The sequence below is a fragment of the Actinomycetospora sp. genome (assembly GCF_036497585.1).
Lineage (GTDB): Bacteria > Actinomycetota > Actinomycetes > Mycobacteriales > Pseudonocardiaceae > Actinomycetospora.
This window is the reverse complement of the sequence record NZ_DASXJD010000037.1, coordinates 1-55923: the sequence shown is the minus strand read 5'-3', so window position 1 is coordinate 55923 and position 55923 is coordinate 1. Positions and strand designations below refer to the sequence as shown.

Genomic DNA, 55923 nt, shown 5'->3' with positions numbered 1-55923 from the left:
CTCCGGAGCGACCCCGACCACGACCGCGCCGGTCACGATGCCCGCTCCGCCGTCGTGGCCGGGCGCGAGCCCAGCCGGTCGGCGACGGCCTGCGCCACCGCCTGCGTGCCGACCATCGACTCGACCACCACGAGCTCCCCGGACACCGGCCTCACCTCCTCGGAGGGTTCCGAGCCTCGGCCGTCGCCGCCCGGGCCGGCAGAGCCGGAGGGCCCGCCGTCGTGGCCCGAACGGTCGACGGTGACGAGCGCAGGACGAGGACGAGGAGCACCGGGACGACCTGCCGCGGGAGGACCAACGGCCCTCGTCCGGAGGCGGGCCACCGGACGACCGTGGAGGCCGCCAGAAACGCGCGTGCGAGGAGGAGCGACCCGATGGACGGTGGGGACATCGACGGGGGGACGCGAGCCGATCGCCCGGTGGTCGTCGGCCTCGACGGCTCGGTGGGCTCCCGGGAGGCGGCCCTGTTCGCCGCGCGGTCCGCGCGACGCCGGGGGACGCGGCTGGAGGCGGTCGTCGCGGTGGAGCCGCCCCGGCCCGAAGGTCGGGCTGTCGCGGCCGCGGCCGGCTTCCCGCTCGCGCCCCTCTCCGCGACGGCCGACCGGACCCGGCGGATGGCGCGGGGGATGCTCGACGACGTCGTCCACCAGGTGCGCCGCGAGGACGGCGAGGCGCCCCGGGCCGACGTCGTCACCGTGATCGGGGGGCCGGCCGAGGTGGTCGTCGACGCCGCGAAGGATGCCGTGGAGCTCGTCCTGGGCCACCGGGGGCTGGGGACGGTCTCGAGCGTGCTGCTCGGCTCGGTCGGGATGGCGAGCGTGCTGCACGCGAGCTGTCCGGTGACGGTCGTGCCGGTGAGCGTGCCCGGCGGCGCCGGCGTCGTCGTCGGGGTCGACGGCCGTGGGGACTCGCGGGCCGCGCTGGTCCACGCCGTGCGGGAGGCGGCCCGACGGGGGACGTCGGTGACGGCGGTGGTGGCCTACCCGGCCGAGGACGCCACCTGGCCCGCCGGGGGCGACCTCCCGCCGTGGCCCCAGGACCTCTGCCGGATCGAGGTGGACCGGGCACGCGGCTTCGTCGACGAGACGCTGGCGGCGCTGCGGCCGGACACCGCCGCGCTGCCTCCGGTCGAGGTGGTCGGCGCGCTCGGCTCTCCCACCGCCGCGCTCACCGAGGCCGCCCGCGACGCCGCCCTGCTCGTCGTCGGGCACCGGGAGCGCGGGGTCCTGCGCAGCACCCTGCTCGGCTCGATCGGCCTCGGGTGCGTCCTGCACGCGGTCTGCCCGGTCACGGTGGTGCCGGTGGCGACGTCGGCCCGAGAGCCGGAGTCCGCTACCCGTCCGCCGGCGGCCGCGACCCGCTGAGCCCCGACCCGCTGGGCCCCGACCCGCTGAGCCCCGTCCCGCTGAGCAGGGCGGCCCGCTCCCGGAAGACCCGCCAGCGTCGCTCGTTGTCGTGCACGAGGCGCGAGGACTCGCAACAGAGGTCGGCGGCCCGGTCGATCACCTCCGCCGCGGCCCGCAGGCGACCGGGACTGACCCGGGCGGCCGCGAGGTCGGCCCGCAGCGCCGTCGGGGTGAGGTCGACGCGGTCGAGCATGTCGGCGGCGCGCTCGAGCATCCGGGCGACGAGGGACTGCTCGTGCGCGGCGAGCCAGTCGTTGGTGATGATGCGCTGCCGCTCGCCCATGACGTCGGCGAGCGCGTCGACCTCGAGCAGGGCGGCGGCTACTCCCCAGCTGCTCGCCATCGCGTGCGCGAGCCACTCGCCGCCGGTGGCGAAGCCCTCGGCGTCGGTGCGCAGCTCGGCGATCATCGCCGAGAGCTCGACCGGGCGGCCCTCGCCCTCCATGAACAGTGCCCCGTCGAGGGCGATGGCCGCTTCGCTGTTGAGGTCCTCGGCGCCCTGGTAGGGGTTGCCGCCGCGGGCGGGGGCGGGCGTGGTCGTCTGCCACCGGTCGGCGAGGGCGTGCAGCGTGCGGGCGTGGCGCTGCAGCCGCACCGCGGTCTCCAACGGTGCGGTGGCGTAGAAGCGCTCGTGCTCGCGATGGAAGTGCGCGAGGTTGAGGACCGCGTCGAGCGGCGGTCGGGGATCGGCCATGGGGCCAGGCTGTGGGTGCCGGGGCCGGCGCCCGCAGAGCCGTTGGGGCCGTCGTGCCCGGGCCGGGCGGCCCGCGGTCACACCACCCCGACGCGGTCGAGCCACGCGCGCAGGGTCGCATGGGCGGCGTCGTCGCCGCGGCCGCGGTAGCCGACGTAGCCGTCGGGACGCACGGCGAGGACGGCGGTCCCGGGCCGGTCCTCGAGCACGTGCACGGTGAGCGCGCGCCGGGTCACGTCCCGGGGCGGGGGAGGCGTGTCGCGCCCGAGCAGGAGGTGCACGCCGGGGGTGGCGACCAGGTCGTGGACCCGCACCCGGCGGCCGTCGACCACGGCGTCCCGGTCCGGCAGTCGGTCGCCCGCCCGGGGACCGGCACCGCGTGGTCCCTCGTCGAGGGACAGCGGGCCGCCGCGGTGGCGCACCGTCAGGCCGGAGAGCAGCCGCATCGCGGGAGCGACCAGCGTGCGCCGTCGCAGCACGACCGGCAGGAGCGGGGCCGCGAGGGGCGCGCCCACCCCGCGCAGGAGGGCGGCGGGCAGGGCGGGTGAGGACTCGCCGCGGAAGACCTGGTCGGTGAGGGCGGTCGAGATCCTCGCGATCGGGCGCCGCTCGGTGACGTAGGAGTCGAGCAGCCGGTCCGGCTCGCTGCTGGTGGGCGCGAGGGCGAGCTTCCACCCCAGGTTCAGGGCGTCCTGCAGGCCGAGGTTCATGCCCTGGGCGGCGGCGGGGGAGTGGGTGTGGGCCGCGTCGCCGGCGAGGAACACCGGACCGGACCGGTAGCTCGTCGCGAGGCGGCGGGCGAGCCGCAGGCGCGTGTGCCAGGCCACCTCGGTGACGCACCCCGCGAGGCCGCCGGCGTCGAGGAGGCCCTGCAGGGCGCCGCGCGCGGCGAGGTCGGCACCCTCGCCCGGCCGGCAGGTCCCCAGGACCCGCCAGCTCGCCTGCTCCCCGAGGGCGAACACGAAGACGACCCCGCGCCGTCCGGCCGCCACGTGCGCCACCCCGGGGGCGAGGTCGGTGTCGAGCTCGACGTCGGCGAGCACGATCTCCTGCCGGTACCGCGTCTCCGAGGTGCCCACCCCCGCCAGGACGCGGACCCGCCCCTCCGACCCGTCGCACCCGACGACGTGGGTGGCGGTGGTGGTCCGCCGCCCGCGGGGGCCGGCCAGCTCCGCGGTCGCGCGGTCGGCGCCGAGCGCCAGACCGACGAGCTCGGTGCCGTGCGCGACGGGGATCCCGCGGGCGGCGACGCCGTCCGCGAGCACCTCCTCGACGTCGCGCTGGCGCAGGAGCTAGGGGTGACCGAACGCGGTGCCGGGCACGGCGAGGTCCGCGATCCGGACCGCGACCTCTCGGGCGCCGAGGTGGAGCCGGGCCTCGGGGTCCCGGTCGGCGCGGGCCGCGAGGGCGGGGACCACGCCGAGCGGGCGCAGCTGCTCGAGGGTGCGCGGGTGCACGACGAGCGCGCGGGAGGGGCGCCGACCGGTCCGGCGCTCGACGACGCGGACCCGGGCGCCGTGGTCGTGGGCCTGCAGCGCCAGCGCCAGGCCCGTCGGTCCGGCCCCGACCACGAGGAGATCGGCCGGCACCTCAGCCGACCGCGACCGGGTGCCACCACTCGTCGCGCACCAGGGAGGGCGTCGACGGCGAGGTGGCGGGCAGCAGCTCGTCGCGGTGCCGGCCGGGGAGCACGGTGTAGCCGATCGAGCCGCGCACGCTGACCAGCGCGAGGATCCACCACAGGCACCGCGCGTAGCGCTCCGCCCGCTCCGGGCCGTCCCATTCGTACAGGCCGCGGTACACGCCCCGCTCGTCGGCGGCCAGCCACCACTTCGCCACGAAGCCGGGGAAGCCGGCGAACAGCGGGGTGTTGAGCAGGCTCTCGGCCCGGAACAGGCTGTGCCCGATTCCGCGGACGCCGCGGAGCCGGAAGCGGACGACGAGCGCGCACGGCTCCCGGGCCGCGCGGCCCTCGACGACCGTCTCGCGGTAGATCCGGGCGGAGGTGCCGTCGGCGAACCACAGGACAGTGCCCACCCGGCGTCGGGGCAGGCGCAGGCGGTGGCCGGCCAGGAGCCGGAGCACCTCGATCGCACAGCGCAGCACGGCCGGCACCGCGACGCGGACCGGCAGTGGTGTCTGGGTGTCCACCTCGTCGCCTCCCCGACCGCGCGTCATCCGTCCACGATGCCCGTCGCGCGGCCGGGGCGGCACCGGTCCCGGGGCCTGCGCGGGCAGGTAGGGCGACCTCCGTCTCCGGGTCGTTCGTGTCTTGCCCCCGACCGCCGCCTGCGGAGGTGCCGGCGACGTGACCATCGGCCGCGCCATCAGGTCCGTCCGACCCCTGGGGACGGCAGCGGGGCCGTGGCTTCCTCGACGTCGTCGAACCGCGTGTCCGAGGAGGCCGTCGCCATGGGGAACCCCGTCATCCACTTCGAGATCGGCGGCAGCGACGCCGCCCGGTCCCGCGACTTCTACACCGAGCTGTTCGGGTGGACCGCCGAGCTCGGCGCCGACGGCTACGCCCTGGTCGACACCGGCAGCGGAGCCGGCATCGGGGGCGGGATCGTGCAGGCGCCCCTGGGGGTCCCGTCCTGGGTGACCTTCTACGTCGGCGTCGAGGATCTCGACGAGACCCTGGCCCGCGCGGAGAAGCTCGGCGCTCGCCGCATCATGGAACCCACCCCGATCGGCGAGGCGGGGATGTGCGCGATGCTCGCCGACCTCGACGGCAACATGGTCGGCCTCTTCGAGCAGCAGCCCGCCCCCGCGCGGGGCTGACGCCGGGTGGTGCGCCGCCGCCCCGAGCGGGTAGAAACGCCGATCGTGCCTTCGGAGCGTGAGTGGGCGGCGGCCCGGCGACGATTCGTCGACCACGACGCGCACGCCGGCCGGCCCGGTCCGCCCAGCGGCGGGGGAGGCCGGGGCGGCGAGCCCGACCTCGGGCCGCTGGCCGCCGAGTTCGTGGCCCTGAGCCACGAGCTGTTCACCGTGCCCGCGGAGACCGGCGTGGTCGGGGTGCTCGAGCGCGTGGTGCACCGGGCGCAGTCCCTGGTCCCCGCCGCCGACATGATCTCGGTGACCCTGCGGGAGACCGACGGCCGGTTCCACACCCCGGTCGAGACCGACCCGTTGGCCACGCGCGCTGACCACATCCAGTACGAGACCGGCGAGGGCCCGTGCGTGGAGGCCACCGCGCTCTCGGGCTCAGGCTTCAGCATCTGCGAGGACCTGGCGAACGACGCCCGCTACCCTCGCTTCGGACCCCGCGTCGTCGAGCTCGGCATGGTCGCCGTGTGCTCGACGGGTATGTTCCCCGGCGGTGAGCCACCACGCCTCGGAGCCCTCAACTTCTACTTCCGGGGCCCGGGTGTCACGGAGGTCGACCGCGACGCCATGCTGCTCCTGGCCGCGCACGCCGCGGTCGCGCTGCACTGGGCGCGCAACCTGGAGGCCGAGCAGCTCCGCACCACCCAGCTGCGCGAGGCCCTGCAGTCGCGGGACGTGATCGGCCAGGCCAAGGGCATGCTGATGCAGCGCCGCCACACCAGCGCGGACGAGGCCTTCGACATCATGCGTCGTGCCTCCCAGGACCTGAACGTCAAGCTGCGGGACATCGCGACGGCCATCGCGACGCGACGCGCCGAGCTCTGAGCATCACTCCGGGGGCTCGACCGGGTCGAGCACGAGGCGTCGCCCGGTGATCCGGTCGGCGCTGACGCGGATGACGTGTCCGCCTCGCCCCGTGACCCAGGGCCGACGTCGGACGTCGAGGACGGCGAGCAGCTCCTCCACGTCGTCGACCACGGCGGCACGGCCGATGACGAGCACGCTCCACCCGGTGTGCGAGGCGGGATCGATGTGATCGGCCTCGAAGGCGACCACGTCACCGCGCACCGCGGCCTCCAGCTTCGGCCCGGGTCCGGTGCGGATGACGATCGAATCCTCGTGCCGCACGAAGTTCACCGGGTGCACGGCCGGGAGCGCGTGCTCGGTGAACACCAGTCGGCCGATCGGGGCGGTCTCGAGCAACTGGAGGCACTGGGCCGCGGGCAGCGCCTCGACCTCGCGGGTCCCGATCATGCGTGTGCCCCGTCCCTGACGCGTGAGCTCCCGACCGGTCGGCCGTCCGGTCACGCTGGGCCCGGGTGACCCACGGCGTCAGTGCCGTGTCGACCGGAAGTCCCGGACGTTGGTCCCGGTCCTCACCGACCAAGGACCGGTGTGACGGCGCCCGACGTCACCGCGGGACGTCGAACATGGTGTCGCGGATCGTGCGGGTGAGGGTCTCGAAGACGTCGATCTGGTCGAGGAGCATGTCCCGGAAGCGCTTCTCGACCTGGCCGGCGACGTTGGCCAGGGTCAGGCTGCTGCGCTGGAGCTGGGAGAACACCGTCTGCTGCAGCCCTTCCAGGGCTCGTTCGCGATCCTCGAGACGGTGGACGCGCTCCCGGTCGTGGCGTGCTCGCGCCAGGGCCAGGGTGGTGGCGGCCTGGGTCGCGAACCCGTGCACCATCTCGGTCTCGAGCTCGCGGAAGGAGGGCTGGTCGGCGGTGCGGGTCAGGCTCAGTACCGTTGGCAGGGCCGCTTCGTTGTCGTGGATCGGCGGCAACGGCGCGGCGAGCACCGCGACGACGCCGGGGGCGTGCTCGGCGAGCGTCGCCGTGCGGGGGTCGGAGGCCGCGTCCCGGACGATCACCGGTTGGCCGGTGTCGAGCACGGCCCGGGTGACCGACTTGCCGTCGGGGATCCGCTGGCCGCGCAGCGGCTCGAGCGCTCCCGCGGCGCCCATCACGTCGACGCGGTCCGGCTCGTCGGCGTCGATGGCGGTCAGGGTGGCCGAGTCGGCGCCGGCGACGTCGACGGCCACCTCCAGCAGCGCCTGCCACGCCTCGCCGAGTTCCACGTCGTCGCGGAGCAAGCGTCGGGCCAGGTCGGTGCCGGCCTGGTTCCAGCGTTGCTGGCGCTGGGCCCGCTCGAGCAGCACGGCGTTCTGCACGGCGACGGCTGCGGCGGCCGCGAGGGCCACGACGAGCTGTTCGTCGTCCTCGCCGAACGCGCTGGTCCGCTCGTCGGCGAGGTAGAGGTTGCCGTAGGTGACGGTGCCCGCGCGCACCGGTGCCCGGAGGAACGAGCGGATCGGGGGCTCGTGGGATCGGACCTGCTCGAGCGCGTCGGGGTGGGAGGCGAGGTCGTCGATCCGGGCGCTGCGGGGGTCGTCCACGCGCCACCCCAGCACCCCGGTGTCGGCCGGCAGCCGGCGCAGCATCTCCACCAGGGGCAGGTCGCCGTCGCGGTGCACCACCTGCGTCATCAGGCCGTCGTGGAGCAACCCCAACGCCGCCCAGCGGGAGCCGAGGAGCTCGCGGGCGGCGTCCACGAGCCGCGTGAGCACCTCGTCGAGGTCGAGGTCGGCCGCGACGTACTGGGTGGCCTTCAACAGGCCGCGCAGCCGCCCCTGGGTCGACCGGACCTCCTCGGCACGGGTGATGACCTGGTCGAGCAGCTCGTCGAGCTCGAGACGGGCCAGGGCCGGGAAGTGCAGGGTTGTCGTCGGGTCGCCCTCGTCGCCGGGCCCGGCCGCGCCGTCGGAGGAGACCGGCCCCGCCTCGTCGTCACGGTCCTGAGCCATCGCGACCCTCCCTCACCTACCCCTTCTCCACCGTGCACCGGCCGCCGTTCGCGCGACAGATGACGGTGTCCACCGGCGAAGAGAATTCACCGGGAAGGGCGGTGCGACCTCAGCAGAATCGGGCGTCGGTGACGGAGAAGTCGAAGAAGGCGCCCTGCGGCCACCGTTCGGTGTCGACGTCCCAGCCGATCAGCCCGGACGCGGGGAGGAGGACGTCGCCCCACCGGCGGTACGCGGTGATGTGCCCGCCGAAGCGGTGCCGGGCCCAGGTCCCGGTGCCGTCCGGGTCTCCCCAGCGGTCGAGGACCAGGGACGTGACCTGCCCGAGGCGGTCGATCCGGTAGGTCACCGACTGCGGGAGGCCGTCGAGGTCGTAGTGGTACGTGGCGGTGTCCGGGCCCTCCGAGGTCCCCACAAAGCCTCCGCGGCGGCGCGACCCGCCGCGGAGCGCGAGACGTCCGCGCCCTCGTCCCGCGCGACGGGGACGCAGCCCGTCGAGATCCTGCTCGCCGAATCCCCCGGCCGGGGAGCCTCGAGCAGCCGGGTCTCGACGGGGTGGCCGAGACCTGACCCCTCGGGCCTCGCCGACCTCAGGGACGCTTGACGACGGTGAGGAGCACGACGCTGTCCTCCAGGGCCTCGAGGGCGTGGGGTATCGCCGGGATGATGAGCAGGTCACCGGAGCGGCCGTCCCAGGTGTCGTCGCCGGCGGTGAGTCGGACGCGGCCGGACCGCACCTGCAGGGTGGCCTCCCCGGGGCTGTCGTGCTCGGCCATCACGGCGCCCCGGGTGATCGCCATCAGGGTCTGGCGGAGCAGGTGCTCGTGTCCGCCGAACACGGTGCGTGCCGCACGCCCGCTGCTCGACGCCACGGCACGCTCGAGCTGTTCCCGGGCGAGGGCGTCCAACGAGAGCTTCTGCACCGTCCTCACATCCCCGCCGCGCCGTCGCCGCGCTCGGCCGCGCGGGCGGCGACGTCGGCGGCGACCATCTCCACCGCCTCGGACCACGAGACGCGCACGTGGCCGCCCTTGCCGCGCGCCCGCTGGTAGGCGCGGCGCCACTCCGGGTCGCCCACCACGTCGGCCCAAGCCAGCACCGGGTCACCCAGGTCGCGGTAGAAGACGTCGCCGTCGCGGCCCCCGCGCAGGTGCTCCGTGCGGAGGTCCGGAGAGACCTCCCGGCGGGTGAAGAACCGTCCGGCCTTGACCAGCAGGTCGGCCACCGGGCCGTCGGTCGCCCCGCCTGCGCCGGGGGACGCGAGCAGATCAGTCACGGCGGAACTCCTCTCTCGGGCCCGGCGGCGCCGGGCGCTGCGGCTCCGCAGCACGCCAGACAACGTTTCCAGCGGATGACCACGCCGAGTAGCGGCCGCTGGTCCCGAGATCCGGGCCATCCGACCCGATCCGGACGAGCGTCAGGAGCGGCCGGGCCCCGGGTCCGTTCGGACGCGCTCGAGCACGAGCGAGGCGAATGCGACGGCGGCCTCGCCGGAGACGGTGGTGGCGGCCGCGGCGCTCGCTGTTCCCGCCCGCGTCCTCGGCGACGATCGCGGCGCCGGGTGACGAGCAGCCCGCGCGACGACCAGGTCCCAGCGGGGACCTGGTCGTGCAGGCGTCGGAGTTCATCGGCACCACGCCGCAGGGCGACGACGGGGTCCATCGCCACCGGCGGGTCGTGGTCACCCGTCGCGACCGGTCGTGCCCTCACGTGAGCGCGACGACGGCGAGGACGGCCAGGGCGCCGATCTTGACCACCTCGAGGCCGACGTAGACGAAGTGGGCGTGCGAGCGCGGGCCGTCGGTCTCGCCCGCCAGCACCCGGTCCGAGCGACGGGTGAGGAAGGGGCGGACGGCGACGAGCTGGGCGGCGAGCGCCGCGACCGCCACGGCGCCGGCCACCACCAGCGCGAGCGGGTGGGCGTCGAGCACGGCGGCCGGGACGACCACCGCGGCGAGGACGACCTCGATCCGGTTCAGCGCCGCGAACACGCGGCGACCGATCCCGAGACCGATCGCCAGCGTCACCCCCGGCGCCCGGAACCTCAGCGGGGCCTCCACGAAGGAGATCGCGGCGACCATGCCGAACCACACGGACGCCACGGCCCCCACGAGGACGTTCACGGAACCTCGCCTCCTGCCGGGGCGGCGGGGCGGTGGCGCACCGACGTGGCCGTCAGGGCGGCGGCGGTCGCGGCCGTCGCGGCCAGCAGCAGGAAGCCGACGAAGCAGCTGCCGGTCAGCCCGTACACCGAGCCCATCACCAGGGGCGGGAAGAACCCGCCGAGCCCGCCGGCCGCCCCGACGACGCCGGTGACCGTCCGGATGCGGTCGGCCGGCACCAGGCGTGCCACGAGCGCGACGACCGCCCCGGTGCCGAGCCCGATGCCGAGGAACGCCGTCGTCGCGACCGGGACCAGGGTGAGCTGCAGCGCCGCGAGCACGGCCAGGACCGTAGCGGCGGCGTAGGACGCGAGCAGCACCCTGACGGGGTCGAGCCTGTCGGAGAGACAGCCGCCCACCGGCCGGTCGGCCCGGTCCGCGGGGCTCAAGCCGACCGTGGAGGAGGCCGCGATAGCGGTGCCGCCCATGCCGGCGCCGAACACGCCCAGGCCCAGAACGTCACCGCGAACCCCATCAGGTCACGACGACCGGGTGACCGGGTCCCCGCCCGCCGAAGGAGGCGAGCAGGCGGTCGGCGTCGGCGCTCACGTCCCGGACGCAGGTACATCCGGGGGATGTGCGTCCCGGTGCCAGGCGATGAGGAACTGGAGGGCGAGCTGGTTGACCGCGTAGTCGTGCTCGGCCTTGACCCGGTCCCGCTCGGCCTGGCGATTCTGCGACAGCAGGATCAGCGGCGCGGCGTAGGCGGCCTGGGTCGAGAACAGCAGGTTGAGCAGGATGAACGGGTACGGGTCCCAGGCCCGCAGGATCCCGACGACGTTCGCGGCGATCCAGATCACCGATGGCCGCCGACTGCGCCAGGATGAACGTCCACGAGCCGAAGCGCGCCGTCACGCGGTCGGCCACCCGCTCGCCCATCGTGGCCCCGCCGTGGCGGACCCGGTTGGCGGAGTGGCGGTCGGCGGGGGGCGCGACGGGCCCCGGGGGCGGCCCGGCGTCGGGGGCCACGGGTGCGGGGCGCACCTCCGTCACGGTCGTCCTCCCGGTCCGTCGTGTGCGATCAGTCCGGGCTCTCCGGGAGACCGGTCGACGAGGTGCGCGCCCGGCTCCGCCCGGTGCTCGCGGACGTGACGTTGCCGGCGCACCGCTGGGAGCTGGTGGCCGAGGCGGACCGCTGGGGCGTCGACCGACGCACCCGGTTCCTCCTGTTGGCGGTCCCGGGCCGCATCTACCGCGGTCTCGGGGACCTGGCGGCCGAGATCGTGAGGCCCCGGGCGCATCGTTGATCGTCCCCGCCCTCCCGTCGTGGTGGTGCAGGACACGTGGTGCTTCGTGGCGAGACGTCCGGATGGGGACCTTCGGCGGTGGGCGACGGGCCGTGGCGGGTCTGGCGGCAGGGTCCGCCCGGGACGTTGATGGCGGCAGCCCGAGCGGGCGGTCCGACACGGTCGGGCCGGCTCCGGGTCCCGACGGACGACGACCACACCGAGGTGACCATGACCATCACGGCCTCCAGCAGCGCGCCCAGCGGCTGGACCCGCGACGCGGACGGGCTGCTGCGCATCGAGCGCGCCACGATCTGGCGGGACGAGCTCGTCGAGCTCGTGGTGCTCGCCGAGCACGGGGACGACGCGGCCGGCCGCCGGCTCGCGGACTGGCTCGCGGCCGACACCACGGTGCAGGCGGTGTTCACGGCGATCGCCCGCGACGTGACGGCCGTCCGGGCGGTCCTCGAGACCGACCCGCCGGCGCCCGGGGCCCGCCGGCCCGGCTGAGCGCGGGGCGGGGACCGACCGTGTCGGCCGATCCGCAGGAGGACCGGGAGCACGACACCGCGGATCGCGAGGGTGTGCACCGACTCGCCGCGGCGACCGTCGCCGAGCTCCTCGCCTGGCGCGACCTCGGGGTGCGCGACGAGGTGCTCCTCGCGCTCCTGGACCACGCCGAACCGCTCGCGGACCGGACCAGGCTCGCCGCTCTCACGCGGCAGGAGTACCGGACGCACGGGTACGCCGTCGTCGCGCTGCTGCTGACCCAGGGCGACCGCAGCGCCGGGGATCTCGCGACCGAGCTGATCGAGCTGCTCGAGGGGTGACCCCCTGTCTGCGACGACGTGGGTGCCGGGTCAGGCGGGCTGGCGGGCGAGGTCCCGCAGCTGGTCGAGGAGGGCGTCCTGCTCCGGCGTCGTGGGACGACCTGCCGCCGCGCTGATGCCGCCCTTGTCCCGGTTCATCAGCAGCGGGATGTCGGGCTCGCCGTCCTCGCTCACCCGGGCCATCGACCAGCGTCCGAACACACCCGACGATCGGCCGGATGATCGACCCCGGAGGGCCCTGGCGTGGCGGCGTCGGGTCAGCTCGGGAGGACGAACGAGTAGCCGTGGGCGCGCAGCCAGGGGATGAGCTGCGTGACCGCCTGCACGGTCTGGTCCCGCGGGCCGCCGCCGTCGTGGAAGAGGATGACCGCGCCGGGGCGCACCTGCGCCTCGACGATGCGGACGATGGCCTCGGTGCCGGGGCGGCTCCAGTCGCGCGGGTCGACCGTCCAGCCGAGGGGCTGCATGCCGTCCCGGGCGGACATCCGGACGAGGCTCGGGGTCCAGTTCCCGTCGGGCGCCCGGAAGTAGTCGACGTCGGCCTTCCCGGCGGCGGCGAGGGACCTTGCCGGGCGCCCCGGTAGTGGCGAGCACGACCGGGGTCGGGCGCGGGGGGGGGCCGGTGTCGACGAGGACGACGCCCCGGCGCGCGCCGCGGGCGCTACCGCGGCGCTGCTCAGGGCAAGCGTCGCGAGGACCGCGACGATGACGGCGATCACTCCGCGTCGAGTCCCACCTGCCCCATCCGCCACAAGCGTCACACCATAGGGGCGTCGGGCCCCCCGACCGGTCCGCGGCGCCGGAGGTCGACTCCCGACGGCGGATGAGCAGACCGACGTGGAACCGGGGCCCCGGACGGGCAGCCCCCACCCGAGCCATCCGATCGGCGAGGGAGCCGCACCATGTCCGACCGCCACGTGAAGCCCACCGACGAGGGCTGGGCCGTCACGGCCCCCGACGACGACCAGGTCACCGCCCGCACCGCCACGGAGGTCGAGGCGGTCGAGCGCGCCGTCAACATCGTCGCCGACCAGGGCGGCGGCCAGGTGGTGGTGCACGGCAGCGAGGGGGAGGTCGTCGAGACCCACCAGGTCGACGCCGGCACCACCGAGATCAGCCGCACCGCCGCCGAGATCGCGGAGAACGCCGGGGTCGAGGGCGCCGTGGAGGCCGTGGAGGCCGCGGTCGGCGACGCGGAGGAGGGCGTCGCCGACGCCGCCTCCGTCGTCGCCGCCGAGCAGACCGGCCACACCCCCGAGGCTGTGCACGCGGTCGGTGGTACCGAGACGCAGGCCACCTCGGACACCGGCTCGGGGACCGGCGGGACGGGCGACGACGCCCAGGAGCTCGCCGACACGACCCGCGCCGCGGCGCAGGAGGTGGCGGCGACCGCCGGGACCGCGGCGTCCGAGACCGCCGAGGCGGCCGAGGAGGTCGCCGAGGAGGCGTCGACCGCCGGGAAGAAGGTCCGCGGCCACACCCGCGGCGCGGCGAAGCGCGCCGCCGCCACCGCCGGGGTCGGCGCGTCCCGCGTCGGCGACCAGGTCGAGGCCGCACGCCGCGGGGATACGAGCGTCGGGGCCGCGGCGGAGGACGCCGTCGAGACCGCGCGGACCACCGGCCGTCGGGTGGCCGACGAGGCCGGGAGCACCGCGCGCGAGGTCGCGGGCGAGACCCGCGCCGCCGGTCGCCGGGCTGCCGCCCGGGCAGAGGCCACCGCGCGCGAGGTGGGCGAGGACGTGGTGGCGGGGGCCGACCGCGTCGCCGGGCGTGGCGCGGAGATCGGCGAGCAGGCCGAGGACACCGCGGACCAGGTCGGCCGGCAGATCCACGAGTACACCGAGGCGGTGGCCGCGCCGCTGGACCAGCTCGCCCGGACGCTGAACCCGGTCCGGATCGGGGGCCGCGTCGTCGGCGTCCTCGTCGCCGGTGGCCTGCACCTGTTTGGGGTCGGCGCGGCCCGCGGCACCGCCGCCGCGCAGCAGCGCGCCCACCGCGTCGCCGGCCGCTGAGAGGGGTCCGGGGCCGGCGATCGGCCCTGCTCAGCCGGCGGCGGTGGCCGCCGGCTGACGGGCCAGGGTGAGGACCTCGGGGCCGTGCTCGGTGATGGCCACGGTGTGCTCGATGTGGGCGGCACGGGTGCCGTCTGCGGTGCGCAGGGTCCAGCCGTCGGGGTCCTCGTCGTAGGCGTCGGTGCCGCCGGCGATGAGCATGGGCTCGAGGGCGAGGACCAGCCCGGGCCGGAGCCGGAGCCCGCGGCCGGGTCGGCCCTCGTTGGGGACGTGGGGTGCCTCGTGCATCTCGCGGCCGATGCCGTGGCCGCCGTGGCCCTCCATGAGTCCGTAGCCGGCGTCGCGGGAGACCCGGCCGATGGCGTGGGCGACGTCGCCGAGCTTGGCGCCGGGCTGCGCGGCGGCGATGCCGGCGTCGAGGGCGGCCCGGGTGGTGGCGATCAGGGCCTCGTCGCGGCGGGCGACCTCGGGGTCGGGGTGCTGCCCGACGACGAACGAGATGGCGGCGTCGCCGCTCCAGCCCCGGAACCGGGCGCCGCAGTCGACGGAGACGAGGTCCCCGTCGGCGAGGACGTCGCGGCCGGGGATCCCGTGCACGACGGCGTCGTTGACGCTGATGCAGGTGACCCCGGGGTACGGCGAGGGTGCGGTGCTCGGCCGGTAGCCCAGGAACAGCGGCTCCGCGCCGGCCTCGGCGATGACCTCGGCGGCGACGCGGTCGAGCTCGTCGAGCGACTTCCCGACGGCCGCCGCGTCCCGGACGGCGCCCAGTGCGGCGGCGGTGATCCGGCCGGCCTCGCGCATCAGCTCGATCTCGGCGGGGGTCTTGAGTTCGATCATCACCGCGGCACTCCCCGGGTCGGGATAACTTTCCCGGTATTAGTATCACGCCCATGGTGCGAGTGCCGCTGACCCCGCAGGAGCGCGACCGGGGCCGTCGCCTCGGGGAGGTGCTGCGCGAGGCGCGCGGCTCCCGGTCGATGACCGCGGTGGCGGCGGCGGTCGGCATGCCGGTCGAGACCCTGCGCAAGATCGAGTCCGGACGGGTGCCGACGCCGGCGTTCTTCACGGTGGCGGCCCTGGCGGGTGAGCTGGACCTGCCGCTGGACGTCCTGGTCGAGGCCTGCGGACCACCGGCCGAGATCGACGCACCCCGGACGGCGTGAGGGCTCGTAGGCTGCTCGAGGTGTCGGCGGACGGTGAGCGTGGCGGGGTTCGTGCGTCGAACCGCGAGCGCGAACTGGTGGTGCAGCGGCTGGCGCGCGCCTTCGCGCACGGGCGCCTCACTCCCGCCGAGTACGACGAGCGGGTCGCCGCCGCCTACGCCTGCACCGACCGTGACGAGCTGGCGAGGCTCACGGACGATCTCCCGGGTCGGCTGTGGTGATCGCCGGCGGCACGTCGGGGAGCGGCTCGGCCCCGGCGTGATCGACGGGTGCGGGCTCGTCGGGCTCCGGTGACGAGGCGGCCCGGTCGCCGGACATGTGCTCGAAGAACCGCAGCAGCTCGACGGGGAACGGCATGACCAGGGTGCTGTTCTTCTCGGCCGCGACGTCGGTGACGGTCTGGAGCAGCCGGAGCTGGAGCGCCCCGGGGGTGCCGCTCATGGTGCCCGCCGCCTCGGAGAGCTTGCTCGAGGCCTGCAGCTCGCCATCGGCGGCGATCACCCGCGCCCGCCGGTCCCGCTCCGCCTCGGCCTGCCGGGACATCGAGCGCCGCATGCTCTCGGGCAGGGAGATGTCCTTGATCTCGACGCGCTCGACGGTGATGCCCCAGTCCTCGGTCGGCGCGTCGATGACGTCCCGCAGCTCGTCGTTGATGCGGGCGCGATCGGACAGCAGCGTGTCCAGGTCGGCGCGGCCGATCACCGACCGCAGCGAGGTCTGCGCGACCTGGGACGTGGCATGCACGTAGTTCTCGACGTTGATCACCGCGCGGACCGGGTCGTCGACGCGGAAGTAGACCACGGCGTCGACGCCGATCGTCACGTTGTCGCGGGTGATCGTCCCCTGGGAGGGGACGTCGAGCACGATCGTCTGGATCGAGACCTTCCGCATGCGGTCGGCCACCGGGATCATCACCCGCAGCCCGGGCTGCCGGACCTCGGACAGCAGCCGCCCGAACCGCAGGACGATGCCCCGCTCGTACTGCTGCACCAGCCGGAGGGACGAGGACGCCAGGATCGCCGCCAGCACGACCACGACGACGATCACGATCAGGGCTACTTCCATGGCACGGCTCCTCCTCCTGGCAGGGAGCTCCTCACGGGCCCCTGCTCGTCACCCCATCCTGCTCCTCGACGGGGTCGTCGCGCCGCGCCTCGGCGCGTGCCCCCGGGTACTCCGGAACCCGTGACCCGTCCTCACGCCGGCCTCCTCGCCCGCGCCCTCGGCCCGGTGCTGCACCGCACGGTCCGTGACGGCGCCGCCCACGAGGCCGGCGTGCTGCCCCAGGCGCTGTGCCGGGAGGTCCTCGACGAGCTCGCCGCCGAGACCTTCGTCGGTCTCTCACCGGTCGAGGGCCGGTACGGGGTGCGCCAGGAGGGCGAGCACCGGGTGTTCGCGGGCGGGGACATCCGTACGCACCGGGGGGTGCACGCCCTGGTCGACGCCGTCGTCGCGGGCGTGCGGGCGCACGCCGACGAGATCGAGGGTCTCGACGCCTGGTGCCCCGACGAGGTCGCGGTGCAGCGCTACGAACCCGGCAGCGCGGGCATCTCGACCCACCGCGACGGTCGTCGCCACCGCCACCTCGTCGCGATCCTGACCCTCGAGGGCTCGGCCCTGCTGCGGCAGTGCTCCGACCGGGAGGGCACCACGCTCCGGGCCTGGGAGGCCGACGCCGGGAGCCTCGTCCTGCTGCGCGGCCCCGGCCTGGCCGGGACCGACGACGAGCGACCCCTGCACGCGGTCGACGGCCCGCGGGAGCACCGCCGGACCTCGTTCACCCTGCGGGCGACGTAGGCGAGCGGGAGTCCCGGCCCTCGTCGTCGTCGTCCGGCGCGGCGAGGGCCAGGGCGAGCAGGAGACGGTCGCGCGCGTCGGTGAGGCGCCGGCCGGTGAGGGACTCGAGGCGGCTCAGGCGGTACATCACGGTGTTGCGGTGGCAGTAGAGGACGCCGGCCGCGCGCGACGGCGAGCCGTCGGCGTCGAGCACCGCGCGCACCGTGGCGAGCAGCGTCGCGCGCTCGGGTGCGGGCAGGTCGAGCAGGCCGCCCAGGGCGGCGCGGCACAGCCGCGGCACGAGGTCCGGCGCCTCGGCGAGGAGGGCCTCGGGGAGGCGGTCGTCCAGGGCGGCCGAACCACCGGCCCCGGCCGGCAGGGTGCGGGCCGCCAGTCGTGCCCACCGGTGCGCGACGTGGAGCCGGGCCAGCCCGCGCACGGGCGGCGAGACCCCCACCGGCACCGAGGCCCGCTTCCCGAGCGCGGCGACCACGGCCGGGACGGCCGCAGCCGCGTCCTCGGGTGGGACGACGACGCCGACCACCTCGGCGGAGCGCACGTGCCAGAGCGACGGGGCGATCCCGGCAAGCGCCTCGGCGGGGGAGGGGAGCGGGTCGTCCACGGCCTCCCCGGTGGTGGCGACGACGCAGAGGAGCTCGGGGTCCTCAGGCAGGTCGAGCAGGCGGGCGGCGTCGCGGGCCACGGCGGGTTCGTGGCCGCCGCCGGCGAGCAGCGCCTCGAGCACCGCCCAGCGCCGGCCGAGCTCGAGCCCCTGCAGCCGGGCCTCCTCGCGGCGGTAGGCGTCGACGAGGCGGTCGGAGCTGGCGTCGAGGATCCGCCAGACGTCGTCGGCGGCGACGAGCAGCGCCGCGTCGTGCATCCCGCCGAAGCGACTGCGCGAGACCTCGCGCATCCGCTCCCACACCAGCCGTCCGCACTGCCGGTAGGCCCGCAGCACGACCTCGAGCGGCACTCCCTGCCGGGCCCGCCGCCGACCGGTGTCGACGGTGACGGCGGCGGCGTCGGCGTCGGGAGGGAGGTCGCCGGCCAGCTGGGTGAGCAACCGGTCCAGGCTCGCCCGGCAGGTCGCCCGCAGGTCGTCGGCCACGGGCACGCCGAGCACCTCGTAGACGTCCTCGCGTTCGAGGATCCGCGCCGTCAGCCGGTCGGCGAGCTCGTCGACCTCCTCGCGCAGCGCGCGGCACAGCACCGTCAGCGTGTCCCCGGCGGGGCCGAACGAGCCGGCGGGGACGGTCGGCACGGCCACCACGGCAGCATGCCGTGCCACCCGCTGTGCGGTCCACGTCACATGTTGTGCTCGCCGCCCATACCGCCCGCCGCGTCGTGCGGTCAGGCTGGGCGGGTCTCGAGAACCGGCTCGTCGGGTCCCGCAGGTGCCGCGGGAGGAAGGAACCGGACATGGCGACGACGGCGGCGGGGACCGGACCGGCGGCGGACGACCGGCGGGAGGTGCGCCGGACCTCCCTGGTGAGCCTGCTGGGCTCGACGATCGAGTGGTACGACTTCTTCATCTACGGGACCGCCGCCGCGCTGGTCCTCAACACCGCGTTCTTCCCGAACGCCGACCCGTTCCTCGGGACGCTGGCGGCCTTCAGCTCGTTCGCGGTCGGGTTCATCGCCCGACCGATCGGCGGCATCATCTGGGGCCACTTCGGCGACCGGATCGGGCGCAAGAAGGCGCTCGTGTCCGCGCTGTTCCTCATGGGGGCGTCGACGACGCTGGTCGGCCTGCTGCCCGGCTACGCGACGATCGGGGTCGCCGCCCCGGTGCTGCTGTTCGCGCTGCGCGTCCTGCAGGGCATCGCCGTCGGGGGGCAGTGGGGCGGCGCGGTCCTCATCGCCACCGAGTACGCCCCGCGGCACCGCAAGGGCTACTACGGCAGCTTTCCGCAGCTCGGCGTCCCCATCGCGGTGATCCTCTCGAACGGGCTCTTCCTCGCCCTCGAGGCGGGGCTCGGGCAGGAGGCGTTCCTGGCCTGGGGGTGGCGTGTCCCGTTCCTGCTCTCGGTCCTGCTGATCGGTGTCGCCCTGTACGCCCAGCTGCGCCTCGAGGACACCCCGGTCTTCAAGCAGGTCGCGGCGCAGGCCGGCGCGCAGCGGCGCTCCCCGGTCCTGGAGGTGCTGCGCTCGCACCCGAAGCAGGTGCTGCTGGCCGCCGGCTCGTTCATCGCGGTCAACGGCGGCTTCTACCTCTTCGTCGTTTACGCGCTCTCCTACGGCACGAAGACGCTCCACCTGTCCGAGACGACGATGCTCATCGGCATCCTCGGGTCCAGCGCGGTCAACCTCGCGCTCATCCCGCTCTTCGCCCTGCTCTCGGACCGGATCGGCCGCCGCCCGGTCTACCTCGCCGGCGCGATCGGCACCGTCGTCGCCGCCTTCCCGGTGTTCTGGTTGATCGACACGCGCTCGACGTTCCTGATCTTCCTCGGGCTCCTGATCGGCGGGATCGCCAACTCCGCGATGTACGGCCCGCAGGCAGCGCTGTTCGCCGAGCTCTTCAGTGCCGAGGTCCGCTACTCGGGGGCGTCGCTGGGCTACCAGATCGGCGCGGTGCTCGGCGGCGGGCTGGCCCCGCTGATCGCGGCCTCGCTCTACCAGGCCACCGGGACCTCGGCGTCGACGTCGCTCTACCTGCTGGTCATGGGTGTGATCACGGCGGTCTGCGCGTGGTTGCTCCACGAGACCCACCGGCCCGAGGACCGTGTCGCGGCCGTACCGGACCGTGGATCGGAAGCGGCCGACTCCGCCCGCTGACCGAGGCGGGGGCCGGTCGAACCCGTGGCGACGAATCGGTTGGTCCGATTCGGCGAGGCCGGACAAGGCCCCGCGAGCGACGAGGGGGCGGCGTCTTCCTCATGACCGGCTCTACGACGGGAAGACGCACCACCTGCACGGGTCGCCGGCGTTCTGGTCGAGCCCCGACCACGGTCCCCTGCTCTTCTGCTGGGGGGAGAACGAGTGCCTGCGGGCCTGGTCGATCGACCGGGACGGCACGACGACCTTCCTGGCCAAGAGCGCCGAGATCGCGTCCGCGGGGATGGGGGGCCGAGGCGGCATGCCCGGGGGCTTCCTCGCCGTCAGCTGTGACGCGGACGCACCGGGAACCGGGATCGTCTGGGCGACCGCTACGGGTCCTGGTCACGACGTACGAGGGTCGGGTCGACGTGTACGGGCTGGCCGAGCCGTCGCCGCGCCCGGTCCCAACGTCCGAGCGCACGGTGGAGGATGACGACGGCGGGCCTCGGGAACTGTCGGGAATGTCGCACCACACCCACCGTCGTACGCACCGGTAGTGCCGTAACGTGTGACCCGGTGATTACCGATGAGTATTTCCGGTACAGACACCGCCGTTCGGCGCAGCCGGGTCGACGCTTCTCCCTGTTACCGCAGTTCCTGTGATCGCCGGTAGCACACAACCGGTTCGCGGCGGGAATGGGCGGAGTCGCGCATTCTCGGACCATGAGAGCGGCACAGCGGTACGACGACGTCGTGATCACCGGGCTGGCGCACGTCGACGCGCCGCACGTGGTCACCTCGACCGAGCTCGAGGACCGCCTCGGCGACACGCTGAGACGGCTCCGCATCACTCCCGGCCTGCTCGAGAAGCTGTCCGGCATCGCCGAGCGACGGGTGTGGGACGAGGGCACGATGCCCAGCGAGGTCGCCGCGCGGGCCGGGGAGAAGGCCCTGGCGGACAGCGGCGTGGCCCGGGCCGACATCGGTGCGCTGATCAACACGTCGGTGAGCCGGGACCACCTGGAACCGTCGACGGCGAGCATCGTCCACGGCCGCATGGAACTGTCGCCGGAGGCCGTCAACTTCGATCTGGGCAATGCGTGTCTCGGATTCCTCAACGGGATGAACCTCGTGTCGACGATGATCTCGGCGGGCGAGATCGACCACGGTCTCGTCGTGGCCGGCGAGACGAGCCGTTTCGCGATGGAATCGACGATCGCGCGGTTGTCGTCGCCCGGGGCGACCCGTGCGATGTTCCACGAGCAGTTCGCCACCCTCACCGTCGGATCGGGCGCGGTGGCGATGGTGCTCTCCCGCGCCGACGGTCCCGGCAGGCACCGCTACCTGGGCGGCCTCGGCCGGGCCAGCACGATCGGGAACTCGCAGCTCTGCGTCGGGCAGGCCGACGAGATGCGCACCGACAGCTCGGGCCTGCTGAGCGCGGGCATGGAGCTCGCCGGGCGCGCCTGGAAGGACGCCGTCGCGGCGTTCGACTGGGACACCGACAGCTACGACGTCTACTGCCTGCACCAGGTCAGCAAGGTGCACACCCGCGCGGTGTCCGACCAGCTCGGGCTCGACCGCGACCGGTTCCCCTCGCAGTTCCCGCGCTTCGGCAACACCGGCCCGGCCGGGGTCCCGACCGTGCTCTCCAAGGCGGTCGAGGACGGCACCGTCGTCGACGGGTCGCGAGTGATGCTCATGGGCGTGGGCAGCGGGATCAACGCCGCCGCGGCGGAGGTGCTCTGGTGACCGTCACGACGGAGGCCCTGCCCGGCTTCCCCTTCGCGTCGAAGCGCGTCGAGATCGGCGGCCACACCATGGCCTACATAGACGAGCGGCCCGAGGGAGTGAGCGCAGCACCGCCGGTGCTCCACGTGCACGGCAACCCGACCTGGTCGTTCTACTGGCGCTCCCTGCTCGCGACGCTGCCCGGCGACGGGCTCCGCACGATCGCGCCGGACCACATCGGGATGGGCCGCTCGGACAAGCCCGCCCTCGCCGACTACCCGCACACCCTCGCCCGCCGCGTCGCCGACCTGACGGCGTTCGTCGACGCCCTGGACCTCGACCAGCCGCTCTCGCTGGTGGTGCACGACTGGGGCGGGCCCATCGGGCTGTCCTGGGCGGTGGAGCACCTCGAGCGGGTCGACAAGGTCGTCGTCCTCAACACCGGCGCGTTCCCGCTGCCGGCGGACAAGCGCATCCCGTGGTCGCTGCAGGCCGCGCGGCTCCCCGTCGTCGGGGACGTCGCGGTCCGCCGCTTCAACGCCTTCTCCCTCGGCGCGCTGTCCATGGGCACCGGCCGGCTCTGGCTCGACGCCGAAGCCCGCCGCGGCCTGCTCGCGCCGTACGACAGCCCCGCCCACCGCGTCGCGGTCCACGCCTTCGTCCAGGACATCCCCACCGGCCCCGCCGACCCGGCGCACCCGGTGCTCACCCGGCTGGCCGAGCGGCTCCCGCTGCTCGACGAGCACCCGGTCCAGATCCACTGGGGGATGAAGGACCCGGTGTTCGACGCCGGGATCCTCGACCACCTCGTCGGGTACCTTCCCGGTGCCGAGGTGAACCGCTACCCCGACGCGGGGCACTACGTGCTCGAGGACGCCGCGGACCGGATCGTGCCGCGGGTCCGGACGTTCCTGGGCAGCCCCTCGTGAGCGCCGCGGGCCCGACGACGAGCACGACCCTCGACGGCATGCTCGCCGAGCACGCCGTGGCGCGGCCCGACGACCCCGCGCTCGTGCTGCCCGCCCCGTTCGGCCGCACGCGGATCGTCACCTTCGGACGGCTGCAGGCCCGGGTGGCGGACGCCGCGTCCGGGCTGCTCGCCGCCGGGGTCGGCCCCGGTACCCGCACCGCGCTGCTCGTGCCGCCCACCGCGGACTTCTTCGTGCTCGCCTACGCGCTGCTGCGGGTGCGGGCCACCCCCGTCGTCGTCGACCCGGGGATCGGGCTCGACCGCGTCCGGTCCTGTCTCGGCGAGGCCGCGCCCGAGGCGTTCGTCGGGGTCGCGAAGGCCCACCTCGCCCGCCGGGTGCTGCGCTGGTGCCCCGGCGCGCGGATCGCCGTCACCGCCGGCCCGGTGCCGGTGCCCGGCACCCGCTCCCTGCGTGCCCTCGAGCGTGAGGGGGCCCGACGGGGGCCGAGCGCGCCGCTCCCGCGGCCCGACGGCGTGCCCGCCGCGATCCTGTTCACCAGCGGCAGCACCGGCCCGCCCAAGGGGGTCGAGCACCACGAGGACGGCCTGCTCGCCCAGGCCGGGCTCGTCCGCGACCTCTACGGCCTCGGGCCCGGCGAGGTCAGCCTGGCCACGTTCCCGCCGTTCGCGCTGTTCGGTCCTGCGCTCGGGATGACCACGGTGGTGCCGCGGATGGACCCGACCCGACCGGCGAAGGTGGTGCCCTCGCGGATCGTGTCCGCCGCCAACCGCACCGGCGCGACGGTCATGTTCGGCTCCCCGGCGCTGCTCGACCGCCTCGGCCGCGGCGCGCCCGCCGGCACCCGGATGCCCTCGCTGCGCCAGGTCGTCTCCGCCGGCGCCCCGGTGCCACGGGACACCCAGCGGCGGGTGCTCGCGCTGCTCGGGCCCGGCGCGCAGGTCCACACCCCCTACGGCGCCACCGAGGCCCTGCCGGTCGCGACCATCGGCAGCGACGAGCTGCTCGGGCTCCCCGACGACGGCATCTGCGTCGGGCGCCCCGTCCCCGGCGTCGACGTCGCGCTGATGCGCGTGACCGACGGGCCGGTCGCCGCCCTGACCCCCGACCGGCACGTCGCGCCCGGCGAGGTCGGCGAGGTGGTCGTGCGCGGCCGCGTCGTGAGCCCCGCCTACGCCGAGCGCCCCGACGCGACGGCGGCCGCGAAGCTGAGCTGGGACGGCGAGCTCGCCCACCGCACCGGCGACCTCGCCAGCGCCGACGACGACGGCCGGCTCTGGTACGCCGGGCGCGTCGCCCACGTCGTCCACACCGCCGCCGGGCCGCTGCACAGCGTCCCCTGCGAGGAGGTGCTCAACCACCACCCGGCGGTCCGGCGCACCGCCCTCGTCGGCGTCGGGCCGGAGACCGACCGCACCCCCGTCGTCGTCGTCGAGATGCTCACCCCGGCGCGGCTGACCGACGCCGTCGCCGCGGCGCTGCGCGCCCGCGCCGCCGCCGACCCGCGCACCCGGACGATCACCACATTCCTCGAGCACCCCGGCCTGCCGGTCGACCCGCGGCACAACTCGAAGATCGACCGGGAGGCGCTGGGGGAGTGGGCCGCCCGCGAGCTGGGGGTGCCGGCGTGAGGGCGCTGGTCACCGGCGGCGGCGGGTTCCTCGGCGGCGCGGTGGTCGACGGGCTGCTCGCACGCGGCGACGACGTCGTGAGCCTCGCCCGCGGCGACTACCCGGCGCTGCGCCGGCGCGGGGTCGCGACGGTCCGCGGGGACCTCGCCGACCCGGCCTCGGCCCGCGCCGCGGTCGACGGCGTCGACGTCGTCCTCCACGTGGCCGCGAAGGCCGGCATCGCCGGGAGCGCCGCGGCGTTCCGGCACAGCAACGTCGAGGGCACCCGGGTGCTGCTCGACGCCTGCCGCGACGCGGGTGTGCGGCGCCTGGTCTTCACCAGCACCCCGAGCGTGGTGCACACCGGCGGCGACATCACCGGCGGCGACGAGTCGCTGCCCTACGCCACGCACTTCGACTCGCCCTACCCGCAGACGAAGGCCGAGTCCGAGCAGATGGTGCTCGCGGCGAACGGGCCCGACCTCGCGACCGTCGCGCTGCGCCCGCACCTCGTGTGGGGCCCGGGTGACACCCAGTTCGTGCCGCGCATCCTCGCGCGGGCCCGCAGCGGCCGCCTGCGGTTCGTCGGCGACGGGTCCGCCGTCGTCGACACCACCTACATCGACGACGCCGCCCGCGCCCACCTCGACGCGGCGGACCACCTCGCTCCCGGTGCCGCCTGCGCCGGGCGGGCCTACTTCGTCACCTCCCGCGACCCACGCCCGGTCCGCGACCTGGTCAACGGCATCGTCGTCGCCGGCGGCCTGGAGCCGGTCCGCGGCACCGTCCCGCTTCCGGTGGCCGTCGCCGCCGGCGCGGCGGTCGAGACGGTGTGGCACGTCCTGGAGCGGGTCCCGGGGCTCGGGGACGTGGGGGAGCCACCGATGACCCGCTTCCTCGCCCGCCAGCTCGCGACGGCCCACTGGTTCGACATCGGCGCCGCGCGCCGCGACCTCGGCTACGTGCCGCAGGTGCCGCTGGACGAGGGCTTCGCCCGGCTCGCCGCCTCGTTGCGCGCCGCGACCAGTCGCCGCGGGTAGGGCGGGGTTGTCGGCGCGCCCGTCCGGGAAAGTCCTGCTCATGGGCGTGTCGCGGGTGGATCGCTTCCAGCGGGAGCACCGCTGGGCCGGGTTCCCGCTGGCCGTCGCCTACAAGTTCATCGACGACCTCGGCAGCTACCAGGCCGCGCTGCTGACCTACTACAGCTTCGTGTCGCTGTTCCCCCTGCTGCTGCTCGCCGTGACGATCCTCGGCTTCGTCCTCGCGGGCGACCCACCGGCCCAGCAGGCGCTGCTCGGCTCGGCGTTGCACAACTTCCCGGTCATCGGGCAGGAGATCGGTGCGAACGTCCACGCGCTGCACGGCAGCGTGTGGGGGCTCGTCGTCGGGATCGTCGTGAGCGTCTACGGCGCGCTCGGGGTCACCCAGGCCGCCGTCACCACCATGTGCCAGATCTGGGCGATCCCGGTGGCGGAGCGCCCGGCGCTGCCGGTCGCCTACGGCCGCGGCGCGACGGTGCTGCTCGTCGTCGGCGCCGGGGTGCTGCTGACCACCGCGCTGACGGGACTGACCACCGCGCTGGGCGCCGTCCTGCCCCCGTGGGCGGGCGGCCCGTGGGCGCGGTTGGTGCCGGTCGCGGTCGCCGTCGCGATCAACGCCGTCGTCTTCCTCACCGGGTACCGGCTCCTCACCCCGCGCCGGCTCGGGTGGCGGGCGCTCGCGCCCGGCGCCGTGTTCGCGGCCCTGGCCTGGCAGGCGCTCCAGCTGGCGGGCACCTATCTGGTCGGCCACGAGCTGGCCGGCTCCAGCGCGAGCTACGGGCTGTTCGGGATCGTCCTCGGGCTGCTGGTCTGGCTCTACCTCGGCGCGCTGATCGCGCTGATCGGGGCGCAGATCAACGCCGTCCGCGTGCTCCGGCTCTATCCGCGCAGCCTGCTGGCGGTCGCCGTTCCCGACGACCGCGCGGTCACTCGCGCCGACCGCCGCGCGTACCGGGCCTATGCCGCGAGCCAGCGCCGCAAGACGTTCCAGACGGTGGCGGTCGACTTCCACCCCGACCGCGGCGCCTCCCCGTCGATCCCCGCCCCGCGGGCCGCCCCGGACGCGGCGTCCGGCCAGATGACCTTCGACGACCTCCTCCGCGCCCGTCCGCGTCGGCGGCCCCGGTGGCTGCCGCACCGGCACCCCGACACCGGCACGGTCAGCAGCTGAAGGCGACCCGCACCTCGTCGCCTTCGGCCGCGTTGCGCCGCACGATGTCCTCGAGCGACGCCGTCCCCTCGATGACCTCCATGCCCACCCGGCTGAAGGTCGACTCGTGGAACACGTTGGCGGCCAGCAGCGGATTGGTGAGGGCCTGCGTGAAGGCGTCGTAGGCGACCATGGTCGTGATCAGCTCGCCCATCATCCAGTAGCTCGCGTACTCCTCCGCGAAGATCCCGACGTACCACTCGACGTCGTCGACGCGGTCGTAGAGCTTCTGCAGGCGCCGGACCAGGTCCTCGTCGCCGGTCAGTTCCTCGAAGCGGGTGAAGCGTCGCAGCCCGAACGCCTCGCGGTAGTCGTTGTACGAGGCCAGGCGCGCCGTGCGCATCAGCGCGACGGTCCGTTCCTCCACCGAGGGCTGGTCGCCCGTGCCCGCCCGGTCGACGAGGAACGCCGGGGTGTTGCGGAGCCCGATCTTGCCGGCGCGCTGCGCGGAGCACGCGGCCATGAGCGACTCGACGCCCTCGGCGAGCACGAGCGGGTTGTTGTTCACCAGCTCCCAGACCGGGACGTCCTCGTTCCCGATGCGGACGGTGTCGGGGGTGAGCTGGTGCCAGCGGTAGAGCAGGTCGAACTCCACGGCGCACCAGTTGGGGCGGTTCCACCGCTCGATCTCCGCCAGGCGCGGCACGACCTCGAGCGGCAGGTCGAACGGCGCGATGTGGCGGATGTACTGCTCGATGACGAGCTTGAGCGTCAGCACGATCATCGTGTTCCGGGTGGTCTCGAACACCCGGTCGTCGTCCCACTGCGGGTAGGTGGCGGCGAGCGTGTCGGCGATGCGGTTGTGCTCCCGGAAGAACACCGCGTTCATCATCGTCTGGCCGATGGTGGAGTTGCCGTGCGGCAGACCGACCGCGAAGAAGGCCGCCTTGTGCTCGTCGGTCGTCCCCGCGAGCAGCTGGTCGAAGAGGAAGCGCTCGTCGTGCAGCCCGACGAAGTCGGGGCGCACCCGCCAGCCCCCTTCTCCGTCGCGCTCGAGGAGGAACTCGGGGAATTCCCGGCCGTCGATGTGCTGGCTGCGCAGCCGCCCACGAGTGCCCCGCAGTTTCCGGGTCGCGTCCTCGCTGAGCCCGTAGATCTGGCACAGGTCGATCTCGTGGTTCGACGTGTTGCGCCGCGGGTCGGTCGGATCGGTCCGCAGGAAGCTGTCGGTGAACCACTGCGCGAAGAACATGAACATGGCACTCGTGTCGTCCGAGGGCGTCATCGCGCCCTCGCGGCGGAACAGCCCGACGACGTCGGCCGCCGCCGGCCACCGCTCCTGGATCTCCGGGTCCGCCGGCGGCAGGTGCCGGCCGGTCCAGCGCCGGTCGGTGAGGGTCCGCCAGGTCGGGTAATCGACGGCGAGGGTGAGCTCGCGTGGCCGGGGTGTGGTGGCGTAGCCGTAGTAGTTCACGGCGGCCTGCGTCCCGAGGCTGCGCGCGCCGGGTAGGGCGCCGAGCATGCGGAACAGCCCCGGCAGCAGGTCGCGGACGGGGGCCGGGAGCTCGGGTGTGCGCGCGAGGCGCAGTCGGCGGAGCGCCTCCGGGACCAGAGCGCTCAGGGCGGGCGGCAGCAGCACGGCCATGGACTTCCCCCTCGTCATCGTCGCGACGATTACTCTTCGGTAGCGAAACGGGCCGCACAATGGGCTGTCCGGGTCATCGACGGAGGCATCAGCCGTTCTCGGGGCGCTGAGCGTCACCGAATCGGACCAGGACGATGGCCCGATCGTCGGCCCGTTCATGCGGTGTCGGACGGTGGGTGTCAGTACAGTTCCAGGGCGTGGCTCCATGGGAGGGGCCGCTGCGTCGAGGCTCGACCTCGCCCTTTTCCGCTCCGGGCCGACGAGGTGATGCGGGTGGACGTCCTGGGCCTCGAGGCCTACATCGACCGGTGGTCGCGAGCACACGGCGGGTACGACGTCCGGTCGTCCCGGCCCACGTTCGCCTGGCTCCGTCTCGCCCACGGGCTCGCTCTCCCGCTGGCGCGCCGCGGGTTCCGGCCCACGACGGTGACCGCGGTCGGCGCCCTCGGCGCGGTGGCCGTCGCCCCGGTGGCGTGGCTCGGGGGTCGCTGGCCGCTGCTGGCGGCGGTGCTCGTCGTGGTCGTCGCGGTCCTCGACGGCATCGACGGCGCGGTCGCCGAGATGACCGACAGCGCGACCGCCTGGGGGCGGATCCTCGACCAGGTGGTCGACCGGGTCGGCGACCTCGGGATGGTCACCGGGCTCTGGCTCCTCGGCGCCCCCGGTCCGCTGTGCGCCGCGGCCGCGGTCCTGACGATGTTCGACGAATCGGTCCGGTCGAGCGCGGGCGCCGAGGGCGTGGCGGAGGTCGGCCTGGTCACCGTCGCCGAGCGCCCGAGCCGGCTGGTGATCGCGGGCCTCTCGTTCCTGGTCGCCGGCGCCGTGCCCCTGGTCGCGGTCGCGGCGGTCACGGTGGGCGCGTCGCTCTGGGCGTTCCTCGCCCTCGTCTCGGCGCTCCAGTTGCTGGTCAACGTCCGTCGTCGCCTGCGGGGCGTCCCGCGGAACGTGGCGCGGGCCGACGGTGACGAGACGGCCGACCCCTCCGAGCTGCCCTGACCCTCACGCCGGTTCCGGCCGCGGGTTTGCCGTCGACGTCGTCACGGGCATCCGAGGAAGTCCGCACATTCGTCGGCCACGGGCCGCGGTGTGGCACCGCGATGCCGTGGGTCTGGCCCGGCAGCCCGACAGCGCAGCCGACGTCGCTGCGACCGGCGCGACATCTCGCGAGATCGGGGCCCGACGGCGTGACGCACCGGCGTCGGAGTCTCCTGCGGGAGGGATCGGTCCCGCCCCTCGGTGCTGGGGAGCAACCCGGGGGCGGGACCGTCTCCGAGCCCGTCGAAACCCACGACCCCACAGAAGTTGGACACACCGCATGACCGACCTGACCGCCCCAGCCATCCGCGTCCTCATGCGGCGCTACGACTGCGACACCCTCGAGGCAGCAGACATCCTCCGGGAGTGGTCCGAGAAGACCAGCATCGAGATCGACCGGGTCGCCTACTGGGTGATGCGCGACGCGTACGCGTCGAACGGCAGGTACCCCGAGCCGATCGTCGACCTCCCGCGCTAGCAGGGACGCCGCGACCGTCCCCGGACCGGCTCGCGTTCCGGCCAGTCTTCCGGCCGTTTCCCGCCGCCATGCCATCGGGCATTCGGCGGAATCGGCTGTGAGCTGGGAGCGGACCGGGCGACGTGTCGGTCGTGCCACGTCGTAGGTCTGGTTCAGAAGCGCAGCCGGAGGGGCTCCCCTCGGTCGTCGCCCCGGCGGCGGCCGAGGGGGTGGCTTCCCCCTCCGCCGCCGAGCCGTGGAGGCCGTCGGGCGATCGTCCTGACGGCGGGCCGACCACCAGCACCGAGTGGACGCCCATGGCTACCGCGGGAGCCGTGAAGGTCCACTCGGCCGGAGCCGCGAGCCACGGGTCACCGCCGGGAGTTCCCGGGGTACGGCGGCTCGTCGGTCGGTGGCGCCGGGTCCGCGACCCGGGAGGCGGTGAGCTGCTCGGCGAGGGTGACGGCGACGAGGAGCTGCTCGTGGGTGGGGCGGCGGACCTCGGTGCTGGCGGTCAGCAGGAACCGGCCGTCGGCGTGCCCGTGACCGGCGGGCAGCTCGATGACGTCCATCCCGGGCAGGCCCTCACGGCGGACGTCGACGGTGCGTGCGCCCCAGGTGACCGTGCCGTCGCGCTGGAGCACCGGGTGGTCGGGAGCGCCGTCCCGGGGAGCGGCCTCGAAGAGGCAGGCGTCGAGGTCGAGCACCTGGGCGATCATGTCGGCGATCGTGGCCGCGACGGACGCGGGGGACGAGCCGCCGGCCGCGAGCCCGGCGACGCGCGCGACGCCGTCGAGGTACCCCGCCCGACGATGGGACTGCGCGGCCTGGCTCCTGCCCCAGCGTGCGATCTCGGCGACCGCGAGCCCGATGACGAGCAGCAGGATCGCGGTCTCGATGTCGTCCCGGTCGACGATCGTGAACCGGTGGAACGGCGCGGTGAGGAAGTAGTCGAACGACGCCGCCGCCGACAGGGCCGCCAGCACCCCGGCGAGACGGTCCCCGACGGCCGCCACCGCGACGACGACCAGCACGAGCACCAGCACGGCGCCGGAGGTCGCGACGACCTCCCGCGCCAGGCCCAGCAGGGCCGCGACGACGACCGGCACCACCACCGCGCCGATCCGCGCCCCGGTGCGTACCTGCTCTTCCATCGCCCGAGCACACCGCCGGGTCGGGGTGCCCGCAAGGTTCGTCTACGCGATTTTCACGCCCGAGCCGGCTCGACCTCTGCGGCCACCGAAGCGGGCGAGCAGTTCGCCGGCGTGGCAATCGTGGACGTCGAAGTCTCTGGATTGCCTCACACCAAGGCGGAGTCCGAGTGCCCCCGGTGGGATTCGAACCCACACTGGACGGAGTTTGAGACCGCTGGCTCTGCCGATTGGCCTACGGGGGCTTGGTCCTTTCGTATCAGTCGAGAACCAAGTCTAGCCAATCGACGACGCTCCGCCATGACCGGGCGCGCCGACCCCGCGGTCGGTGTCGGTGCTCGGTCGCACACTGCGGACCGTGCACGAAGAGACGACCGTCGATCTGGTGCTCGCGCTCGCGGCCGGCGGGCTTCACGCCACCGAGATCGGTCGCGTGCTCGGAGTGCCGAAGAGCACGGTGCAGTACTGGTGTCGCGGTGGACGACGCCTCCCGCCTGCTGCCGATCGCGGCCGACCGTGCCCGCGATGTCACGAGGCTCCGCTCCCGAGCGCCCCATACGCGTACCTGCTCGGTGCGTATCTTGGCGACAGGCACATCACCACCCCGACGGCGAACACCGCCGCCCTGGCGATCTACTGCGCCGACGATTGGCCCGGGGTCTCGGAGGAGACCGAGCGCGCGATGCGGGCCGTCATGCCGCAGAGCAACGTCTCGCGTGTCGCGCGCACCGGCTGCCATGCGTTGCGGAGCAACTCGAGACACTGGCTCTGCCTCTTCCCGCAGCACGGACCCGGGCCGAAGCACACGCGCCGGGTCGTGCTGGAACCGTGGCAGCGCCTCGTCGTCGACGAGCAACCCGGCCCCCTTCTCCGTGGCCTGTTCCATTCCGACGGGTGCCGCATCACCAACTGGACGCAGAAGCGAACAGAGGCCGGGGTCGTGCGCTACGAGTACCCGCGGTATCTGTTCTCCAACAAGTCGGAGGACATCCTCGCGATCTGTGAGACCGCTCTGGACAGCCTCGACATCGCGCACCGCCGACCCCGGTGGGACATGGTCTCTGTCGCACGTCGGGCGGCTGTCGCCCGGCTCGACGAGTTCGTCGGGCCGAAGTGCTGAGGCGGGACACGTGCGGAACTGCTGTGGACTCGCGCATTGTGAGAGCGCCCTCACCGTGGCGCTCGTCGCCGACGTTCGTGCACCCCGGCCCGGTAGGGTCAGCTGAATCGAACCGGCCTGGTGCGGGGACCAGCGGCGCCGGACCGGACGACGGTCGACGTCCACGGTAGGGGTCGGACGCAGCGACGCGCACAGGAGGACCACCATGAGCCAGCAGGCCGAGGAGATCGTCGCGGCCGTGGACGAGGCCGACGAGGTGGCCCAGGAGCCGGCCCCGCGCGAGCCGCTGCGCGTACTGGTGGCCGAGGACGAGGCCCTCATCCGGATGGACCTCGTGGAGATGCTCCGCGAGGAGGGCTACGACGTCGTCGGCGAGGCCAGTGACGGCGCCCAGGCGATCGAGCTGGCGCGCGAGCTCAAGCCGGGCCTGGTCATGATGGACATCAAGATGCCGGGCACCGACGGGCTCGAGGCCGCGACCACCATCGCGCAGGAGCGCATCGCCCCGGTCGTCATGCTCACCGCATTCAGCCAGCGCGATCTCGTCGAGTCCGCGCGCGATGCGGGCGCCATGGCCTACCTGGTCAAGCCGTTCAGCAAGACCGACGTCGTGCCCGCCATCGAGGTGGCTGCCAGCCGGTTCGCCGAGATCACCGCGCTCGAGGACGAGGTCGCCGGGCTCACCGAGCGGCTCGAGACCCGCAAGGCCGTCGAGCGCGCCAAGGGCCTGCTGATGAGCAAGAAGAAGATGACCGAGCCCGACGCGTTCCGCTGGATCCAGCGCACCGCGATGGACCGCCGCACGACGATGAAGGTCGTCGCCGACGCCGTCGTCGAGACCTTCGGGTAGGTGGCCCGGGACGCGGCACACCGGTCACCTGCTCGGCGTGGTCGCTCACCGAGACGGAACCGCTGACGGTGCGTGGCTCGATCACGTGGGTGAGCGCGTCGCTGACCAGCACCAACGACCCGCCCCGCTGACTGGCGTCACTCGATCGTGATCTACGGTGGCCGCGCTCGGGGTCGTCGGCGGGTGCGGAGGTCGCGGTGGGTGGACGGGTCGACGCGGGGATCCCTCGCCGGGCCGGGCGCACGGGCGCCCGACGGCGCCGCAGCGCGAGCCTGCTCGCGGTCACCGTCGTCGGGGCGGCGCTCGCGCTTGCCGGGTGCTCGGGGTCGGGGGGCGCCGGCGGGGCCTGCGACACCGGCCAAGGCACCCTCGCCGTCGGGCTGATCGCCCCGCTGTCCGGCCCGCTGGCCAACATCGGGCTCGGCATGCGCGACAGCGCCGACCTCGCGGTGCGCCAGGCGAACGAGCGGTGCGCCGTCCCGGGCTACCGGATCGAGCTGCAGAGCCGCGACGACAAGGGCGACCCGCCCACCGGCGCCGCCGCCGCGAAGGACCTCGCCGCGAACCCGGACCTCATCGGCGTCGTCGGGACCTACAACTCCTCGACCGCGCAGACCGTGCAGCCGGTGCTGGGCGACGCGGGCATCGTCCAGGTCTCCCCGGGCAACACCAACGTCTCGCTGACCCGCGGGGCGAACCCGGTGACCGCTCCGCTGCGCCAGTACCAGACCTACTTCCGCGTGGTGGCCTCGGACGCCGTGCAGGGCCCGGCCGCCGCCGACCACCTCGCCTCGCTGGGCCGCACCCGGGTGGCCGTCGTCAGCGACGGACAGACCTACGGCGAGGGCATCGCCGACGAGTTCGTCAAGCAGCTGGGCACGCGCGGGGGAGAGGTCGTCCTGCGGATGACGCTGCGGGCGGGAGCGGCGCCCGCGGCCGCGGTCGCCGCCGTCGGTCGCACCAACCCGCAGGCGGTCTTCTACGGCGGTGAGTACCCCGACGCCGGGCCGCTCTCGCGGGCGCTGACGGGCCTCGGCATCCCGCTGATGGGCGGCGACGGCATCGTCGACCCCGACTACGCAGCCGCGGGGGGCCGCGACGGCGACCTCGGCACCTCCGTCGGCCCACCCACCGAGACCCTGCCGGGCGCCAAGGGGTTCCTCGACGCGTACCGGGCGGCCGGCTACCGCGAGAGCTACGGCCAGTACGGCGCCTTCAGCTTCGACGCGACCAACGTGGTCCTCGGATCGGTGGCCACCGTGGTGACCAACCGCGGTGGCGGAGAGTGGTCGACGGCGCTGCGACCGGCCGTGGACCAGGCCGTCCAGGCGTACGACGGCGACGGCGTCACCGGGCCCATCTCGTTCGACCGATTCGGCGACGTCGGTTCGGACGCAGTGACCATGTATCGGCTGGTCGGCGGACGATGGATCCCCGATCGCGCCCAGCCCTGAGCGCCCGGCCGTCGACCTCGAACTCTTGACCGGGTCTTGAGGTTACGCCTCGAAGACACACTGGACTGCACCTGTCCCTTGCGGGGATTTGGGTCTATCTTTCCCACCCGACCGGACGAGTTTGGAACTTGCTGGTCGCTCTGCGAGCACACGCACAGGTGGAGGTTTGTCCAGTGGTCCGACGTCGGCTCGCCGCCGCGGGCGCCCTGGTCGCGGCAGCGGCCCTGGTGCTCTCCGGCTGCGCCAACCAGGGCGGAGGCGGCGCGGCACAGACCAGCCAGGCCCCCGCGCCCGCCCAGCCCAACAACGCCGCGATGCCTGCGGGCAACGGCCAGGGCAAGTGCGCACCCGGCACCTCGATCGCCTACGTCGGCACCCTCGCCGGCCAGAACGCGGCCCTCGGCCAGGCGATCGCGAACGCGACCGAGCTGGCGGTCAACCAGCACAACCAGGCCAACGCGGGCTGCCAGGTCACGCTGGTCAAGGCGGACTCGGGCGGCACGCCCGACACCGCCGTCGGCCCGACGCAGGCCGTCATCAACAACCCGGCCGTCCTCGGCATCGTCGGGCTGCCGTTCTCCGGTGAGTCGAAGGCCGTCGGTCCGGCCCTCAACGCCGCGGGCCTGGTCAACATCACGCCGTCGGCCACGAACCCCGGCCTGACCACCAACGGCTGGACGAACTTCTTCCGCGGTCTGGGCAACGACGCGGTGCAGGGCCCAGCCGCGGCGAAGTGGATGAAGTCGAAGTTCAACCCGCAGTCGATCTGCGTCATCAAGGACGACTCGGACTACGGCATCGGCCTCGCCAACGCCGTCACCCAGGCGCTCGGGCCGCAGGTCGCGGCCTGCCAGGGCAACGTCAAGACGAACCAGAAGGAGTTCTCCGCGACGGTCGGCCAGGTCCAGCAGGCCAACCCGCAGGCGATCTTCTACGCGGGCTACTACACCGAGGCCGCGCCGCTGGTCCAGCAGCTGCGTGACGCCGGGGTCCAGGCCCCGTTCGTCGGGCCCGACGGCGTCAAGGACGAGCAGTTCGTCGTCAACGCCGCCGGCGCCGCCAACGGCGCGTACCTGACCTGCCCGTGTGTCCCGCAGGAGGGCTTCACCGCCTTCACGCAGGCTTACCAGCAGGCCTACGGCGTCCCGCCGCAGACCTACTCGGCCGAGGCGTACGACTCCACGACGATCCTGCTCTCGGGGATCGACAAGGGTGCGAACTCCCGGCCTGCGCTGCTGAACTACGTCAAGACCTACAACGGGCAGGGCCTGACGAAGAAGTTCCAGTGGCAGCCCAACGGCGAGCTCTCCGAGACCCCGGTGTACGTCTACCGGGTCGACGGCAACAAGATCGTCACGGATTCGCCGATCAGCTGACCCGCACGACGACGGCCGCGCCCGGGCACACTCCCGGGCGCGGCCGTTGCACGTCCGTCCGGGCGCCTCGTCGACGAGGGCCCACCAGCCGTCCGCCCCGGCAGGGCCACCGCCCGGATGCCGGTGTCTGGTCAGGAGAGCGTCATCCACACCCTCACCGCCGTCACGGACCTGATCGCGCAGGGGTCCGGGCCGTGGATCAACTTCGACGTCGGGTTGTTCCTCGACCGGTTCTGGGCGAACACGATCAACGGGCTCTCGTACGGGAGCATCTACGCCCTGGTCGCCCTCGGCTACACCCTGGTCTATGGAGTGCTGCAGCTCATCAACTTCGCGCACTCCGAGATCTTCGTGATCGGGGTGTTCGGCGTGTACTTCACCTTCCTGGCCCTGGGCTTCGAGCCGGGGGCGGCGCCCAACGTGCCGATCGTCGGGATCGTCGTCGACCTCGTGCTCGCGGGCGCCGTCGGCATGATCCTCGCCGGGATCGCGGCGGTGCTGCTGGAACGGGTGGCCTACCGGCCGCTGCGCCGGCGCAACGCCCCGCGGCTGGCCTTCCTCATCACCGCGATCGGCGCCTCGTTCGTCATCCAGCAGGTCTTCCGCATCTTCCTCGGCTCCAACCCGGAGGGCACCATCCGCCTGCTGCAGCCCGACCCGATCTTCCGGGTGTTCGGCGCACCGGTGACCAACCTGCAGATCATCATCATCGTGGCCTCGATCGCGATGTTCTTCGCCGCCGACAGCTTCGTGAACCGGACCCGCCTCGGTCGCGGCGTGCGGGCGGTGGCCCAGGACCCCGCCACGGCGACGCTCATGGGCGTCAACCGCGAGCGCGTCATCGTGATCACGTTCCTGCTCGGCGGCCTGCTCGCCGGGGCGGCCGCGCTGTTCTACCTCATGACGATCCCGCAGGGCGCGGTCTTCAACGGCGGCTTCCTGCTCGGGATCAAGGCGTTCGCCGCGGCGGTGCTCGGCGGCATCGGCAACCTGCGCGGGGCGCTGCTCGGCGGGCTGATCCTCGGGATCGTCGAGAACTACGGGCAGTCCCTGTTCGGCGGGGACTGGCGCGACGTCGTGGCGTTCGTGCTGCTCGTCGCCGTCCTCATGTTCCGGCCCACGGGCATCCTCGGCGAGTCGCTGGGGAAGGCACGGGTATGAGCGGGACGGACGTGACCACGGCCGAGACCGCGAGCCGACCCGACCCGCCGTCGGGATCCTCCGGCCCGACGATGCGGGAGCGCTGGGCGGAGGCCTCGCGCTGGTGGAACGCGCGCAGCAGGCCGCAGCAGTGGGGCCTGCTGGTGCCGGTCGTCGTGCTGATCTACTTCCTGCCGGTCATCAACCCGCCGATCCTCACCACGGAACCAGCGACGGACTTCTCCATCGCGCTGTTCAACGCCGCGGTGTTCGCGCTGATCGCGATCGGGCTGAACGTCGTCATCGGGCAGGCCGGCCTGCTCGACCTCGGCTACGTCGGCTTCTTCGCGATCGGGGCCTACACCGCCGCGGTGCTCTCCTCCCCGGACTCCGAACTGGGCGTCCGCTTCCCGTGGCTCGTGATCGTCCCGATCGCCATGGTGATCACGATGATCTCCGGGGTCATCCTCGGGACGCCGACGCTGCGCCTGCGCGGGGACTACCTCGCGATCGTCACGCTGGGGTTCGGTGAGCTCGTGCGGCTGCTCGCCGACAACATCGACCCGTTGCGCGGCAACCGGGGCTTCCAGAACATCGTCCGGCCCGGCGGGACCTATCCCGACGGCGAGCCGCTGTTCACCCAGAACGACGCGCAGGGCTTCTACTGGCTGGCCGTCACGATCATCATCATCGTGCTGCTGTTCATGGGGAACCTGGAGCGCTCGCGGGTCGGCCGCGCCTGGATCGCGGTGCGCGAGGACGAGGACGCCGCCGAGCTCACCGGCGTCCCGACGTACCGCTTCAAGATCTGGGCGTTCGCGATCGGCGCCGCGGTCGGCGGGCTGTCGGGGACGCTGTTCGCCTCGCAGGTCGGCTTCGTCAACAACCAGCGTTTCGACGTCACCACCTCGATCCTCTACCTCGCCGCGGTCGTGCTCGGCGGGCAGGGGAACAAGGTCGGTGTGATCGTCGGGGCCTTCCTCGTCTCCTACATCCCCGACCGCTTCCAGTTCGAGCCGGAGTACCGCTTCCTGGTCTTCGGGCTCGCGCTCATCGTCCTGATGATCTTCCGGCCGCAGGGGCTCCTTGGGATGCGCCAGCACCTGCTCACCTACGGTCGGCAGGCGTACCAGAAGCTCTTCGGGGCCGGCACCGGCGTCGCGCCGACGGGGCTCACGGCCTCGTCGCGGGGCCGTGGCGACCCGTCCGAGACGACGCCCGACGACCACGCCGGAACCTCTCCGCGGGAGGGTGGCGAATGAGCGGGCCTTCGGGAGACGGAGCGCAGCGGAGCTCGACCCAGGTGTCGGGAGACGGAGCGCAGCGGAGCTCGACCCAGGCGACAGCCGAGGGGCTCCTGGAGTCCCTCGAGCACATGGACGCGGCCGAGCGCGCCGCGCACGAGGCGGCCGTCGAGGAGTCGGTCGCCCCGGACCGCGAGTTCGAGGTCTCGACGGGGGAGACGCTCCTCGCGGTCGACCACCTCACGGTGCGGTTCGGGGGGCTGACGGCGCTCGACGACGTGTCCTTCGACGTCCGCCGCGGCGAGATCCTGGGCCTGATCGGCCCGAACGGGGCCGGGAAGACGACCTGCTTCAACATCGTCACCGGCGTGTACCGACCAACGGAGGGCGACGTGCGCCTCGAGGGCGTCTCGCTCTCGCGCATGAAGCGCTACCGGATCATCCGCACCGGCGTCGCCCGGACGTTCCAGAACATCCGGCTCTTCGGTGCCATGACCGCGCTGGAGAACGTCGTGGTCGGCGCCGATGCGCGGCACAAGACGTCGGTGCCGGGTGCACTGCTGCGCCTGCCGCGCCACCGTCGCGAGGAGCGCGAGGCCACCGACAGGGCGATGGCGTTGCTCGAGTTCGTCGGGATCGCGCACCGGGCCGCGGACAAGGCGACGGCGCTGCCCTACGGCGACCAGCGCCGGCTCGAGATCGCCCGGGCGCTCGCGACGGAGCCCAAGCTGCTTTGTCTCGACGAGCCGGCGGCCGGCTTCTCGGCCGTGGAGAAGGACGCGCTGTCGGAGCTGATCCTCAAGATCCGCGACGACGGGTTCACGGTGGTGCTCGTCGAGCACGACATGCGGGTGGTGCTCGGCGTGACCGACCGCCTCGTCGTGCTGGACTTCGGCCGCAAGATCGCGGACGCTCCGCCGGAGACGGTGCGGCGCGACCCCGCCGTCGTGGCCGCCTACCTCGGAGGGGCGGTGGAGGAATGAGCCTGCTCGAGCTCGACGGCGTGCACGTCGCCTACGGCCGGATCCAGGCGCTGCGGGGCATCTCGCTCTCGGTGCAGGAGGGCCAGATCGTCTCCCTCATCGGGGCGAACGGCGCCGGCAAGACGACGACGATGAAGACGATCTCCGGCCTGCTCGCCCTCCAGTCTGGTCGGATGACCTACGACGGCGAGGACCTGACGAGGATCCGGGCCGACCTGCGGGTCCGCCGCGGGATCTGCCAGGTGCCCGAGGGGCGGGGGATCTTCCCCGGCATGTCGGTGCTGGAGAACCTGGACATGGGCGGGTTCGTGCGCTCCGACCGGCGCTCGCCGGAGTTCGCCGCGGACCTGGAGCGGGCGTTCACGCTGTTCCCGCGCCTGGCCGAGCGGCGCCACCAGGTCGGGGGGACGTTGAGCGGCGGCGAGCAGCAGATGCTCGCGATCGGGCGGGCCCTCATGGCCCGGCCCCGGCTCCTGCTGCTCGACGAGCCCTCGATGGGGCTCGCGCCGCAGTTCATCACGCAGATCTTCCGGGTGATCGAGGAGATCAACGCGGAGGGCGTGACGGTCCTGCTGGTCGAGCAGAACGCCACCCAGGCGCTCGGGCTGGCCCACCAGGCCTACGTGCTCGAGACCGGGGAGGTCACCCGCTCCGGCCCGGGCTCGGAACTGCTCGCCGACCCGTCGATCCAGGACGCGTACCTGGGCGTCTCGTAGCGGCGGGGCCGGCGTCGGGTGGGCTCTCGGGGCTGCGGCCCCGTGGCCGCAACGGCACGTTCCTGGCGTCGAACGCCAGGACGGCGCCGCTCACTCGTCGCGGTGCGGCCGCCCCCCGACGGAAGCAACGGCACGTTCCTGCGATGTGACGCCAGGACGGCGCCGCTCACTCGTCGCGCCGCGGCCGCCCCCGACGGAAGCAACGGCACGTTCCTGCCATGTGACGCCAGGACGGCGCCGCTCACTCGTCGCGGTGCGGCTCCGTCAGCCGGAAGGCGCCAGATCGGGCTGCCACCGGACGAGCCGCTGTCCTGGGGGTCCACTCGACGCCTACGTCGGCGGCGTGCTCGCCCGGTAGAGGCAGGTGAGCTTCGCGGTGCAGACGCGGCGCCCGTCGTCGTCGGAGATGACGATCTCGAAGGTCCCGACGGTGCGGCCGACCGACAGCGGCGTGCACACCGCGGTGACCTGGCCCGACGTCGCCGAGCGGTGGTGGGTGCAGGAGAGCTCGAGGCCGACGGGGCGCAGGTCGCCCTGGCGGTTGAGGTACGCGCCGGTGGAGCCGAGCGTCTCGGCGAGCACCCCGTTCGCCCCGCCGTGCAGGAGCCCGAACGGCTGGCGGTTCCCGGCCACCGGCATCGTCGCGACGAGACGCTCCGGGACCCACTCGGTGATCTCGATGCCCATCCGGACGGCCAGCTGCTCGTCGGGGTAGGCCACCTGGAGCTCGGGGTCGGCGGTCTGCTCGGGTGCCTGTTCTGCCACGGCGATCATGCTAGGCGACCGCACCGGAAGCGCCGGGGTGACTGTCGGACCCCCCTGGCAGACTCGGGTCCGTGGTGGCGACGCAGGAGAAGACGAAGACAGCGGGGGCGCCAGGCGAGGAAGCGGGGGGTGCGCGCCTGCTGCTGCTCGACGGGCACTCGCTGGCCTATCGGGCCTTCTTCGCACTGCCCACCGAGAACTTCACGACGACGTCGGGCCAGACCACCAACGCCGTCTACGGCTTCACGTCGATGCTGATCAACCTGCTGCGCGACGAGGCCCCCACGCACCTCTGCGTCGCCTTCGACGTGTCCCGGCAGAGCTTCCGCTCGGAGACCTACGCGGCGTACAAGGCCAACCGGAGCGCGACCCCGGACGCCTTCCACGGCCAGATCGCGCTGATCAAGGACATCCTCGCGACGCTGAACATACCGGTGGTCACGCGCGAGGGGTTCGAAGCGGACGACGTCATCGCCACGCTCACCACGCAGGCGACCGCGGAGGGCATGCAGGTCTCGATCTGCACCGGGGACCGGGACGCCTTCCAGCTCGTCACCGACCAGGTCACCGTGCTCTACCCGCGCAAGGGCGTCTCGGACCTGGTGCGCTACACCCCCGAGGCGGTCGAGGAGCGCTACACCCTCACCCCCGAGCAGTACCCGGACTTCGCGGCGCTGCGGGGCGACCCGAGCGACAACCTGCCGAGCATCCCCGGGGTCGGGGAGAAGACCGCGCAGAAGTGGATCCGCGAGTTCGGGTCGCTCGACGCTCTGGTCGAGCGGGTCGACGAGGTCCGTGGCAAGGCCGGGGACGCGCTGCGCGAGCACCTGTCCTCGGTCGTCCTCAACCGTCAGCTCACCGAGCTGGTCCGCGACGTCGAACTGGAGGTGACGCCGGCCGAGCTCGAGGTCCGCTCCTGGGACCGCGACGCGGTGCACCAGCTGTTCGACGAGCTCGAGTTCCGGGTGCTGCGCGAGCGCCTCTTCTCCACGCTCACCGCCGCCGAGCCCGAGGCCGAGGAGGGCTTCGAGCTGCACGGGGTGGTGCTCGAGCCGGGTTCGGTCGCCGCGTGGCTCGACGAGCACGCCCGTGACGGCGGCCGCGTCGGGATCTCCTTCCGCGGCACCTGGGGCCAGGGCACGGGGGACCTGCACGGCGTGGCGCTCGCGGCCGCCGACGGCGAGGCGGCGTCGGTCGACGTGCGCACGTGCAGCCCGGAGGACGAGACGGCGCTCGCGGCCTGGCTGGCCGACCCCGAGGTGCCGAAGGCCGGCCACGAGGTGAAGGGGCCGAGCCACGCGGTGCGGGCGCGCGGCTGGCAGCTCGAGGGCGTCACCAGCGACACCGCGCTCGCGGCCTACCTGGCCCGCCCGGGGGAGCGCAGCTTCGACCTGGCCGATCTCGTGCTGCGCTACCTGCGCCGCGAGCTGCGCGCCGAGGAGGCCGACGCGGCCGGCGGGGAGCAGCTCACCCTCGACGGCGGCGAGGAGGAGGCCGACGAGACGGCGGCGCAGACCGAGATGCTGCGCGCCCGGGCGGTGGCCGACCTCGCCGACGCGCTGGACGCCGACCTCGCCGAGCGGGGTGGCACCGCGCTGCTCACCGACCTCGAGCTGCCGCTGCTGCGGGTGCTGGCCGACCTCGAGGCGGCGGGCGTCGCGGTGGACATCAGCGCGCTGCACGAGCTCGAGTCGGAGTTCGGCGCGCGGGTGTCCTCGGCGGCGCAGTCCGCGTACGACGTCATCGGCAAGGAGATCAACCTCGGGTCGCCGAAGCAGCTGCAGGTGGTGCTCTTCGACGAGCTGCAGATGCCGAAGACCAAGCGGACGAAGACCGGCTACACCACCGACGCGGACGCCCTGCAGACGCTGAACGAGTCCAATCCGCACCCGTTCCTCGGGCACCTGCTCGAGCACCGCGACGCCACCCGGCTGCGGGTCACGGTCAAGGGGCTGCTCGACAGCGTCAGCGACGACGGGCGCATCCACACCACGTTCAACCAGACGATCGCCCGCACCGGTCGGCTGTCGTCGACCGAGCCGAACCTGCAGAACCTCCCGGTCCGCACCGAGGCGGGCCGGCGCATCCGGGACACGTTCGTCGTCGGGGCGGACTCGGTCGACGGGCCGTACGCCGAGCTGATGACCGCGGACTACTCCCAGATCGAGATGCGGATCATGGCGCACCTGTCGGTGGACGCCGAGCTGATCGCGTCGTTCAAGTCCGGCGAGGACTTCCACTCCGTGACGGCCGCCAAGGTGTTCGGCGTCGCGGAGGACCAGGTCAGCCAGGGGCAGCGGGCCAAGATCAAGGCGATGAACTACGGCCTGGCCTACGGGCTGTCGGCCTACGGGCTCTCCGCGCAGCTGCGCACCTCCACCGAGGAGGCCAAGGAGCTCATGGAGGAGTACTTCGCGCGGTTCGGCGGGGTGCGGGACTACCTGCACCAGGTTGTCGACCAGGCCCGCAAGGACGGCTACACCAGCTCGATCCTCGGACGCCGCCGCTACCTGCCCGACCTCACCAGCGACAACCGGCAGCGCCGCGAGATGGCGGAGCGGATGGCGCTCAACGCCCCGATCCAGGGCAGCGCTGCCGACATCGTGAAGGTCGCGATGCTCGGGGTGCACGCCGCGCTGCGCGAGGAGGGCCTGCGCAGCCGGATGCTGCTGCAGGTGCACGACGAACTGGTCCTCGAGCTGGCGCCGGGGGAGCGGGAGCAGGCGACCGAGCTGGTGCGCCGCGAGATGGGGGCGGCCTTCGAGCTCGATGTCCCGTTGGAGGTCTCCGTCGGCTACGGCTCCTCCTGGGACCGGGCCGCGCACTGAACTCTGGTACGTCCCGGTACCGGGAGGTAGGCTGGTACGTATGAGTACCGATGTAGGTGTGCCCGCCGAGGCCACCGGGACGGGCCACGGCGGCGGCGAGCCGGAGCACCTCGACGTCGTCATCGTCGGCGCCGGGCTGTCCGGCATCGGCACGGCCTGCCACCTCGAGCGTGAGCAGCCGGGTCACTCCTACGCGCTCCTCGAGGCCCGCGACGACCTCGGCGGCACGTGGAGCCTGTTCCGCTACCCGGGCATCCGCTCGGACTCGGACATGCACACCCTCGGGTTCAGGTTCCGTCCGTGGCCGGACACCGTGGCGCTGGCCGACGGCCCGTCGATCCTGGAGTACGTCCGCGACACCGCGCAGGAGTACGGCGTCGACGAGCACATCCGCTACGGCACCCGGGTCACCCACGCCGCCTGGTCGAGCGAGGACCAGCGCTGGACGCTGACGCTGACCACCGCGGCGGGCGAGCAGCACCTGACCTGCTCGTTCCTGCTGTGGTGCTCGGGCTACTACCGCTACGACCAGGGCTACACGCCGGAGCTGCCGGGGATCGGGAACTACGGCGGCACCGTCGTCCACCCGCAGCACTGGGACCCGGAGCTGGAATACGCGGGCAAGCGGGTGGTCGTCATCGGCTCCGGCGCCACCGCGGTCACCCTCGTCCCCGCTCTCACCTCAGATTCCGGGACCGAGGGCTCGGGCCGGGCCGCGCACGTCACCCAGCTCCAGCGCACCCCGAGCTACGTCCTCTCCATCGGCCGCACCGACCCGGTGGCGGAGTTCCTGAGCCGCTGGGTGCCGGCCCGCATCGCCGACCCGATCGTGCGGGCGAAGAACATCGCGCAGCTGATCACGCTCTACCAGGTCTCGCAGCGGTTCCCGAAGTTCGTGAAGGGCCTGCTGCGCAAGGGCGCGGTGGCCCAGCTGCCCGAGGGCTACGAGGTCGACACCCACTTCAACCCGCCGTACGACCCGTGGGATCAGCGCATGTGCATGGTCCCCGACGGCGACCTGTTCAAGGCCATCCGCCGTGGCGACGCCGACATCGTCACCGACAAGATCGAGACCTTCACCGAGACCGGGATCAAGCTCGCGTCCGGCCAGGAGCTCGAGGCGGACATCGTCATCACCGCGACCGGGCTCAACCTGCAGATGTTCGGCGGGGCTGACCTCGAGGTCGACGGCGAGCCCGTGCACCTGCCCGACACCATGGCCTACCGCGGGATGATGCTCTCCGGTGTGCCGAACCTGGTCTTCATGATCGGGTACACCAACGCCTCCTGGACGCTCAAGGTCGACCTGGTCGCCGAGTACTTCTGCCGCCTGCTCGGGTGGATGGAGGCCCACGGGAAGGGTGTCGCCGTCCCGCAGCGCGACCCCGCCGTGGGGGAGCGCCCACTGCTCGACTTCGACGCCGGGTACGTCCAGCGCTCGATCCACGAGCTGCCCAAGGGGGGCGACCGCGCGCCGTGGACCCTGGCGATGAACTACGCGATCGACGCCGTCGCGCTGCGCCGCGCCAAGGTGGACGAGGGCATGCGCTTCGAGCCCGTCCGCGCCCGGGTCCGCGCGTGAGCACCGCCCGGTGAGCAGCGGCGGCGGGGCCGGTGGTCGGGCCGCGGTCGGCGTCGTCGCCCCCGGTGCGATGGGGGTCGCGCTCGGACGCTGCCTCGCCGTGGGCGGCCACCGGGTCCTCATGACGGCGGCCGGGCGCAGCGCGTCCACGGCCGCCCGCCTCGCCGACGCCGGGATCGCGGACGCCGGGTCCACCGACGCGGTCGTCGGCGAGGCGTCGGTGGTGATCAGCGTCGTCCCACCCGGGCAGGCGCGGGCCACCGCCGACGAGATCGCCGCGAGCGCCCGCCGGACCGGGGCCCGTCCGCTGCTGCTCGAGGCCAACGCGGTCTCGCCGGCGACGGTCGTCGAGGTCGCCGCGACCGTCCGCGGCGCCGACCTCGCCGTCGTCGACGCCGCGATCTCCGGGCCGCCGCCCCGCCCCGACGCCGAGCACCCCACGAGGATCTTCCTGGCCGGGCCGCGGTCGGGCGAGGTCGCCGCGCTGGACGTCCCGGGGGTGCGCTGGGTCGGTCTCGCGGGCGACCTCGGTGCCGCCAGCGCCGCGAAGATGTGTACCGCGTCCGTGCGCAAGGGCCACCAGGCGCTGCTGGCGCATGCCCTGCTGACCGCCGAGCACCACGGCGTCCTCGACACGGTGCTCGCGGATCTCCGGCTCGACTTCGCCCACGACGACGTCCGCCACGCCGCCGCCGCGGCGACCAAGGCCTGGCGCTTCGTCGAGGAGATGGAGGAGATCGCGGCGACCCAGTCCGGCGCCGGACTGACCCCCGACCTCTTCACCGCGATGGCGGAGGTCTACCGCCACCTGGCGACCTCGGAGTGGGGGTCGCGGCGCCCCGAGGACGTGCCCGCCGGGCTCGCCTCGCCGTCGGGACTGCGCCCGCACCCGGGCGGCGGCTGACGCCCACGCCCTGGCGCTCGGTCAGTTCCAGATCGTGACGTAGACGGGCGGGCGGAAGCGCGAGGGCGGCACCCCGCCCGTCGGGGACCGCAGGATCGCCAGGGCCTCGGGGGTGCCGAGGAACCGGTGGAAGGTGGCCGCGACGAGCCGTCGGTGATCGGGTCGCAGGGTCGTGGCGTACCAGCGGATCGGTACCGGGGTCGTCGGGACGGCCACGAGCTCCAGCTCGCCGCGCCGCAGCTGCGGGGACAGCAGGTGCCTGGTCCCGGGAGCGACCCCGGCCCCGGCGGCGGCCGCCTCCCACGCGGTCGTCTGGGTGCCGAACACCTGGACCTGCGAGTCGGGCACGGCGAGCCGGCGCAGCAGCGCGGCGACCTCGCTGTCGGGCTCGGCGCCGCGCGGGCCGAGCAACCAGGTCCAGGTCCGGGGCAGGCCGCGGGGGCGCCGGGTCGGGGAGGCCGCGACGACGAGCTGGGCCCGCAGCACCGGCTCGCTGGACAGCCCGAGGGTCGGATCACCGTCGAGTCGCGGGCCGAGGGCGACGTCGGCGAGGCGCTGGGCCACCAGCACGGGCATCTCCGACCCCGCCGCCACTCCCCAGCTGGTCTCGACGGCGCCCGCGGACCGCCGATCGAACGCATCGGTGACGGGGCCGGCGGCGAACTCGGCGACGGTGCTGGTGGAGACCACGCGCAACCGGTCGGCAGCACCCTGCGCGGAGCGGACGCTGGCCTCCGCCTCGGCGCCCAGCGCCACCATCTGCGTCGCGACCCCGAGGAGCCGCTGGCCCCCCTCGGTGAGCTCCATCCGGCCGTGCTCACGGGCGAGCAGCGGGTCACCGAGGTGCTGGCGCAGAGCCGCCAGCGCCTGGGACACGGCGGGCTCGCTGACCCCGAGCGCGCCCGCCGCGGCCTTCACCGAGCCGAGCCGCGCGACCGCCACGAACGCGCTCAACTGGGTCAAGGTCACCTCGCCAGCATGGGCGTGCGAACTGGCTCACACCAGGGACCTCTTAACCGATCGCTTAGGTCGAACTTCCCCCGGCACCTGCGATCACCGACGCTGTGGCCTCCACCACAGCTCGGAGGACCGGATGCAGGTTCCCGCCCAGTTCGAGTACCACAAGGCCACCAGCGTCGACGACGCGATCGCCCTGCTGACCAGGCATGGACCCGAGTCGTTCCTCGTCGCGGGCGGGCACAGCCTGCTGCCGATGATGAAGCTGCGGCTGGCCGAGCCGGAGACGCTGATCGACATCAACGGGCTCGACGAGCTGGCCGTCGTCGCCGTGGAGTCCGACCACGTCCGGATCGGCGCGATGGTCCGCCACAGCGCCCTGCTGTCCTCCCCGGTGATCGCCGAGCACTTCCCGATCTTCACCGACGCCGAGCGGCTGATCGCGGACCCGATCGTGCGCAACCGCGGCACCGTCGGCGGCTCGCTCTGCCAGGCCGACCCCTCGGAGGACCTCTCCGCGGCCTTCTCGGCGATGCGGGCGACGGCGGTCATCCGGGGCGCGGACGGCGAGCGGGAGGTGCCGGTGCGGGAGTTCCACCGGGGTCCCTACGAGACCGCGGCCGCCCATGAGGAGATCCTCGTCGCGGTCCGCGTCCCGATCCGGGCGGGATCCGGCAGCGCCTACGCGAAGCTCGAACGCCGCGCCGGGGACTGGGCGGTCGCCTCGGCGGGCGCGATGCTCCGCCTCGAGGGGGAGACCGTCGCCGAGGTCGGCATCGGGCTCTCGGCGGTCGGCGCGCCGCACTTCGTCGCGCCGGAGGCGGAGGAGCACCTGCGTGGCGGACCCGCGAGCGACGCGGCGTTCGTCGAGGCCGGGCGGATCGCCTCGGCGCACTGCTCGCCCAGCGCGGACCAGCGCGGACCGGTGGACTACAAGCGCCACCTCGCGGGCGAGCTCACCACCCGGGTGCTGCGCCGCGCAGCGCGCCGTAGCCGAGGGGAAGAGGCCTGACGTGCAGATCACCGTGAGCGTGAACGGCGAGTCCTACGTCCGCGACGTCGAACCGCGCCTGCTGCTGACCCACTTCCTGCGCGACGAACTGCGCCTGACCGGCACGCACTGGGGGTGCGACACCTCCAACTGCGGCGCGTGCGTGGTCCGGCTCGACGGGGTGCCGGTGAAGTCCTGCACGGTGCTGGCGGTCATGGCCGACGGGGCCGAGGTCAGCACCGTCGAGGGCCTGGCCCACGGCCGGTCCGAGGCGGAGCTCGACCCCGTGCAGGAGGGGTTCATGGTCTGCCACGGCCTGCAGTGCGGGTTCTGCACGCCCGGGATGATGCTGACCAGCCGCGCGCTGCTCGACCGCGACCCCGCCCCCTCGGCCGAGACGATCCGCGAGGCGATCTCCGGCCAGATCTGCCGGTGCACCGGCTACGAGAACATCGTCCGCTCGGTGCAGTGGGCGGCGGCGAAGGAAGCCGCCGTCCGGGGCTCCGCCGACACCGACACCTCGGAGGCGATGGCATGACCGCCATCGGTGAGAAGGGCGTCCAGGACCTCTCGGTCCAGATCCACGCCGCCGAGGAGACGCCGCGCGGCTACGGGGCGATGAAGCGCAAGGAGGACACCCGCTTCATCCGGGGCCATGGTCAGTACGTCGACGACGTGGTGCTCCCGGGGATGCTCCACGGCGCCGTCCTGCGCAGCCCGCTGGCCCACGCCCGCATCGTGCGCCTCGACACCAGCGCCGCGGAGGCGCACCCGAAGGTCCACGCCGTCATCACCGGCCAGACCCTCGCGGGACTCGGCCTGGCGTGGATGCCGACCCTGTCGCAGGACACCCAGGCGGTGCTGGCCACGGACAAGGTGCGCTTCCAGGGGCAGGAGGTCGCGTTCGTCGTGGCCGACGACCGCTACGCCGCCCGCGACGCCCTCGCCCTCATCGACGTCGAGTACGACGCCCTGGAACCCGTCGTCGACGCGAAGCGCGCCCTCGAGCCGGGGACCCCGGTGATCCGCGACGACAAGGACGGGAAGACCGACAACCACATCTTCGACTGGGAGTCCGGCGACCGGACCGCCACCGACGAGGTGTTCGCCGAGGCCGAGGCGGCCGAGGACCAGCTGGTCGTGGTGCAGGACATGATCTACCCGCGGGTCCACCCGGCACCGCTGGAGACCTGCGGCGCCATCGCCGACATGGACCCCGTCACCGGCAAGCTCACCCTCTGGACCACGACGCAGGCGCCGCACGCCCACCGCACGCTGTACGCGCTCGTCGCGGGCCTGCCGGAACACAAGATCCGCATCATCTCGCCGGACATCGGCGGCGGCTTCGGCAACAAGGTCGGCATCTACCCCGGCTACGTCTGCGCGGTGGTCGCCTCCATCGTCACCGGGAAGCCGGTCAAGTGGATGGAGGACCGCTCGGAGAACCTCATGAGCACCTCCTTCGCCCGCGATTACCACATGCGGGGCGAGGTCGCCGTGACCCGCGAGGGTCGCATCCGCGGCGTACGGGTCCACGTGCTCGCCGACCACGGCGCCTTCGATGCCACCGCCCAGCCCACCGCGTTCCCGGCCGGCTTCTTCGGCGTGTTCACCGGCTCCTACGACCTCGAGGCCGCCCACTGCGCGGTCACCGGCGTGTACACCAACAAGGCTCCCGGGGGCGTGGCCTACGCCTGCTCGTTCCGCATCACCGAGGCCGTGTACCTCATCGAGCGCATGGTCGACGTCGTCGCCCACGACCTCGCGATGGATCCCGCCGAGCTGCGGATGCGCAACCTCCTGCGGCCCGAGCAGTTCCCGTACCAGTCGAAGACCGGCTGGGAGTACGACTCGGGCGACTACCCGCACACCTTCCGGGTCGCTCTGGACAAGGCGGGCTACGACGAGCTGCGGGCCGAGCAGGCCGACCGGCGACGCCGGTTCGACGCCGGGGAGCCGGTCGCGCTCATGGGGATCGGGCTCAGCTTCTTCACCGAGGCGGTCGGGGCCGGTCCGCGCCGGACCATGGACATCCTCGGGCTGGGCATGGCCGACGGCGCCGAGCTGCGGATCCACCCCACCGGCAAGGCGGTCCTGCGGGTCTCCTGCCAGAGCCAGGGGCAGGGCCACGAGACGACGTTCGCGCAGATCGTCGCCCAGGAGCTGGGGATCTCACCGGACGACATCGACGTGGTCCACGGCGACACCGACCAGACCCCGTTCGGGCTCGGTACCTACGGGTCCCGGTCCACCCCGGTCTCCGGCGCCGCGACGGCGGTGGTCGCCCGGAAGGTCCGCGAGCGGGCGAAGATCGTCGCCGCGGCGATGATGGAGGTCTCGACCGACGACCTCGAGTGGGACGACGGCCGCTGGCAGGTAGCCGGCGACCCGGACGCGTCCCGCTCGATGGCCGACATCGCGATGGCCGCGCACTCCAACCTGGAGCTGCCCGAGGGCGTCGAGGGCCAGCTCGACGCCACCTGCGTCTACAACCCGCCCAACCTGACCTATCCCTGCGGGGCCTACATCTGCGTCGTCGACGTCGATCCGGGCACCGGTGCGGTCGACGTCCGACGGTTCGTCGCGGTCGACGACTGCGGGGTGCGGATCAACCCGATGATCGTCGAGGGGCAGGTGCACGGCGGGCTCGCCGACGGCGTCGGGATGGCCCTGATGCAGTGCATCGCCTTCGACCTCGACGGGAACTGCCTCGGGGGCTCGATGATGGACTACCTGCTGCCCACGTCCCTGGAGTGCCCGTCCTGGGAGCTCGGGGAGACCGTCACCCCCTCCCCGCACCACCCCATCGGCGCCAAGGGGGTGGGGGAGTCGGCCACCGTCGGCTCGCCGCCCGCCGTCGTGAACGCGGTGATCGACGCGCTCGCCCCGTACGACGTCCGCCACGCCGACATGCCGCTCACCCCGGCCGCCGTCTGGTGCGCCGCGCAGGGCCACCCGCTGCGCCCCGACCTCGGGATCACATGAGCACGACCGGGAACCCGAACGACCTGCTCACGCGGGTCGACCACCTGCGCAGCGACCGGACCCCGTTCGTGCTCGCCACGGTCGTCCGGGCCGAGCGACCCACCAGCGCCCGGCCCGGCGACCGTGCCGTCGTCCTGCCCGACGGCACGGTCGAGGGCTTCGTCGGCGGGGCCTGTGCCGAGTCCACCGTCCGACTGGAGGGACTGCGCCTGCTGCGCGACGGGACGTCGACGCTGCTGCGGATCACGCCGACCGTCGAGGACGGTCCCGTGGACCCACCGCCGCCCGTCGACGGCGTCGTCACGGTCGACAACCCCTGCCTCTCCGGGGGCACCCTGGAGATCTTCCTCGAGGCGATGGTCCCGCCCACGGTCGTCGTCGTACTCGGCGACGGGCCGGTCGCGCACTCCCTCGTCACCGTCGGGGCCGCCCTCGACTACGACGTCCGCACCGCGGACGGCCTCGACCCCGTCGACGACGGGCTGGTCCCGCCGGACGCGGCCGCCGTGGTCGTGGCCTCGCACGGACGGCAGGAGGAGCCGGTCCTGACGCGGGCCCTGCGCGCCGGGGTGCCCTACGTCGCGCTCGTCGCGAGCCGGCGCCGGGGAACCGCGGTGCTCGGCGCCCTGGACCCGGAGGCCAGGGTCCGGGTGCACACCCCGGCCGGACTCGACATCGGGGCGCGCACGCCGCCCGAGGTGGCGCTCTCGATCTACGCCGAGATCGTGGCGACGCGAGCCCACCGCGTGTGGCCGGTCTCCACGGCGCTCGGCGCGGAGCCCGAGGAGCCCGCCGCGCACGCCGTCGACCCGGTTTGCGGCATGACCGTGGCCTGCGTCCCGGCCAGCCCCTCGGCGGTCGTGGACGGGAGCACGCACTGGTTCTGCGGGCTCGGGTGTCGGCAGGCGTTCCTCCACCAGGACGGGCCCCGGTGACGGGCCCTGCGGAATTCCCCGACGTCGCCGGGTTGCAGAACGCCATGTCGACCCGGGGCTACCTGGCCGACGAGTCCCTCGCGACCGCCCTGTTCCTGGCGACCGCGATGCGTCAGCCCATCCTGCTCGAGGGAGAGCCCGGCGTCGGGAAGACGCAGGCCGCCGTGACGCTCGCCGCCGCGCTCGACACCCCGTTGCTCCGCCTGCAGTGCTACGAGGGGCTCACCGCGTCCGAGGCGATCTACGAGTGGAACTACCCCCGCCAGCTGCTGGCGATCCGGCTCGCGGAGAGCCGCGGCGAGACCTTGCGCGACGCGGACCTGTTCACCGACGACTACCTGCTCGAGCGACCGCTGCTCGCCGCCGTGCACCACCCGGGCCCCCGTCCGGCGGTGCTGCTGGTCGACGAGATCGACCGCGCCGACGACGAGTTCGAGGCGTACCTGTTCGAGGTCCTCGCCGAGGCCGCCGTGACCATCCCCGAACTGGGAACGCGGCGGGCGCTCGTCCCTCCGATCACGGTGCTCACCTCGAACCGCACCCGGGACCTGCACGACGCCCTGAAACGACGCTGCCTCTACGCCTGGATCCGCTACCCCGACGCTGCCCGGGTGGAGGCGATCATCCGGCGCCGGGTTCCGCAGGCCGGGGACGTCCTCGCCGACCAGGTGGCCCACGCGGTGTCCCGCCTGCGCGGTCTCGAGTTGATCAAGCCGCCCGGCGTCGCCGAGGCGATCCACTGGACGGGTGCGCTGGTCGCGCTCGGCGTCGACGTCCTCGGAACCGCCGCGGCCGAGCGGACCCTCGGGGCGGTCCTGAAGTACGACGAGGACCAGCAGCTCGCCCGCGCGGGCCTCGGCACAGTCGTCGGCGGGGGCTGAGCGTGCCCGCCGTCAGCAGCGCCGGACCCGACGTCGCGACCCTCGCGGCCGGCTTCGCGGCGGCGCTGCACCGCGCCGGGCTGCCGGTCACCCCGGAGCGGGCCGGGCGCTTCGCCCGGGCGATCCTGCTGATCCGACCCGGCAGCCAGGCGGCGCTGCGCCGGGTGGGACTGGCGACCCTGGTCTCGGATCCCGCCCAGATCGGCACCTTCGACGCCGTGTTCGCCGCGACGTTCTCCGGGGTGTCCGACCCCGTCGAGCAGCGGGGCGACCCGTCCGCGCCGCCCCTCACCGCCGACGCCCAGCCGACCACCACGCCAGCCGCGCCGGGCGGCGTGTCCGTGCGGACCGACGAGGGCGCCGACGGTGGCGGGTCCCCCCGCGAGGTCCCCGTCGCCGCGATCGCGAGTGCCGCGGAGCCCCGGGAGCCGCGCCACGACCGCGACTTCGCCTCACTCTCCCCGGCGGAGCTGCTCGCCCTCGCGGACGCGATGCGGCGCCTGCGGGTGGCGACCCCGCAGCGTCGCACCCGCCGGTTCCGGCTCTCGCCCCACGGCGACCGCGCGGACCTGCGGGCCACGCTGCGCGCCGCGCGGGCCACCGGGGGGCACCCCGTCCGCATCGTCCGACGCGCCCGGCGGACCCGGCCGCGCCGCCTGGTCGTGCTCTGCGACGTCTCCGGGTCCATGGAGCCCTACGCCCGCGCCCTGCTCCAGCTGCTCTGGTGCGCGGCGGGCGGTGCCCGCGCCGAAGTCTTCGGGTTCGCGACCGGCCTGACGAGGCTGACGTCCGCGATGGCCCGCCACCAGCCGCAGGTCGCCATCGACCAGGCTGTGCACCGCTGCGCCGACTGGGCGGGCGGCACTCGCATCGGGGACGCGATCGCCGAGTTCACCGAGGAGCACGGCCGGCGCGGGATGGCCCGGGGCGCGGTGGTCCTCGTGATCTCCGACGGGTGGGACACCGGTGACCCGGACCGCCTCGCGACCGCCATGGCGCGGCTCTCCCGGATCGCCCACCGCGTGGTGTGGGCCAACCCCCGCACGGCGAGCCCGCGCTACCGCCCCCTCGCCGGGGGGATGGCCGCGGCCTGGCCGTACTGCGACGCGGTCGTGAGCGCCCACAGCCTCGATGCGCTCGACCCGCTGCTCGAGGCCCTCGCCCAGCCGGCGTAGCACCAGAAGCCCGACCGGCCCGGCTACCGGAGCCCGCCGGCGGGCCGGACCTCCCACAGCGTCCACAGCGGGGCGTAGCCGGCGCGCGGCCAGAACACCGAGGACAGCGGGTTGGGCGGGTTGTAGTAGAGGTAGGTGCCCCGCACCGGGGTGCCGCCCCCGGCCTCGAGCGCGGTGATCGCGGTGGCCGCGAGCTGCGCACCCACCCCGCTGCCGCGCTCGGCCGCCGTCACCGACGCGCAGTTGACGTATCCCCACCGCCCGGCCGGGAGCAGGTTCGCCAGCCAGGCGCCCGGCGCGGCGTCCGCGTGGCCGCACTCGATCATCCCGACGACCGCCCCGTCCCGCTCGGCCAGCCACGTCGGCTCCCCGCGGCCGAGCCGGTCGCGGATCGTGGTGCGCTTGACCGCCTCGGCGTCGGACCGCACGAGCGATCCGCCGACCTGGCTGGAGTACGCGAGCTCCTCGAGTGCGAGCCGCACGCAGGCGTCGAGGTCGGACGGCTCGGCACGCCGCAGCACCAGCGCCGGGTCGGGGGCCGGGACCCGGACCGGCCCGGGCGCGCGCACCGCCAGCACGGCGAGCGGCACCAGCCCGTGGTCGAGCAGGACCCGGGTGGCGACGACGTCGCGGCTGGGCCACGTCACGACCGCCGCCGAGTCCTCGTCGCGCAGCACCGCCGGCAGCACGTGCCCGCGCCACGCGTCGACCAGCGCGTGCAGCGGCGCGTGCCCGGCGCCGCCGATCACCGGGTGCAGTTCGCTCACCTGGGCGGCTGACCAGAGCAGCGGCCCGCTGCCCGCGGGCCACACGTGGTGGGTGACGACGCCGGCCACCCGGTGCGGCGGGGTCCCGACGACGAGGACGTCGCCCGGCGGGGGAGCGGCGGGCTGCGGCAACCGCGGGTCGAGGGCCGCGAAGCGACGACGCTGGACCTCGAGCAGGTCGGCGAGGACCTGCGCGGGGGAGTCCGGGAGCGCGGCCCGCGGCCCGCCGGTCACCGCGGGCGCCGGCAGCGGAAGATCGCGGTCCCGGGGAAGAGCGCGCCCCGCAGCGGCGACCACTGGCCCCAGACCTCCTCGAGGTCCGGCGGCCACTCCGGTTCGACGAGGCCCTCGAGCACCAGCCCGGCCCCGACGACGTCCGCGATCCGGTCGCCCAGCGTGCGGTGGTGCTCGACGTAGATCACGCGGCCGTCGTCGTCGGCCTCGGCGTAGGGGGTCCGGTCGAAGTAGGACTGCGTGACGCACAGGCCGTCCTCGCCGGGGTCGTCCGGGAAGATCCAGCGCAGCGGGTGGTTCACCGCGAACACCCACCGCCCACCCGGCCGCAGCACCCGAGCGACCTCGGCCATGAGCCCCGCGGTGTCCGCGACGAAGGGCACCGCGCCGAAGGCCGAGCAGGCGAGGTCGAAGGTCGCGTCGGGGAAGGGCAGGTGCGAGGCGTCGGCCTGCACGAGCGGGACGGCGATGCCGGAGCGGACGTCCGCGGCGCGGGCCTCGCGAAGCATGCCGGCCGAGAGGTCGACGCCCACCGCGTCGGCGCCGCGGTCGATCAGCCAGCGCGAGCACGACGCCGCGCCGCAGCCGACCTCGAGCACCCGCGCGCCGACCAGCGCGGCGGGCGGCCCGAGCAGCGCCGCGTCGGCCTCGCGCAGCCGCTCCGGACACCACACGAAGTCGACGTCACCGAGGAACGCGCCGTGCTCGGCCTGGTAGCGGCCCGCCTCGTCGTCCCACCACCCGCGGGACGCGACCGCCGACTCCGCCGGCCCGACCGGTCGCGAGACGACCCCCGCCCGGCCGTCCGACCCCGGCGGCGGTGTCGCGGAGCCGGCGCTCATGGGGGCATCCTGACACGCCCCACGAGGGCCCCGACCGGGCGCCGACACGGCCGGGGACACGCCGGGGAGCGGCGAGGTCTGCCCCGTTTGCCGGAGGCTTCCGGCGATGGATACGATGGAGGTCCACGTCAGTGGTCTCGCCCTGTCCGGATCCGCACTGTCGGGTTCCACCGGTTGGGTAGCGATCCCCTCGGTCCCCCCGGGTGCCGATCAGCGTCAGGACGATGTCCGCCCTCGTGGGAGCGCCCACCCGACCGAGACCTGCCCATTCCCGGAGCCGTCCACCGTATGTCCATCGACACCCACACCGCCCCGAACACGACCAGCCCTCAGGTGGCTGTGAACGACATCGGGTCGGAAGAGGACTTCCTCGCCGCCATCGACAAGACGATCAAGTACTTCAACGATGGCGACATCGTCGAAGGCACCATCGTCAAGGTCGACCGGGACGAGGTCCTCCTCGACATCGGCTACAAGACCGAGGGCGTCATCCCCTCGCGCGAGCTGTCCATCAAGCACGATGTCGACCCCCACGAAGTCGTCGCCGTCGGCGACGAGGTCGAAGCCCTCGTCCTCCAGAAGGAGGACAAGGAGGGCCGGCTGATCCTGTCCAAGAAGCGCGCCCAGTACGAGCGCGCGTGGGGCACGATCGAGCAGCTCAAGGACAACGACGAGCCGGTCAAGGGCACCGTCATCGAGGTCGTCAAGGGTGGTCTCATCCTCGACATCGGCCTCCGCGGCTTCCTCCCCGCCTCCCTGGTCGAGATGCGCCGCGTCCGCGA

Annotated in this window: 57 protein-coding genes, 1 tRNA gene and 2 pseudogenes (1 of these 60 only partly in view); 36 read left to right on the top strand and 24 right to left on the bottom strand. The window is 73.9% G+C overall.

Annotated features, from left to right (window positions below):
* Nucleotides 1–36, bottom strand: partial view of a universal stress protein gene (locus tag VGH76_RS03470; protein ID WP_331555207.1) — the 5' portion only. It extends 828 nt beyond the left edge of the window; only the first 36 of its 864 coding nucleotides appear in the window; it begins with the start codon at nt 34–36; its stop codon lies off the left edge, out of view.
* Between the two features lie 338 nt (nt 37–374).
* Between VGH76_RS03470 and VGH76_RS03465 the strand changes: the two genes are divergently transcribed.
* A complete protein-coding gene (locus VGH76_RS03465) occupies nt 375–1364 on the top strand; it encodes a universal stress protein (protein ID WP_331555206.1) in 990 nt (329 codons plus the stop codon).
* On the opposite strand, the gene VGH76_RS03460 is transcribed toward VGH76_RS03465, so the two are convergent.
* The 3 genes and pseudogenes from VGH76_RS03460 to VGH76_RS03445 all read right to left on the bottom strand — a co-directional run bounded on the left by VGH76_RS03460 (nt 1333) and on the right by VGH76_RS03445 (nt 4278).
* Nucleotides 1333–2100, bottom strand: coding sequence for a hypothetical protein (locus VGH76_RS03460; RefSeq protein ID WP_331555205.1), 768 nt, complete (start codon nt 2098–2100; stop codon nt 1333–1335). The two genes, VGH76_RS03465 and VGH76_RS03460, sit on opposite strands and share 32 nt — an antisense overlap.
* A gap of 77 nt (nt 2101–2177) precedes the next feature.
* Nucleotides 2178–3671, bottom strand: a pseudogene (locus tag VGH76_RS27885) (FAD-dependent monooxygenase).
* 19 nt (nt 3672–3690) lie between these two features.
* Entirely contained in the window at nt 3691–4278 is a 588-nt protein-coding gene (locus VGH76_RS03445; protein WP_331555204.1) for a hypothetical protein, read from the bottom strand.
* A gap of 234 nt (nt 4279–4512) precedes the next feature.
* Between VGH76_RS03445 and VGH76_RS03440 the strand changes: the two genes are divergently transcribed.
* The gene (locus tag VGH76_RS03440; RefSeq protein ID WP_331555203.1) at nt 4513–4881 is read left to right on the top strand and encodes a VOC family protein; all 369 of its coding nucleotides are present in this window, start codon (nt 4513–4515) and stop codon (nt 4879–4881) included.
* 45 nt (nt 4882–4926) lie between these two features.
* Nucleotides 4927–5754 carry an ANTAR domain-containing protein gene (locus VGH76_RS03435; RefSeq protein ID WP_331555202.1) on the top strand — a complete coding sequence of 276 codons (828 nt, stop codon included), beginning with the start codon at nt 4927–4929 and terminating at the stop codon, nt 5752–5754.
* Between the two features lie 3 nt (nt 5755–5757).
* Here VGH76_RS03435 and VGH76_RS03430 read toward each other — a convergent pair whose 3' ends face one another.
* The 8 genes and pseudogenes from VGH76_RS03430 to VGH76_RS03395 all read right to left on the bottom strand — a co-directional run.
* The gene (locus VGH76_RS03430) at nt 5758–6183 is read right to left on the bottom strand and encodes a pyridoxamine 5'-phosphate oxidase family protein (RefSeq protein ID WP_331555201.1); all 426 of its coding nucleotides are present in this window, start codon (nt 6181–6183) and stop codon (nt 5758–5760) included.
* A 157-nt stretch (nt 6184–6340) separates the two neighbouring features.
* Nucleotides 6341–7732: a GAF domain-containing protein gene (locus VGH76_RS03425; protein WP_331555200.1), complete on the bottom strand. Its 1392-nt coding sequence runs from the start codon at nt 7730–7732 to the stop codon at nt 6341–6343.
* A gap of 109 nt (nt 7733–7841) precedes the next feature.
* Nucleotides 7842–8147 (bottom strand): DUF6544 family protein, encoded by a 306-nt coding sequence (locus tag VGH76_RS03420; protein WP_331555199.1) that lies wholly within the window; start codon nt 8145–8147, stop codon nt 7842–7844.
* Nucleotides 8148–8322: 175 nt separating this feature from the next.
* Nucleotides 8323–8664, bottom strand: a complete 342-nt coding sequence (locus VGH76_RS03415) for a cupin domain-containing protein (RefSeq protein WP_331555198.1) — start codon at nt 8662–8664, stop codon at nt 8323–8325.
* Nucleotides 8661–9008, bottom strand: coding sequence for a hypothetical protein (locus VGH76_RS03410; protein ID WP_414637660.1), 348 nt, complete (start codon nt 9006–9008; stop codon nt 8661–8663). Before VGH76_RS03410 ends, VGH76_RS03415 begins: the two co-directional genes overlap by 4 nt.
* 430 nt (nt 9009–9438) lie before the next feature.
* Entirely contained in the window at nt 9439–9855 is a 417-nt protein-coding gene (locus VGH76_RS03405) for a hypothetical protein (RefSeq protein WP_414637659.1), read from the bottom strand.
* Nucleotides 9852–10283: a hypothetical protein gene (locus tag VGH76_RS03400; protein WP_331555197.1), complete on the bottom strand. Its 432-nt coding sequence runs from the start codon at nt 10281–10283 to the stop codon at nt 9852–9854. The genes VGH76_RS03405 and VGH76_RS03400 overlap by 4 nt, the downstream gene beginning before the upstream one ends.
* Before the next feature lie 156 nt (nt 10284–10439).
* A pseudogene (locus VGH76_RS03395) lies at nt 10440–10694 on the bottom strand (DUF1003 domain-containing protein); the annotation flags it as partial.
* Nucleotides 10695–10907: 213 nt separating this feature from the next.
* Between VGH76_RS03395 and VGH76_RS03390 the strand changes: the two are divergent.
* From VGH76_RS03390 to VGH76_RS03380, 3 genes are all read left to right on the top strand, one after another.
* Nucleotides 10908–11141: a hypothetical protein gene (locus VGH76_RS03390; protein ID WP_331555195.1), complete on the top strand. Its 234-nt coding sequence runs from the start codon at nt 10908–10910 to the stop codon at nt 11139–11141.
* Between the two features lie 210 nt (nt 11142–11351).
* Complete coding sequence (locus VGH76_RS03385; RefSeq protein ID WP_331555194.1) at nt 11352–11630, top strand: hypothetical protein; 279 nt, start codon at nt 11352–11354, stop codon at nt 11628–11630.
* Nucleotides 11631–11650: 20 nt separating this feature from the next.
* Entirely contained in the window at nt 11651–11950 is a 300-nt protein-coding gene (locus tag VGH76_RS03380) for a hypothetical protein (protein WP_331555193.1), read from the top strand.
* Nucleotides 11951–11980: 30 nt separating this feature from the next.
* On the opposite strand, the gene VGH76_RS03375 is transcribed toward VGH76_RS03380, so the two are convergent.
* Nucleotides 11981–12124, bottom strand: a complete 144-nt coding sequence (locus VGH76_RS03375) for a hypothetical protein (protein WP_331555192.1) — start codon at nt 12122–12124, stop codon at nt 11981–11983.
* Nucleotides 12125–12207: 83 nt separating this feature from the next.
* Entirely contained in the window at nt 12208–12435 is a 228-nt protein-coding gene (locus VGH76_RS03370) for a hypothetical protein (protein WP_331555191.1), read from the bottom strand.
* Between the two features lie 417 nt (nt 12436–12852).
* Between VGH76_RS03370 and VGH76_RS03365 the strand changes: the two genes are divergently transcribed.
* Nucleotides 12853–13962: a DUF2188 domain-containing protein gene (locus tag VGH76_RS03365; RefSeq protein WP_331555190.1), complete on the top strand. Its 1110-nt coding sequence runs from the start codon at nt 12853–12855 to the stop codon at nt 13960–13962.
* 30 nt (nt 13963–13992) lie between these two features.
* Here the strand turns inward: VGH76_RS03365 and map are convergent, their stop codons facing one another.
* Nucleotides 13993–14802: a type I methionyl aminopeptidase gene (gene map / locus VGH76_RS03360; protein ID WP_331555216.1), complete on the bottom strand. Its 810-nt coding sequence runs from the start codon at nt 14800–14802 to the stop codon at nt 13993–13995.
* A gap of 53 nt (nt 14803–14855) precedes the next feature.
* Here map and VGH76_RS03355 point away from each other — a divergent pair, with 53 nt between their 5' ends.
* Together VGH76_RS03355 and VGH76_RS03350 are read left to right on the top strand one after the other, a co-directional pair.
* On the top strand, nt 14856–15128 hold the full coding sequence (locus tag VGH76_RS03355; RefSeq protein ID WP_331555189.1) for a helix-turn-helix transcriptional regulator: 273 nt from the start codon (nt 14856–14858) through the stop codon (nt 15126–15128).
* 20 nt (nt 15129–15148) lie between these two features.
* Nucleotides 15149–15349, top strand: a complete 201-nt coding sequence (locus VGH76_RS03350) for a DUF1707 domain-containing protein (protein ID WP_331555188.1) — start codon at nt 15149–15151, stop codon at nt 15347–15349.
* Here VGH76_RS03350 and VGH76_RS03345 read toward each other — a convergent pair.
* Nucleotides 15318–16193: a slipin family protein gene (locus VGH76_RS03345; RefSeq protein WP_331555187.1), complete on the bottom strand. Its 876-nt coding sequence runs from the start codon at nt 16191–16193 to the stop codon at nt 15318–15320. The two genes, VGH76_RS03350 and VGH76_RS03345, sit on opposite strands and share 32 nt — an antisense overlap.
* A gap of 120 nt (nt 16194–16313) precedes the next feature.
* Between VGH76_RS03345 and VGH76_RS03340 the strand changes: the two genes are divergently transcribed.
* Nucleotides 16314–16925 (top strand): hypothetical protein, encoded by a 612-nt coding sequence (locus VGH76_RS03340; protein WP_331555186.1) that lies wholly within the window; start codon nt 16314–16316, stop codon nt 16923–16925.
* Here the strand turns inward: VGH76_RS03340 and VGH76_RS03335 are convergent.
* The gene (locus VGH76_RS03335) at nt 16906–18171 is read right to left on the bottom strand and encodes a helix-turn-helix domain-containing protein (RefSeq protein WP_331555185.1); all 1266 of its coding nucleotides are present in this window, start codon (nt 18169–18171) and stop codon (nt 16906–16908) included. The two genes, VGH76_RS03340 and VGH76_RS03335, sit on opposite strands and share 20 nt — an antisense overlap.
* A 152-nt stretch (nt 18172–18323) precedes the next feature.
* On the opposite strand from VGH76_RS03335, the gene VGH76_RS03330 reads away from it, so the two are divergent.
* The 6 genes from VGH76_RS03330 (at nt 18324) to VGH76_RS03305 (ending at nt 26145) form a co-directional block, all read left to right on the top strand.
* A complete protein-coding gene (locus VGH76_RS03330) occupies nt 18324–19682 on the top strand; it encodes an MFS transporter (protein WP_331555184.1) in 1359 nt (452 codons plus the stop codon).
* A gap of 705 nt (nt 19683–20387) precedes the next feature.
* Complete coding sequence (locus VGH76_RS03325) at nt 20388–21416, top strand: 3-oxoacyl-ACP synthase III (RefSeq protein ID WP_331555183.1); 1029 nt, start codon at nt 20388–20390, stop codon at nt 21414–21416.
* Nucleotides 21413–22324 carry an alpha/beta fold hydrolase gene (locus VGH76_RS03320; RefSeq protein ID WP_331555182.1) on the top strand — a complete coding sequence of 304 codons (912 nt, stop codon included), beginning with the start codon at nt 21413–21415 and terminating at the stop codon, nt 22322–22324. Before VGH76_RS03325 ends, VGH76_RS03320 begins: the two co-directional genes overlap by 4 nt.
* A complete protein-coding gene (locus tag VGH76_RS03315) occupies nt 22321–23955 on the top strand; it encodes a fatty acid CoA ligase family protein (protein WP_331555181.1) in 1635 nt (544 codons plus the stop codon). Before VGH76_RS03320 ends, VGH76_RS03315 begins: the two co-directional genes overlap by 4 nt.
* A complete protein-coding gene (locus VGH76_RS03310) occupies nt 23952–24974 on the top strand; it encodes an NAD-dependent epimerase/dehydratase family protein (RefSeq protein ID WP_331555180.1) in 1023 nt (340 codons plus the stop codon). The genes VGH76_RS03315 and VGH76_RS03310 overlap by 4 nt, the downstream gene beginning before the upstream one ends.
* Before the next feature lie 40 nt (nt 24975–25014).
* On the top strand, nt 25015–26145 hold the full coding sequence (locus tag VGH76_RS03305) for a YihY/virulence factor BrkB family protein (RefSeq protein ID WP_331555179.1): 1131 nt from the start codon (nt 25015–25017) through the stop codon (nt 26143–26145).
* Here VGH76_RS03305 and VGH76_RS03300 read toward each other — a convergent pair.
* On the bottom strand, nt 26135–27787 hold the full coding sequence (locus tag VGH76_RS03300) for a peroxidase family protein (RefSeq protein WP_331555178.1): 1653 nt from the start codon (nt 27785–27787) through the stop codon (nt 26135–26137). The genes VGH76_RS03305 and VGH76_RS03300 overlap by 11 nt on opposite strands.
* A gap of 255 nt (nt 27788–28042) precedes the next feature.
* Here VGH76_RS03300 and VGH76_RS03295 point away from each other — a divergent pair, with 255 nt between their 5' ends.
* A complete protein-coding gene (locus tag VGH76_RS03295; RefSeq protein WP_331555177.1) occupies nt 28043–28765 on the top strand; it encodes a CDP-alcohol phosphatidyltransferase family protein in 723 nt (240 codons plus the stop codon).
* A 319-nt stretch (nt 28766–29084) separates the two neighbouring features.
* Entirely contained in the window at nt 29085–29282 is a 198-nt protein-coding gene (locus VGH76_RS03290) for a hypothetical protein (protein WP_331555176.1), read from the top strand.
* A gap of 350 nt (nt 29283–29632) precedes the next feature.
* Here the strand turns inward: VGH76_RS03290 and VGH76_RS03285 are convergent, their stop codons facing one another.
* Nucleotides 29633–30415 carry a DUF4118 domain-containing protein gene (locus VGH76_RS03285; RefSeq protein ID WP_331555175.1) on the bottom strand — a complete coding sequence of 261 codons (783 nt, stop codon included), beginning with the start codon at nt 30413–30415 and terminating at the stop codon, nt 29633–29635.
* 168 nt (nt 30416–30583) lie between these two features.
* Nucleotides 30584–30657: transfer RNA gene (locus tag VGH76_RS03280), tRNA-Leu, on the bottom strand.
* 83 nt (nt 30658–30740) lie between these two features.
* Here VGH76_RS03280 and VGH76_RS03275 point away from each other — a divergent pair.
* The 8 genes from VGH76_RS03275 to VGH76_RS03240 all read left to right on the top strand — a co-directional run bounded on the left by VGH76_RS03275 (nt 30741) and on the right by VGH76_RS03240 (nt 39295).
* Nucleotides 30741–31532 carry a hypothetical protein gene (locus tag VGH76_RS03275; protein ID WP_331555174.1) on the top strand — a complete coding sequence of 264 codons (792 nt, stop codon included), beginning with the start codon at nt 30741–30743 and terminating at the stop codon, nt 31530–31532.
* Between the two features lie 205 nt (nt 31533–31737).
* Entirely contained in the window at nt 31738–32382 is a 645-nt protein-coding gene (locus VGH76_RS03270; protein WP_331555173.1) for an ANTAR domain-containing response regulator, read from the top strand.
* A 197-nt stretch (nt 32383–32579) separates the two neighbouring features.
* Complete coding sequence (locus tag VGH76_RS03265) at nt 32580–33836, top strand: branched-chain amino acid ABC transporter substrate-binding protein (protein ID WP_331555172.1); 1257 nt, start codon at nt 32580–32582, stop codon at nt 33834–33836.
* 173 nt (nt 33837–34009) lie between these two features.
* Nucleotides 34010–35212, top strand: coding sequence for a branched-chain amino acid ABC transporter substrate-binding protein (locus VGH76_RS03260; protein WP_331555171.1), 1203 nt, complete (start codon nt 34010–34012; stop codon nt 35210–35212).
* A gap of 216 nt (nt 35213–35428) precedes the next feature.
* The gene (locus VGH76_RS03255) at nt 35429–36373 is read left to right on the top strand and encodes a branched-chain amino acid ABC transporter permease (protein WP_331555215.1); all 945 of its coding nucleotides are present in this window, start codon (nt 35429–35431) and stop codon (nt 36371–36373) included.
* 71 nt (nt 36374–36444) lie between these two features.
* Entirely contained in the window at nt 36445–37614 is a 1170-nt protein-coding gene (locus VGH76_RS03250) for a branched-chain amino acid ABC transporter permease (protein WP_331555214.1), read from the top strand.
* A gap of 113 nt (nt 37615–37727) precedes the next feature.
* On the top strand, nt 37728–38579 hold the full coding sequence (locus VGH76_RS03245) for an ABC transporter ATP-binding protein (RefSeq protein WP_331555213.1): 852 nt from the start codon (nt 37728–37730) through the stop codon (nt 38577–38579).
* Nucleotides 38576–39295, top strand: a complete 720-nt coding sequence (locus tag VGH76_RS03240; RefSeq protein ID WP_331555170.1) for an ABC transporter ATP-binding protein — start codon at nt 38576–38578, stop codon at nt 39293–39295. Before VGH76_RS03245 ends, VGH76_RS03240 begins: the two co-directional genes overlap by 4 nt.
* Nucleotides 39296–39625: 330 nt before the next feature.
* Here the strand turns inward: VGH76_RS03240 and VGH76_RS03235 are convergent, their stop codons facing one another.
* Nucleotides 39626–40069, bottom strand: coding sequence for a hotdog fold thioesterase (locus VGH76_RS03235; RefSeq protein WP_414637658.1), 444 nt, complete (start codon nt 40067–40069; stop codon nt 39626–39628).
* A 65-nt stretch (nt 40070–40134) separates the two neighbouring features.
* Between VGH76_RS03235 and polA the strand changes: the two genes are divergently transcribed.
* From polA to VGH76_RS03220, 3 genes are read left to right on the top strand one after another with little or no spacing between them, the layout of a single operon-like run.
* On the top strand, nt 40135–42888 hold the full coding sequence (polA, locus tag VGH76_RS03230; protein WP_331555212.1) for a DNA polymerase I: 2754 nt from the start codon (nt 40135–40137) through the stop codon (nt 42886–42888).
* Nucleotides 42889–42928: 40 nt separating this feature from the next.
* Nucleotides 42929–44470: an NAD(P)/FAD-dependent oxidoreductase gene (locus VGH76_RS03225; protein WP_331555168.1), complete on the top strand. Its 1542-nt coding sequence runs from the start codon at nt 42929–42931 to the stop codon at nt 44468–44470.
* Nucleotides 44471–44480: 10 nt separating this feature from the next.
* Nucleotides 44481–45374 carry an NAD(P)-dependent oxidoreductase gene (locus tag VGH76_RS03220; RefSeq protein WP_331555167.1) on the top strand — a complete coding sequence of 298 codons (894 nt, stop codon included), beginning with the start codon at nt 44481–44483 and terminating at the stop codon, nt 45372–45374.
* Between the two features lie 21 nt (nt 45375–45395).
* Here VGH76_RS03220 and VGH76_RS03215 read toward each other — a convergent pair whose 3' ends face one another.
* Complete coding sequence (locus VGH76_RS03215; protein ID WP_331555166.1) at nt 45396–46343, bottom strand: LysR family transcriptional regulator; 948 nt, start codon at nt 46341–46343, stop codon at nt 45396–45398.
* A 124-nt stretch (nt 46344–46467) separates the two neighbouring features.
* Between VGH76_RS03215 and VGH76_RS03210 the strand changes: the two genes are divergently transcribed.
* From VGH76_RS03210 to VGH76_RS03185, 6 genes are all read left to right on the top strand, one after another.
* Nucleotides 46468–47343 carry a xanthine dehydrogenase family protein subunit M gene (locus VGH76_RS03210; protein WP_331555165.1) on the top strand — a complete coding sequence of 292 codons (876 nt, stop codon included), beginning with the start codon at nt 46468–46470 and terminating at the stop codon, nt 47341–47343.
* A 1-nt stretch (nt 47344) separates the two neighbouring features.
* On the top strand, nt 47345–47860 hold the full coding sequence (locus tag VGH76_RS03205; RefSeq protein ID WP_331555164.1) for a (2Fe-2S)-binding protein: 516 nt from the start codon (nt 47345–47347) through the stop codon (nt 47858–47860).
* A gap of 80 nt (nt 47861–47940) precedes the next feature.
* On the top strand, nt 47941–50307 hold the full coding sequence (locus VGH76_RS03200) for an aerobic carbon-monoxide dehydrogenase large subunit (protein ID WP_331555211.1): 2367 nt from the start codon (nt 47941–47943) through the stop codon (nt 50305–50307).
* The gene (locus VGH76_RS03195; RefSeq protein ID WP_331555163.1) at nt 50304–51242 is read left to right on the top strand and encodes an XdhC family protein; all 939 of its coding nucleotides are present in this window, start codon (nt 50304–50306) and stop codon (nt 51240–51242) included. The genes VGH76_RS03200 and VGH76_RS03195 overlap by 4 nt, the downstream gene beginning before the upstream one ends.
* A gap of 44 nt (nt 51243–51286) precedes the next feature.
* The gene (locus VGH76_RS03190) at nt 51287–52123 is read left to right on the top strand and encodes a MoxR family ATPase (protein ID WP_331555210.1); all 837 of its coding nucleotides are present in this window, start codon (nt 51287–51289) and stop codon (nt 52121–52123) included.
* 2 nt (nt 52124–52125) lie between these two features.
* Nucleotides 52126–53298: a vWA domain-containing protein gene (locus tag VGH76_RS03185; RefSeq protein ID WP_331555162.1), complete on the top strand. Its 1173-nt coding sequence runs from the start codon at nt 52126–52128 to the stop codon at nt 53296–53298.
* Between the two features lie 23 nt (nt 53299–53321).
* On the opposite strand, the gene VGH76_RS03180 is transcribed toward VGH76_RS03185, so the two are convergent.
* Together VGH76_RS03180 and VGH76_RS03175 are read right to left on the bottom strand one after the other, a co-directional pair.
* Nucleotides 53322–54299 (bottom strand): GNAT family N-acetyltransferase, encoded by a 978-nt coding sequence (locus VGH76_RS03180; RefSeq protein ID WP_331555161.1) that lies wholly within the window; start codon nt 54297–54299, stop codon nt 53322–53324.
* A complete protein-coding gene (locus tag VGH76_RS03175) occupies nt 54296–55141 on the bottom strand; it encodes a class I SAM-dependent methyltransferase (protein WP_331555160.1) in 846 nt (281 codons plus the stop codon). The genes VGH76_RS03180 and VGH76_RS03175 overlap by 4 nt, the downstream gene beginning before the upstream one ends.
* A gap of 288 nt (nt 55142–55429) precedes the next feature.
* On the opposite strand from VGH76_RS03175, the gene VGH76_RS03170 reads away from it, so the two are divergent.
* A partial coding sequence (locus tag VGH76_RS03170) for a S1 RNA-binding domain-containing protein (protein ID WP_331555159.1) occupies nt 55430–55923 on the top strand: 494 nt, incomplete at its 3' end.

Excerpts from the sequence above, each read along its gene's own strand:
- VGH76_RS03355 (WP_331555189.1), top strand. The coding sequence starts at position 14,856 with ATGGTGCGAGTGCCGCTGACCCCGCAGGAGCGCGACCGGGGCCGTCGC.
- VGH76_RS03385 (WP_331555194.1), top strand. The coding sequence starts at position 11,352 with ATGACCATCACGGCCTCCAGCAGCGCGCCCAGCGGCTGGACCCGCGAC.
- VGH76_RS03460 (WP_331555205.1), bottom strand. The coding sequence starts at position 2,100 with ATGGCCGATCCCCGACCGCCGCTCGACGCGGTCCTCAACCTCGCGCAC.
- map (WP_331555216.1), bottom strand. The coding sequence starts at position 14,802 with ATGATCGAACTCAAGACCCCCGCCGAGATCGAGCTGATGCGCGAGGCC.
- VGH76_RS03190 (WP_331555210.1), top strand. The coding sequence starts at position 51,287 with ATGTCGACCCGGGGCTACCTGGCCGACGAGTCCCTCGCGACCGCCCTG.
- VGH76_RS03445 (WP_331555204.1), bottom strand. The coding sequence starts at position 4,278 with ATGACGCGCGGTCGGGGAGGCGACGAGGTGGACACCCAGACACCACTG.
- VGH76_RS03325 (WP_331555183.1), top strand. The coding sequence starts at position 20,388 with ATGAGAGCGGCACAGCGGTACGACGACGTCGTGATCACCGGGCTGGCG.
- VGH76_RS03440 (WP_331555203.1), top strand. The coding sequence starts at position 4,513 with ATGGGGAACCCCGTCATCCACTTCGAGATCGGCGGCAGCGACGCCGCC.
- VGH76_RS03300 (WP_331555178.1), bottom strand. The coding sequence starts at position 27,787 with ATGACGAGGGGGAAGTCCATGGCCGTGCTGCTGCCGCCCGCCCTGAGC.
- VGH76_RS03290 (WP_331555176.1), top strand. The coding sequence starts at position 29,085 with ATGACCGACCTGACCGCCCCAGCCATCCGCGTCCTCATGCGGCGCTAC.
- VGH76_RS03465 (WP_331555206.1), top strand. The coding sequence starts at position 375 with ATGGACGGTGGGGACATCGACGGGGGGACGCGAGCCGATCGCCCGGTG.
- VGH76_RS03225 (WP_331555168.1), top strand. The coding sequence starts at position 42,929 with ATGAGTACCGATGTAGGTGTGCCCGCCGAGGCCACCGGGACGGGCCAC.
- VGH76_RS03425 (WP_331555200.1), bottom strand. The coding sequence starts at position 7,732 with ATGGCTCAGGACCGTGACGACGAGGCGGGGCCGGTCTCCTCCGACGGC.
- VGH76_RS03285 (WP_331555175.1), bottom strand. The coding sequence starts at position 30,415 with ATGGAAGAGCAGGTACGCACCGGGGCGCGGATCGGCGCGGTGGTGGTG.
- VGH76_RS03250 (WP_331555214.1), top strand. The coding sequence starts at position 36,445 with ATGCGGGAGCGCTGGGCGGAGGCCTCGCGCTGGTGGAACGCGCGCAGC.
- VGH76_RS03210 (WP_331555165.1), top strand. The coding sequence starts at position 46,468 with ATGCAGGTTCCCGCCCAGTTCGAGTACCACAAGGCCACCAGCGTCGAC.
- VGH76_RS03195 (WP_331555163.1), top strand. The coding sequence starts at position 50,304 with ATGAGCACGACCGGGAACCCGAACGACCTGCTCACGCGGGTCGACCAC.
- VGH76_RS03240 (WP_331555170.1), top strand. The coding sequence starts at position 38,576 with ATGAGCCTGCTCGAGCTCGACGGCGTGCACGTCGCCTACGGCCGGATC.
- VGH76_RS03270 (WP_331555173.1), top strand. The coding sequence starts at position 31,738 with ATGAGCCAGCAGGCCGAGGAGATCGTCGCGGCCGTGGACGAGGCCGAC.
- VGH76_RS03305 (WP_331555179.1), top strand. The coding sequence starts at position 25,015 with ATGGGCGTGTCGCGGGTGGATCGCTTCCAGCGGGAGCACCGCTGGGCC.
- VGH76_RS03370 (WP_331555191.1), bottom strand. The coding sequence starts at position 12,435 with ATGTCCGCCCGGGACGGCATGCAGCCCCTCGGCTGGACGGTCGACCCG.
- VGH76_RS03175 (WP_331555160.1), bottom strand. The coding sequence starts at position 55,141 with ATGAGCGCCGGCTCCGCGACACCGCCGCCGGGGTCGGACGGCCGGGCG.
- VGH76_RS03245 (WP_331555213.1), top strand. The coding sequence starts at position 37,728 with ATGGACGCGGCCGAGCGCGCCGCGCACGAGGCGGCCGTCGAGGAGTCG.
- VGH76_RS03200 (WP_331555211.1), top strand. The coding sequence starts at position 47,941 with ATGAAGCGCAAGGAGGACACCCGCTTCATCCGGGGCCATGGTCAGTAC.
- VGH76_RS03235 (WP_414637658.1), bottom strand. The coding sequence starts at position 40,069 with ATGATCGCCGTGGCAGAACAGGCACCCGAGCAGACCGCCGACCCCGAG.
- VGH76_RS03365 (WP_331555190.1), top strand. The coding sequence starts at position 12,853 with ATGTCCGACCGCCACGTGAAGCCCACCGACGAGGGCTGGGCCGTCACG.
- VGH76_RS03430 (WP_331555201.1), bottom strand. The coding sequence starts at position 6,183 with ATGATCGGGACCCGCGAGGTCGAGGCGCTGCCCGCGGCCCAGTGCCTC.
- VGH76_RS03345 (WP_331555187.1), bottom strand. The coding sequence starts at position 16,193 with ATGGAAGTAGCCCTGATCGTGATCGTCGTCGTGGTCGTGCTGGCGGCG.
- VGH76_RS03330 (WP_331555184.1), top strand. The coding sequence starts at position 18,324 with ATGGCGACGACGGCGGCGGGGACCGGACCGGCGGCGGACGACCGGCGG.